This window comes from Streptomyces sp. KL2 (assembly GCF_046529545.1).
GTDB classification, from domain to species: domain Bacteria; phylum Actinomycetota; class Actinomycetes; order Streptomycetales; family Streptomycetaceae; genus Streptomyces; species Streptomyces radiopugnans.
On sequence record NZ_CP127170.1, the window covers coordinates 5,897,807 to 5,955,477 of the forward strand.

The window sequence follows — 57,671 nt, forward strand, 5'->3', positions numbered from 1 at the left end:
CCGCGCGCCGCTCGGTGCTGTCGTTGCCCGCCACCGCCCGGTGCAGGGCGTCGAGGAAGGCGTCCGTCCTGGCGATCACGCTCTCGAAGTCGAGCGCGGGGAGCGGGACGGCGGACACGCCGTCCCGGGTGAGCAGGAGGGCGTGGCTGCCGTACGTACTGACGTTGAGCACCGCCAACGGGCCGTGCTCCGCCACGGTCACCAGGTCTTCCGGGGCGGGCGGCAGGCCGAAGGAGGCGAATCCGTCCTTGGCGCGGATCTCGGCGAGGGTGGCGGCGAACTCGGCCGCGAGTGCGGGTCTGTTGGGCGCGGCGTGCGTCTGTGGCACTCCGGCGTGTCCGGAGTGGCCGGGGGCCGGGGAGCCACCAACGGCGGACACCGGCGGCACGAGGAGCGCGGGCGCCGGCTGGTCGAGACCGTCACGCAGGTCGACGAAGCGCTCGGCGAGGCCGGGGTGGTGCCTGCGGAGTTCCGACAGATCGTCCCGGGTGTCGAGTGCCTGGCCGATCAGGACGGTCCGTCCCGTCTCCAGCAGGCGCAGGGCGCGCAGGGCGGGGTCCTGGGCGCCGGCCTGGTGAGGGCCGGCGAGGACGAGCGCCGCCGCGTCGCCAGCCATTCGGCGGGCGACGCCGAGCGCATGCTGCCGGTCGCTGCGTGCGAGGCGGCGGGCACTGACCTCCGGGAGCAGCAGGACCGCCGCTTCCAGGACGTCCGCGGCCCGGACGGGATCAGTCGGGGCGATGAGTGCGGCCGCGTTCCGTCCCGCGTGGACGCGGTGGGTAGCGGGTGCGGACTCTGCTCCCGCCGCCTCCATGAAAGCGGCGATGGCAGTCTCCAGGTCCGCCTCGGCCGCGAAGCGCTCGTACCGGGTCCTCAGCGCGGTGCCGAGGTTGATGAGGAACTTCGCCCGTTCGGGATGGTGGGCGGGAAGCAGCGTGACACTGTCCTGGCCGACGGCGACGGCCTCGTCCAGGTCCTCTCTCCTGCCGGCCCGTTGAAACCGCAAGGTCAGGGCGAACGCGAGATTCGAGAGGTAGCGCGGGAGTTCAGTGTCACGCCGCGGTGTGAGGCGGACGGCGCGGGAGGCCGCCTCAACGGCGTCGTCGAGGTCGGTGACCAGATCGGTCCGCCGGAATCGCACCACCAGCGCACCCGCGAGGTTAGCCAGACGCACCGCCAGCTCGGCCTCGTGGACGGTCGCCTCCACGGCCTGACGGCAGAACCCGACCGCTTCTTCCAGGTCGGACTCGTCCTGCGTGCGCTCATGACGGGCCCACAGCAACATGCCCAGTAAGCCGAGTGGGCCCGGCTGGTCCGCAGGGTCGCCGTGCGCAACCGCCAGGCTTGCGCGGGAGAGGGTGATCGCCTCGTTCAGGTCGTCCATGGAGTCGGTCTGTCTGAACCGGACGTACAGAGCTTCCGTCAGGATGAAGGAGTGCCGTTCCGCTCCGAGGGTCCCGGTGGGGAAGAACGTCATGGCTTCGCGCCCAACGCTGATCGCCTCGTCCAGATCGGCGACGTCTCCCGCTTGTTCGAAACGGCGCTGGAGGGCGAGGACGAAGGTGGTGAGGTAGGCACCCCCGACCTCCGGCTGGGCCAGGGAACGTGCGGCCCCGGCCGCGGCGCGGGAGAGGGCGACCGCCTCGTCGACGAACGTCGTGCTACCGCTGTGCATCGACCGCAGGGTCAGTGTGCTCACCAAGTGGAAGAGGTAGCCGGGGCGCTCCGGATGGTGGAAGGGAGCCGCGGCGACCGCCTCGCGGCCCAGGCGCAGCGCTTCCTCGATGTCCGCGTCGGAGCCGCCTTGTTCGTACCGCAGGCTCAGCCTGTTCATGAGGTTGGTGAGGAACGGGGCCCGCACGGTGGGGAAGGCTGGTGTCAGTGCGACGGCCTCGCGCCCAAGAGCAAGGGATTCGTCCAGGTCCGCGCGTACGCCGCCTCGTTTGTACCGTAGTTCCAGGGCGTTGCCGAGGTTGGTCAGGCAGGCGAGCTGATGGGGGTCGGCGGCCGGTTCGGCCCTGACCGCTCGTCGGGCGAAAGCGACGGCCTCGTCCAGGGCCTCCGGTCGGCCGGTCCGGAGGTGGAGTGAGATCAGTTGGCCGCTGAGGTTGGTCAGGATCCCCTTGCGTCCGGAGGACCGGGGTTGACTCAGTGCGAGCGCCGTGCGTTCGAGATCGATCGCCTCTTCCAGGTCCGCCAGGGATCCCGTCCGCTGGAATCGCAGGTGCAGCGCCGTGGCCAGGTGCTCCAGTGAATTCTCGACGTCGGACGGGCCTGTGGGGGGCAATGTGACGGCTCTGCGGCACAGCATCACGGCCTCTTCGAGGTCGGCGTCCTGCCCGGTCTGCTCGAAGCGCTCCGACATTACGACTCCGAGGGCCGAGAGATAGCCCGCGTTCATGGGGGCGAGGGCGACGGCTTCCCGCCCGGCGGCGACGGCCTCGTTCAGGTCCGCCAGGGCGCCGGTTCGTGTGCCGCGTGCGTGAAGCGCGGCCAGGAGGCCGTACAGGAGATTCGCACGTTCTTCATGGTGCCGGGGTGTTCGCTCCACTGCCGTGCGGTAGACGGCGACAGCCTCGTCAAGGTCCGCTGTTGCACCGGTCCGATGCCATCTCTCCCACACCTCGGAGCCGAGCTGGGACCAGTCTTCCGTACCTTTTCGATTGCGACCGCCAGTGAACGATTTCCACCACATTCAGCACCTCGTCTTCGAATACCCCTGCCTCATTGCACAGTTGGAGCCGTGTGGCTAGCGTCATCACTATAGGGAGGACGCGTGAGGGACGGCCTCGACCAGTCGACCGTTCGCAGAGCGAACGCCGTGGCATACGTCTGTCAGAACCTGGAGCTACTCCGCGCCCAACTGCTCGACGGGCAGTTGGGCGACGACGAGCCCTTGGAGCGGGTTCTGGCAGCCGTGCGCTCGGGCGGGAACGTTGACGGGGCGCTGGAGCACCTGCACCTGCTGCTGCAGGCGGACGGCGACGCTCGCGGCGTGCACGGGCTCCTTGACGGGGAGGGCGGCTCCCGCGGCCTCGGTGGTGGTGAGCCACCCGGCGGCCACGGTCTGTACCAGGTGACTGGGTTGTCCCGGGGTGCGGGACCGGCCGACATCGTCTACCTGTGCCCGGCGCACCGGTGTACGCGCTCCTGGGCTCCGCACCCCGGCGTGCCCCTACCTCGCTGTGCCATCACCGGCCAACCGCTGCGACGGGACCGTCTCTAGCCATGGGTGGCCTGCTCTCGGAACTTGGAAAGAAACTCGCCGAACGCTGGCTGTCCCTCCTCGTCCTGCCGGGTGCCCTCTACCTCGCCGTCCTGGGCACGGCGGCCCTGCTCGGCCACGGCCATCCCTTCGACCTGCGCCATCTCACCCACCAGGTCTCCGCGACGGCCGAAGCCCGCACGGTCCGCACCCCCGGCGGCCAGATCGTGATCCTCGGCGCCGTCCTGGCCGGCTCCGCCGCGGCGGGGCTCACCGCGCAGGCGCTGGGCTCACTCGTCGAGCGCGCGTGCCTGGCCGCCGACTGGCGCACCTGGCCACGCCCACTGCGCGCCCTGGCCCAGTTGCGCGTCAACCGCCGTCGGCGCCGCTGGGCCACGGCCGCCGGCCGCTACGACCGACTGATGACGGAGGCCCGGCGCACCCGCGGCCGCGGCGAACGCACCGATCCGACCGCGCGGTGGACGGCCCACCTCGCCATGACCCGAATCGCCGCAGAATACCCCGACCGCCCGACCTGGAGCGGCGACCGCATCCACGGCGTCTCCGCCCGCCTGGACCGGGTGCACCAGCTCGATGTGGCCACGGTGTGGCCGTACTTGTGGCTCACCCTGCCCGAGACCACCCGCACAGAGATCGCCGCGGCACGCCGGTCCCTGTACCGCGGCAGCACACTCACCGCGTGGGCCCTGCTGTACCTTCCGGTCGCCGGATGGTGGTGGCCCGCCGTCCTCATCAGCCTCGCTCTGGCCTTCGCGGGCCGGGCCCGTACCCGTGCCGCCGCCGACAACTACGCCCTGCTGCTGGAGGCCGCGGCCCGGCTGCACAGCGGCGAGCTCGCGTTCCGCCTCGGCCTGACCTCCGCATTCCCGACAACCGCGAGCAGGCTCGGTCCCGCCACGCCGCCGGCTCCCGCACCGCCACCCGATGGCGCGGACGGCACCGCTCCCACGCCCCTCACCCCGGACCTCGGCGACGCTCTCACGCGCGCGTTGCACGTACCTCCTCCCGCTCCACCGCCCGATTCCGCATGAGCAGCCGCAGGAAGGACGCAGGCCCCATGGTGACGCGATGGACACAGCAGTTGCTCGACGAGGCGACTTCCCTCATGGCGGAGAAACGCTACCGATCCGCTCTGGGACGGCTGCTGGTCATTTTCGACGTCTACCCCGACCTGCCGGAGGCAAGGCGCCTGGCCAGCGGGTTGATCTACATCGGAGCCCGAACGACGAGCAAGGCCACTCCCGAGGAACAACTGGGCCCCAGGCAACTGTTCGACACCCGCCTGAACGCGATCTTCTGCGCCTGCGAAGCACCGGGATGCGGTGTGTCCTGGGTGAGCGCGCACCACCTGCTGGACGACCACGGCGGTGGCACATTGATCAACAACCCGATGGGCGGATACTGCGAAGCCTGCGGTGTCACTCTGTGCAGGAGACATGCGCGGTCCGTCTCACACACTCTCGGCTGCCCGCGCTGCGGCCTGCATCTGGACCCCGTCCCCGCACCGAACGGACGCCGGCAGTCCGCCCAGACCGAACGCCTCAACAAGCAGCTGGTCCACGTGATCGTGCTGGTCGAAGGAGAGAAGCCGCCATCGCCGGACTTCATGACAGGGCTCTGCGACAGCGTGATGCCCGACGTGTTCGACGACAGTCCTCGGATCACCGGCAACTACTCCCGGAAATTCAAAGGGGATGAAGGCCGAGCCGAGGTCATGTTCCATGCGGCAGCGCTGGAACCGGCCTATCTCACGGACGATTACGAGCTGCGGATCTACCCCGGCAAACAGGCCGGCCGGCGCGGGCAACGATGGGTGATCGCCAAGGTCTTCGAGAACCGGCCCAAACACGTAGACCCCGAAAACCCGCCGACACGCACCTGACCGGGTGAGGTGCTCGGCGCGTCTGGGGCTTCCCCGGCCGACACGGCCTCCCGCGGCGGAAGAGCGGACCACTGGTCGACATGGCCGAGGGTGAGGCTCATGGGCGGCTCCCGCCGAGGCGGACCGCCGCCTGCACGCCCGGCGCGCGGGTGTTCGGCGCGGGCGGGAGGGGCGCGGCCGGGTTGCGGCGGACGGAACGAGGTCTTCTCCTGGGAAGCACGGGGTTCTGTGATGACGTCGTGGTGGGAGGCGTATGACCGGCCGTGGCGGTCTCCCCGGAACCGGGGCGGCGGGCTGGGGGCAGCCCGCCGAGCTGGTGCTGGACGCCGCCGGTGCGGTGATGATGTGCACCCGGCCCGTGCTGGAGTTGCTGGGCGGCTCGGCCGGGGAGCTCCGCGGCAGGGAGCTGGGCTCCTTCCTCGAGGATCCGTCGGAGTGGGCGGGGCTGGCCGAGAGCGCCGGGCACGGCCGCCGCAGCGACGGGCGCGTGGTGCTGCGGCGCGTCGGCGGCGGCCGGGTGGACGTGGACGTGAGCGTGTTCGCGCTCGCGGGTGGAGGCGGGGCGCGTTTTCTCGTCTGGCTGGTGCCCGCGGCGGGAGCCGAACTCGAGGACCGGTTCGGGATGCGGGTGGCCCTGGCCGGAGGCGGTGTGCTGGCCTCCAGCCCGCGCGCACAGCAGCGGCTGGACCTGCTGCACGCGGCGGCGGTGCGCGTCGGCGGTTCGCTGGACGTGGCACGCAACGCCGAGGAACTGGTCGATCTGCTGGTGCCGGTGTTCGCCGATCTGGGCGCGGTCGATCTGACCGAGGAGGTGCTGGCGGGGGAGGAGCTCGGGGAATTCTCCGCGGACGCGCTCATGAGGCGTGTCGCCGTGGCCACCGGGGAGGGGATGTGGCCCGAGGAGATCTACGGCCTCGGGGAGACGTTCTCGATCGGGGATGTCGAGCGGGAGCACCTGCTGCGGGGGTCGGCCGGCATCATGCCGGACCTGAGCGGCCTGCGGAGGGCGGCGGCACGGGATCCGCGGCGGTCCCGGCTGAGCCTGCCCGAGGCCGCGACCTCCTTCCTGGTCCTCCCGCTGCGGGCGCGCGGGACCGTGCTGGGGGCCGTGCCGCTGTGGCGGACCGGGGACCGGACTCCGTTCGACCGGGGTGACGCGACCCTGGCCGAGGAGATCGGCTCCCGGCTGGCCCTGGGCCTGGACAACGCCCGCCGGTACACCCGGGAGCGGCGCACGGCCGAGGCTCTGCAGCGCAGCCTGCTGCCTCCTCCAGTAGTGCGCCTGGCCGGGGCGGAGACCTCGGGGATGTACGCGCCGGCCAGCACCGCGGCCGGCACCGGCGGGAGCTGGTACGACGTGATCCGGCTGTCCGGGGTCCGGGTGGCCTTCGTGGTGGGCAAGGTCGCCGGGCACGGAGTGAACGCCGCCGGCGCCATGGGAAGGCTGCGGTCGGCGGTGCAGACCCTGGCCGACCTGGACCCGCCGCCCGACGAGCTGCTGAGCCATCTGGACGACCTGGTGACCCGCATCGGCGAGGACGAGAGGCACCGGGCGGGGCCGGCCGTCAGCTCCCTGCACGGAGCGACCTGCCTGTACGCCGCCTACGACCCGGTCACCGGACGGTGTCTCGTCGCCAGCGCCGGCCACCCCGGCCCCGTCCTGGCCAGGGGACAGGACTGCGCGGCCGACAGCGTCGAACTCCGTCCCGGGCCGCCGCTGGGAGGCGGCACCGAGCCCTTCGAACCGGTGGAACTGCTCCTGCGGCCGGGTGACATCCTGGCCTTCCACAGCGGACCGCTCACCGCGGCGGCGCGGAACACCGAGCGGGACCTGGAGCGGATGTGCGAGAGCGCCCGGACCGCCGCGAGCACCGAACAGCCGCTGAGCGAGGTCGGGCCCCGCCTCCTGGCCCGCCTGCGGGAACAGAACCGCGACGAGGACCTCGCCCTGCTCCTGGCCCGCGTGGACCGGGTGCCGCCCGAGGACACGGCCTTCTGGCGACTGCCCGCCGACCCCAGCCTCGTCGCGCACGCCCGGGCCCTGACCTCCGCCCAGCTGGCGGAGTGGGACCTGGGCGAGCTGGACTTCACCACCGAACTGATCGTCAGCGAACTGGTCACCAACGCCGTCCGCTACGCCGGCGGCCCCATCGGCCTGCGGTTGACCAGGGACCACCGGCTCGTCTGCGAGGTCTCCGACCCCAGCCAGTCCCAGCCCTACCTGCGCCGCGCCCGCCTGTCCGAGGAGGGCGGCCGCGGCCTGTTCCTCATCTCCCAGCTCGCCCACCGCTGGGGCAGCCGCTACACCCCCGGCGGCAAGACCATCTGGACCGAGCAGCTCACCGAGGGCCCCTGACACCACCCGGCGACCACATCCCATCCGGGCGGCCGGCGATGCCCCGCCCGGCCGCGTCAGGTGCGGGAGGCCGCCGGGCCGCGCCCGCGCCGCGCCGGGATCTGCCTCCTGCCGGAATCCGAGGCTGGGGTTCCCGCGGACCTGGAGATTCTGCGGCGCCGCTACGGGGAGCTGACCCGGTCCTTCCGCGCTGCCGCCACAGCGGGCGATGTGGTCGTCCTCATGCTGGCCTGACCGGGCCCCGGCCCAGCCCCCCGCTGCGGTGCGGCGGTGTCGGTGCCGGCTGGGATGCTGCCGGGCATGGATGCGGAGGAATTCATGCGCGGCCGGGTCTACGGCGCCGACCACGATGACCCCCACCCCGGCCCCCGGGCGGGCCACGTCTACCGGGAGTTGGTGGGCGGACCACTGGACGGCCTGCTGCTGGACGTCACCGGCTGGGACGGGGAACGGCTGCGCCAGGGCGCAGCCCTGGCCACCGAGATCGGCGCGTTCGGGCCCGGCGGCCGCGCCGCCTACCAGCCCCGCCCGGGCGATGCGCACCGGTGGGACTGGTGCGGGGACATGCCCTGACCGAGCGCGCGGAGACCGACGCCTGCACCCACCACGCCGCCGATACCAGTGCCGACAGGCGGGAGTCGTACAGGTGATGTACGGGGGAAGAGGCCACGCAGCCGGTGCGCGGTGGGCCATGATCCCTCCCTGTGGCCCTGTGGCCCTGTGGCCCTGTGGCCCGTGGGGTCGGCGAGCCACTACCTCGCCCGACGGGTGGTGCGCCGGTACCGCTGCGGCCCCCGGTGAGAGGTTGGGTTCATGCGGCACTGTCGCGGCCGGTGGGCTCCAGGGTGCCGTGCTCGCCGAACCAGTGGGCCAGGCGGCCGCGGCGGCTGATCGCCCGCAGGCGCCGTTCGGTCGCCTCGCGGGTGGCTGGGGTGGTGATCAGCGCAGTTCGTCGCCCGCGCGGAGCACGGTCTCGCGCCGGGGGCGAGGGTGGTGCCGTCGCGGACGATCAGGGTGAGCACGGTGGGGGGCAGCCGCAGCTCGAACACCGCCACCCCGGCCAGCCGGGCCCCCGCAGCAGGTGGGCCCCGGTCGCGGTGACCACCGTCGAGACGGCCACCCCGGCGGTGGCCAGCACTCCGGCGGGCGCCGGCAGACGCCGCACATTCGCCCAGGTGGTGGTCAGACCGCCCTCGGCGAGGATGACGGCCAGGGCCGCGATGCCCAGAGACTGGGCGAGCTGGGCGTCATCGAACTCCACGCCGAGGACGTCCTCGCCGGCCAGCACACCGATGGCCAGGAACAGCAGCAGACTGGGCAGGCCCGCCCGGTGGGCGATACGGGCGGCGGCGATGCTGGCCAGCAGCACCGGGCCGCCGCCCAGGAGCGCCGTGTACAGCTCCGGCGACGTCATCTGCCCGTCCCTCGTATGGTCGCCGCTTCGATCACCGTCCAGGCATACCGTGCCACCACCGCGGGCAACGCCCTCCATGCCGCTGTCCGCTCCGGCGGGGGGCACGGGGCACCGCCCTGGTGCGAGCCGAGCGCAGTCAGCTGCGCCGAGGTCATGAGGAGAGCGGCCGGGGGCGGAGTCCGGACATCACGGTTCGGGGCCCGCGCCGCCCGGGCCACGGGCATCCGCACCGGCTGTGACTCCGGGCCGACGACCAGGCGGGGCAGTACGGGCGAGAACAGCCGGCGCGAGCCGGCCGTCTCCGGTCCGTGGACGGCGCAACCGCTCACCACAGTGAGCACGTGGTGGGACGGACGGCTGCAGGACATGCCGGCGACGGTGAGGGCGGCCGGAGGGGCCCCACCCACGGCAAGCGGAGTGCCGACACACCCGGCAGCCCCTGCTCCCAAAGCGGCGTGAAGGCCGGGACGGCCGGCCGGGGCAAGGGGGCCACGGCTTCTGCGGTCTTCCAGGACGCCTGGGGAAGCGGCGGACTTGTCTCCCTCACCGTTTCGATGGTCCTCGCCTCGTCGTCCAGCCTCCGCCGTGTCACCGGAGCCGACAGCTCTGCCCGCCGCCTGTGGAGCGCTCGCACCGGCCCAGGACACATCCGGTGCCGGTGCGGGGCCCGCCGGGCAGAACCACGGGCGTCACGGTGTGTGCAGACGACGGAACCAGGTGTGTCCCCGCGCCGGGTCGAACAGGTACTCCTGGGCCACCCCGGTCAGCACCAGGCCGGTCGCCAGGAGCAGCCCCTGCGGCAGCGCGAAGCCTGCGACCACCAGCACCAGCGAGAGGGCCAGCAGCAGCCAGCCCGGTCCGCGCCGGTACTCCCGGGGGCTGCACGGCTGTCCGGAGTCCAGGCCGCGGGAGAACTGCGGATCGCTGCGCTCCATCTGCGCTTCGATATCCGCCAGCACCTTGTTCTCGGAATGGGTCACGGCTCCTCCCCGGGTGCCAAGGCTGCGGCATCACTTCCACCATCACGCCCCCCGACAGCAGCCGCCATCGGGGCTGGCCCCCATTTCCCCGGGGCAGCGACCCGCAGGAGGCGGCCGGCACATGGGTGCCGGACCCGATGGGCATCCCGCGCCCCACATCCTCAGGCTGACGGGGCGGCCGCACCGCAGGGGGAAGCCGGCACCGTCTCACACGGCCGACCGGCATGGGACGGCCATAGTGGAGGAAGACGGCGAGTGAGGTGGAGGCGGTGCCCGATGTCCTTGTTCTGGCGGATCTTCGGGCTCAACGCCTTGGTGCTGATCGCAGCCACCGCACTGCTGCTGGGGCCGGTCACCGTCTCCACCCCCGTCCTGATCACCGAGGCCGCCGTCCTCAGCGCGGGGCTGGCCGCCATGCTCATCGCCAACGCCGCCCTGCTCCGCGTCGGTCTGGCCCCGCTGCAGCGCCTCACCCGCGCCATGACCACCACCGACCTGCTGCGGCCCACAGCCCGTCTGACGCCCGGCGGTCACGGTGAGATCGCCGAGCTGATCACCACCTTCAACACCATGCTCGACCGCCTGGAAGCCGAACGCGCCACCAGCGCCGCCCGCGCCCTGTCCGCCCAGGAAGCCGAGCGCCGCCGCATCGCCCAGGAACTCCATGACGAGATCGGCCAGACCCTCACCGCCGTCCTGCTCGAACTCAAACGTGTCGCCGACCACGCTCCGCCGCCCGTCGGTGAGGAGATCCGCCAGGTCCAGGAGACCACCCGCGCCAGTCTGGAGGAGATCCGCCGCATCGCCCGCCGACTGCGTCCCGGTGTCCTGGAGGAACTCGGCCTGACCAGCGCCCTCAAGGCCCTCGCCGGCGAGTTCTCCACCCCCGGCCTCACCGTGCGCGCCCATATCGACGCGCACCTGCCGCCGCTGGACCACAACACCGAACTCGTCCTCTACCGCGTCGCCCAGGAAAGCCTCACCAACGCCGCCCGCCACGCAGGCGCCACCCGCGTCGACCTCGACCTGCACCGCACATCCGCCGGTGTGCGGCTGCGCGTCCGCGACGACGGCCACGGCACCGGTGGAGCAGCCGAGGGCGCCGGTATCCGCGGCATGCGCGAACGCGCCCTGCTCATCGGCGCCGACCTCACCCTCGCCCCCGGCCCTGACGGCGGCACCGAGGTGCGTCTGGCCATCCCCACCCACTCCGGGAGGCCGTGACTCATGTCCGAGGCGGCCACCACCCGCATCCTCCTGGCCGACGACCGCACTCTGGTCCGCCGCGGCGTCCGCCTCATCCTCGACGGCGAGGCGGACCTGACCGTCGTCGCCGAAGCAGGCGACGGAGCCGAAGCCGTCGAACAGGCCCGCGCCCAGCAGCCCGACCTGGCCGTCCTGGACATCGCCATGCGCGACGAGCCCTTTCTCCACCCCGGAGCGGTCACCGCCCTCATCCGCCACTACCTCGACCACACCCGCGACGGCATCACCGCCCCCGAGCGGCTCGTCACCGCCCCCGAGCGGCTCGTCACCGACCGCGAGGAGGAGATCCTCGAGCTCGTCGCCGAAGGCCGCACCTCACAGCAGACAGCGCATGACAGCGCATCCTGGGATCAAACAGGAGGAGTGCGGGCGAGACAGCGGCCTCGCGCTCTCCCCGGCACCATCAGCCTCCTCGAGGTCACCAGCGCCACCGAAGCCGGTCCGCATACCGGAAAAGACCATCATGGACATGGAGAGATCTCCCTCACCGGTGAGCGCGCCGTCCACATCCTGGCCCTGCGCGCGGCCGACGCCCGCTGAGTGCGATCCCACCGCGGTGGCGCGAACCCGTGTCCCGTTCAAGGGGAGGAAGCGTGGTGGCACGCGCTAAGCTGCAAGCGCCCCGCGGGGGAAGTCCGGTCGAAGTCCGGCGCTGACCCGCAACGGTAGGCGGAGTCCTGTACAGGGTTCCGTAAGCCCGATTACCCGCGGTGGTGAAGCTCCTGTCGATCGCCGTGGACTGCGAGAGGGCGCTGCGCAGGGCGCCCGGCGCCCGGAGCCGCTCCTTTGATCACGTAGGTGCACGGCCCGAGGCGAAAGCGATCCGCCTGTGGCCACGCTCCGCGACCACGTACCCGCCGTACCGCACCGCACCACGAGCGGCGGGCCTCCACCACCCCGGCGCGTCTCGTTGCCCCTGCTCGTGACCGGCCTGTGCCTCGCACTCCCCGTCTCCTTGGTCTGCGGGGCGGGCATCGGAGCGTCGGGGCTCTCGTGGAGCGAGGCGCTGCACTGCCTCCGGGCGGGGCTGACCGGTGGGTCCATCGCTCCGGACGAGCTCTCCTCCTACACCATCGTGTGGGAACTGCGCTTCCCGCGCGCCGTGCTGGCCGCGGTCGTCGGCGCCGGCCTGGCATCCGTGGGCGTAGCCGTCCAGGCCATGGTCCGCAACGCGCTCGCCGACCCGTTCGTCCTCGGCATCTCCTCCGGCGCGGGCGTGGGAGCCAACGCCGTGCTCATCTTCGGCGCCTTCGGCGCCCTGGGTATCTGGGCGCTGTCCACGGCGGCCTTCCTCTCCGCGCTCGCCGCCATGGCCCTGGTGTACGCGATCGCCCGGACCCCGCGCGGACTGACACCGCTCCGGCTCGTGCTCACCGGTACCGCGATGTACTACGGCTTCTCGGCCGTGACCACGTTCATGGTGTTCGCCGCCGAACACGGCGAGGCGGCCCGGTCCGCGATGATGTGGCTGCTCGGCAGCCTGGGCGGCGCGAGCTGGTCCTCCGTACCGATCGCCGCGGGCGCGGTCCTCGGCGGCCTCGTCCACCTCGGCTTCTCGGCCCGGCGCCTGAACGCCCTGGCGATGGGCGACGAGACCGCCGCCGCGCTGGGGGTGGATCCTGGGCGGCTGCGCAGGGAACTCTTCCTGACGACCGCCGCCGTCACCGGCGCGGTGGTCGCGGTCAGCGGGGCGATCGGCTTCGTGGGCCTGATGGTTCCGCACGCCGCCCGGATGCTGGTCGGCGCGGACCACCGCCGACTGCTGGCCGTCGCGCCCCTGGCCGGCGCCGTGCTGCTGGTCTGGGTGGACATCCTGTCGCGCGTGGTGCTCGCCCCGGCCGAACTGCCGCTGGGCGTACTGACGGCTGTGATCGGCGTGCCCTGCTTCGTGATGCTCATGCGCCGCCGTACCTACACCTTCGGAGGTGTGTGATGCGGGTCGACATCGACGCGGTCACCGTGGAGATCTCCGGCGCGCGTGTGGTGGAGGACATCTCACTGCGGGCGGGCAGTGGCCAGGTGGTGGGGCTCGTCGGGCCCAACGGCAGCGGCAAGTCGACCCTGCTGCGATGCGTCTACCGGGCCCTGCGTCCCACGGCCGGTGCGGTACGCCTCGGCGGCGACGACCTGCTGGCCATGAGCCCGCGCGACAGCGCACGCCGGCTCGCCGCCCTTCCCCAGGAGGCGGTCGCGGAGTTCGACTTCACCGTGGCCGAGGTCGTGGCCATGGGCAGGCTGCCGCACCAGGGGGCGGTGGCCCGGGAGACCGAGGAGGATCGGCGCACGTGTGCCGCCGCGCTGGAAGGGGTCGGCGCCGGCCATCTGGCCGGCCGCGGCTTCCTCACGCTCTCCGGCGGTGAGAAGCAACGGGTCCTGATCGCCCGCGCACTCGCCCAGCAGCCACAGGTCCTGGTGCTGGACGAGCCCACCAACCATCTGGACATCGCCCAGCAGCTGGAGGTCCTGTCCCTGGTGCGGGCCAGCGGGCTGACCGTGCTCACCGCGCTGCACGACCTCAACCTCGCCGCGCTCCACTGCGACGTCCTGCACGTCATCGACGGCGGGCGGATCGTCGCTTCCGGCGCCCCCCACGACGTTCTCACGCCCGCCCTGCTGGCCGATGTCTTCGGTGTCCGGGCGCACCGCGTCCCCCACCCGGAGACAGGCGCGGTTCAGTTGATCTTCGACCGCCTCTCCACCCAGTAGTCCACCTCCCGGTCCGCTCTCCAAGGAGTCACCGCCGTCATGCCGAACCTCGCACGTCCCGCCGCCCTCGCCCTCGTCCTGACCCTCGCCGTCACCGGCTGCGGGGCCGACGTCTCCTCGGAGCAGGGGAGAGGAGACGACGCCCGGGCACTCGGCGACCACTATCCGGTCACGGTCGAGAACTGCGGCGAGAAGAGGACCTTCGAGCGGGCTCCGCAGCGCGTGGTCACCAACGATGTGGGCATCACCGAGATCATGTTCGCCCTCGGCCTCGAGGACCACATGGCCGGATACGTCATGCCCGACGACAAGGGCGACCTCACCGCGGTGCCGTGGAAGGACGGCTACCGGAAGACCGAGTGGCTCTCGAAGGAACGGATCAACAAGGAACTGGTCCTGGACGCCCGCGCCGATCTGGTCTTCGCGGGCTGGAACTACGGCTTCAACGAGGGCGAGGGCTTCACACCCGCCGTGCTGCAACGCCTGGGCATCGACTCGTACCTGCTCAGCGAGTCGTGCCGCAACGGACGGGGCAAGGCCCGCGGCGTGATGCCCCCGCTCGACGCGCTGTACACGGACCTGCGGAACCTGGGCGAGGTGTTCGACGTCGAGGACAGGGCCGAAGCACTCATCACCGAGTTCCGCGAGCAGGTGGCCGAAGCGCAGGCGAAGGCTTTGAAGGGTGCCGACCGGCCACGGGTGTTCCTCTACGACAGCGGTCAGGACAAGCCGTTCACGTCCGGCGCCTACGCCGGCCCCCACGACATCATCACCAAGGCCGGCGGCGACCACATCATGAAGGACCTGAAGGACAGCTGGACCACCGTGGGCTGGGAGACGGTCGTCGCCCGCGATCCCGAGGTCATCGTGATCAACGACTACGGGGACACCACCGCGGAACAGAAGCGCAAGTTCCTCACGTCCTACAAGCCGCTCGCGAACGTCTCCGCCATCAAGAACGACCGGATCGTCGTCCTCGACTACGTCGACCTCGTCGAGAGCCCGCGCAACCCCGCGGCCATCAGCTCACTCGCGGCGGACCTGAGGCGCCTCCGCCCCTGAACCTGGGATCACCTCGACCGGCTGTCCGGAGGTTCGGAAGAACCGCCTCCTCCACCGCCGCACAGGAGGGAGGCGAAGTCCGGAACTCCTGCCGCTTCTTCGGCGCCTGCGAGAACCGACCGCCTCTCCCGCCCGACTGCTGTGAGGAGGTGACATGGAAGACATGGCTGCCCGGATGTCCGGCGTCGTGTGTCGGCACGGCAGGGACGATGCCGTGTGCGACGCCGATCCCGGCGTCGCACACCTTGCCGGCCGGCCGGTGCACACTGTCCGGTGGGCAGCTCCAGCGCACGTACCTGGCGTGGGCGGCCGGCTGTGCGGCGGCCGGGGCAGGCATCCTGCTCGCCGACGAACCCGCCCTGCTCAACCGGGCGCTCGGCCGGTCGGGGTCGCTGTGGGCGTGGGGCACGGTCACGCCCGGGCTGCTGTTGCCGGGACCGCGACCCACCCGGCTGCCCCTCTCCCGGCAGGCCCTGGAACGCTGGCACCGCACCACCAGCCTGGCCACGATGGCGCTGACGCCCGCGCAAGCGCTGATGTTCGCGGCCGAACTCGTGCGCTATAACTGAGCCCTTTCAGTTTGGGCCCCGTGTGGGTGACGGGCGGGCCGACCGCAACGCACAAGGCTCCCGTGCCGTTGAGGGAGGTGTTCGACGTCTCAACCCATCGGTACGGGGGCCTCGTTGGTTCCCTATCCTGCCGCACTCGACCTGCCGCACACGCTGGTCGAGTGGGTCACGATGCTCATCGCCACCCGGGAGGGTGACCACCGGCCGCAAACGGCCGCCCGGCGGCGAGCTGTCGCCAACCCAGCGCACGGTCAACCGCGCGCTGGCTCAGGCTCGGACCCCTGTCGGACGCGGCATGGCACGGCTGAAGTCCTGGCGGATCTTCCGCAGATCCCGATGCAGCCCGAATCGAATGTCGTCAATCACCGCAGCCGTCCTCACCCTGGAGCTGCAACGCTGAAAGACCTCAGTGCGAAGTCCTGCCTGCGGAGCCGTTGCCGATTCCGCCGGAGGGCGTATCGTCGTTCGCGGACTTGATGACGCGGGAGCCCGGTGCACCTGGAGGGTGATCGGATTTCATCGCTTTGACTTCGCTTTTGAGGATGCGGGCCGACTTTCCTGCGGAGCGGGCGAGCTCGGGTAGTTTTTTGGCACCGAATATGACGATGACGACGATGATGAGGATGGCTACCTCGCTGATTCCGAGCATCGTGGTCCTTTCCGGAGGATGTGTGCGAGGCGGGGGCTGTTCACGGTCCCGCCTGCTACAGCAGGGGGGTGATCGAGGGCATCAGATCCTGGAAGGTGCGGCCGTTGGCCGCGGTGCCCAGGGCGGTCATCTGCCAGCCGTCGCCCTGGCGGTGGACCTTGGCCATGATCTGCGCGGTGTACTGGCCGCCCCCGGTGAGGGTGTAGCGCGCCAGTTCCTGGCCGCCTGTCTCGTCCACCAGCCGGCAGAAGGCGTTCTGCACCTCGGCGAAGGTCTGGCCGGTGAAGGAGTTCACGGTGAAGACGATCTGGTCGATGTGGACCGGGACCCGCTGGAGGTCCACCAGGACCGCCTCGTCGTCGCCCCCCTGCCCGGCGCCGCCGACGAGGTTGTCGCCGGTGTGGCGCACGGAGCCGTCGTCGCTCACCAGGTGGCGGAAGAAGACGACGTCCACGGGCTGCTGCCCGGCGAAGAGCACGGCCGAGGCGTCCAGGTCGATCTCCTGGGTGCGCCGGCCGAACAGGCCGCGGCGGGGAGCCGCCTGCCAGCCGAGCCCCATCCGCACCGCGGTCAGGGTGCCCCCGTCGGACTTCTGCAGGCTGATCGCCTGTCCCTTGGACAAGTTGACCGTCACGTGTGTGTCTCCTCTTCTCGATGGGTGTGAGGGGCAAGGATGGGTCATGCGCTCGGTGCGGGGTGGCGCGGGCCGCTGAACCCCGGACTGGTGTGGCCGGGACCGGCAGGACTCGGGTCGGGGTGTGCCGCCGGTGAAGGCTCCGCTGGTTCCGGAACGGGGGCGGGGTGCGGCTGCCGGAGCCGGTCGTGGAGGAAGGGGTGGATGCCGCGTGTCAGGAGGGCTTGCCGCCAGGATTCGCGAAGCCGCCATACTTCGATTTCTCGGTCCCCGGTGGTTTCCGGTGGTGAGGAGCGGTGGCGGGCGGCGGTGAGCAGAAGGCAGGCGACGCCGACCGCCGTCGAGACCAGGGCGACGACCACAGCTGTGCGTCCTGCCCTTATCAGCGCGTCCGCGAGGGCATTCCCGGGGCTGCCGAGGCTTGTGCCGTAGCCGAGAGCGAGGAAGAGGGCGGCCGCGATCGAGGAGAGGACCGGTGTGAGGACGACCACTGCCGCCAGGAAACCGTGTCTGCCGCTCGGGGTTGGGCTCCCGGTGGGCACCTTCCGGGATCCCGTCCCGGCGGCTTCGCACCGTTCGAGGTACGCCTGGTACTCGACGGCGGCTGCCGCCGCGATGGTGTGCCTCTCGGTCATGGCCTGGTCACGCAGATGGCGTGTGGTGACATCCCCCGCGGCCCGGTACACCGCGCGGTGGATGTCCGCGCTGCGCAGGGCCTGGTGCACGAGTTGTTCGAACTCGGCTTCGTCCTCCGGCCGCAGGTGCGTTGGCGGGATCATGGGCGGTTCCTCGGCGGAGTGGCCCGGCGCTGCGGTACGGCTTCCGGGTCGAGGCTGACGGTGCCTCGCGCGGAGCGTGTTCGGCTTGCCGACCGGGCAGGGCCTGCTCCTGGAATCGGGTGCGGCCTCAGACGTTCACTCCGTAGTCCTGTGCGATGCCGCGCAGGCCGGAGGCGTAGCCCTGGCCGACCGCGCGGAACTTCCACTCCGCGCCGTGGCGGTAGAGCTCGCCGAAGACCATGGCGGTTTCGGTGGCGGCGTCCTCGCTCAGGTCGTAGCGGGCGATCTCGGTGCCGCCGGCCTGGTTGACCACGCGGATGTAGGCGTTGCGGACCTGGCCGAAGCTCTGCCCGCGCGCCTCGGCGTCGTGGATGGACACGGGGAAGACGATCCTGTGGACATCGGCGGGCACTCCCGCGAGGTTCACCTTGATGACCTCGTCGTCGCCCTCGCCCTCACCGGTGAGGTTGTCGCCGGTGTGCTCCACCGAGCCGTCGGGGCTGGTGAGGTTGTTGTAGAAGACGAAGTGCCGGTCGGAGGCGACCTTCCCCGAGGAGTCGCACAGCAGGGCGCTGGCGTCCAGGTCGTAGTCGGTGCCGGTGGTGGTGCGCACGTCCCAGCCCAGGCCGACGAGGACCGCACTCAGGCCCGGTGCCTCCTTGCTGAGCGAGACGTTGCCGCCCTTGGAGAGGGACACTCCCACGCTTTCCTCCTGTTTGCCGTGTTGGTTCGCCGGGCTGTCCGCCGACGGCTGCCATCGTGAATCTACAATAGTGTAGAAGAAATGTGAGTGTCGATCGGGTTGCTGTCCACTTACGATGTACGGTCGGCCCGGCCGGGTGACGGGGGCATGGCTGGAAGGAGACGGCAGGGTGGACCAGGAGAAGGCCGGGCGGTCCCGGCGGCCCCGTGCGCGGCGGCGCGGCCAGGGTGAGCTGGAGGTACAGGTGCTGTCGGCGCTGGGCCAGGCGCCGGGGCCGGTGGACACCGCCTGGGTGCGCGAGCGGCTCGGCGGCGATCTGGCGTACACCACTGTGATCACCATCCTGACCCGGTTGCTGGCCAAGGGCGCGGTGGTGCGGGAGAAGTCGGGACGTTCGTTCGTGTGGTCGCCGACGGCGGACGGGGCGGGGCTGGCGGCGCTGCGCATGCGGCGGGTGCTGGACGGGGAGAGTGACCGTCAGGCGGTGCTGGCGAGTTTTGTGACCTCGTTGCCGCCGGGGGACGAGCGGCTGCTGCGGGAGCTGCTGGAGCGGGCCGAAGAGCCGGGGGGATGAGACGGTCGTGGGGGCCTGTGCGCGGGCAGTACGGGTACTCACGGGTGCACGCGGCCGTTCGGTGACGGTGCTGCCCGACGGCGAGCCGTACGCGTACGCGCTGGCTGCGGTCGAGAGCCGGCGGGTGGTGGGCGGAGCGGCACTGATCTCCCGCGCTGCCGGCCGTCCGGCTGCCGCACCGGTCCACTTCGCCGCGGTCGCCCCCGCCGCGGCACCGGCCCGGCCGCGGCGGGGGTGGCCGTCTCGGCGCTGTCGTCGGCGAACTCCGCCGTCACCCTGTTCCTGGTGCTGGAGGCGGCCACCCCGCTGCAGAAGCGTCGCGGGCACCCGGAGCGGCCACTGCATGCCTCGGGTAGTCGCCCGCCCCCAGGAGTAGGTGGGTCAGCGGCCCTTGAGACGCTCGACGGCCGCGACGCCGCCGGCGGCCAGGGCGACCTGGATGGCCAGTTCGATCCAGTCGACGCCGCCGGTCTCCGCCACCCCGAGCCCTGCGGCGATGGCGGTGCCGACCAGGGCCGCGAGGATACCGACCCCGATGGTCAGCAGGACGCCGGTGTGCTGACGGCCCGGCAGGGCCAGTCGCCCCAGGGTGCCGATGACGATACCGATCACGATTGCGCTGATGAGGCCGGAGATCTCCATGCCGTTCCTTCCGTGGTGCGGTTCGCTGTGCGTGTGCCCGCCCCCGGCGGCCGATGTGCGCAGGGCGGCAGCGGGTTGTTTACAGGTCGAACTCGTGGGGCGGCAGATCGAGGGCGTAACAGGCCTCGCGGACCAGGGCCCGCTCGGTGGCGTCGAAGTCGCCGTCGGCGCCCCCGATGACGATGCCGATCTGGATCACCGCACGGGCCTCGGCAGGCTTCTTCCTGGCCTTGGCGACCTCCTGCATCACGCTCACCTTGCCCAGGTCGAAATCGGCGGTCAGCGTGTCCAGATGCGCCTCGAAGCGGCGGTGCAGATCGTCGGCGGGGAAGTTCTTCAGCACCTCGTTGCCGGTGATCAGGTGGGCGACGCGCCGGCGCTCGGCCGGGTCGATCGTGCCGTCGGCCGCCGCGACCAGGGCGCACATCGCCATGGACGCGTCGCGGAACGCGCCGCTTTTGAGGTCGTTCTTCTTCGCCTCCAGCTGGGCCTGCATCGTCTGGGCAGATTCCTTGATGCGATCCCACAAAGCCACGGCAACTCCATACATCGCTCGGGTCCGGGCCGCGCGGATGCGACCCGGACCCAGACTACCTTCTACAATCCTGTAGAAGCGGTGGGCGGGGATCAGCCCTCGTCCTCGTCGGTCTCGTCTTCGAAGGCGTCGCCGATCTCGTCGACGATCTCGGCCGCGACCATTCCGCCGACGACGCCGACCGCGAGTCCGGCCGCGCCCGCGGCGACGGCGGTGCCCATGCCGGGGCCGGAGCGGTGGCTGCCGTGGTGCTCGCCGTGGCCGTGGCCGTAGGGGTCGGCGTGACCGTACCCGCCGTGCGCGGAGTGCGCGGAGTGTGCTGCGTGGTGCTCGAGGAGGTGCCGGACCCAGCCGTCGACCTCGGTGTTCCAGTCGCGGACGTCGTGGTGGCCGACGGTGAAGCGGGTGAGGGCGTCATGCCCCCCGCCGAACAGGCCGCCGCGTTTGTCGGCCTCCAGCACCACCTCCATGCCGCCGGGATGGGCGAGGAAGGTCACCTCGACCTCGGTCGCCGCGTGCGCGTACTGCGGGGCGGGGGTGAGTTCGATCTCCTGGTAGAAGGGCAGGGTCTGGCCGGTGCCGTGGATGCGGCCGTACTCCAGGTCGGCGGATTTGAAGCCGAACCCCAGTTGCCCGAGGGCCTCCAGGATCGCTTCCTGCGCGGGCAGCGGGCCGACGGTCAGCGGATCGAGGTCGCCCTTGTCCTTCGCGCCGGCCACGGCCAGTTCGGTGCGCACTCCCAGGACGACGCCCAGGGGCTGGCCGTACAGCTCGGTGACCGGGGTCTCCCACGGCAGCGTCACGGTGAACGGGACGGTGCGCTCCTCGCCCTGGGCCAGGCGGAAGCCGCCGGCGACGGTGAAGCGGTCGAAGACGATTCCGCCCTCGGACTCGCCCTCGCCGTGTTCGGTCTCGACGCGGGCGATCAGTTCCAGGGTGATGTGCTCGATGTCGAAATCGGTGCTGCCGCCGTTGAGATGGACCTGTCCGGACAGAGGGCCGCCCGGCAGGGCCGGGCCCTGTGCCAGGACCGTGTCCACCGTGGGTCCGCCCACGCCGAGCGAGCCGAGCAGCCGTTTGAACACCATCGCGGCGTTCTCCTTTGCATGTGCCTGTGCGGGTGCCTGTGCGGGTGAAGGCGCGTGGCGCCGCGGCGGGGGCGCGGGGGCTGCGCCGTGCGCGGCGCCACGCGGTCTTCGGTGGTTACTTGGCGGTGGTGTCCAGCGCGGCCAGGGCCTGGGCCCAGCGGGCGTACTTCAACCCGGCCAGGTCGGCCACGGTCTTCACGCCGAACGCCTGGTCCAGCAGCTCGCCGTCGCGGTCGGAGACGCCCTTCAGGGCGGAGACGGGAGCCTGGAGTATCTCCGGCAGGGACTTGTCCGCCCACGCCTTGTCCAGCACCTTGTCCAGGTCGATCGAAGCCACGTACGCCCTCCCAGGCTGACGGTGTGTGAGTGAGGTGCGGCAGGCCCGACCGCTCCGCGGCTTGCAGTGGCCGAGTCTGTGTCCGGTTGCTCGACCGCTCTCCGCGGACGGAGTGCCTCCCGTCCCGCCGTATCTCTCGGGCGAGACGTGTATGCCTGCCGGTGGCCGGGAATATCCGTGGCCACCCCCTCGTCTTATCTACAAGACTGTAGAAGCATAGAAGGTGTGGAACCCCGCTCGGCGCGCATCCGCGCAGCCGGTCGGGGAAAGTCTGAAAACAGTCCTTCGAGGGGGCCCTCACCCCTGCGGGCAGGGGGTTCTGCGCTGTCTTTGTGACGCCGCGGGGAGGCTTTCGGCAGGCGCACCGGCCCCCCAGAGCCCCTTGAGAGACGTAAGAGGTACTCGCCCCGCCTTGGGCGAACCCCCCAGTACCAGCCATGCCACGCTCCTGCCTGGATCGAGTGAGGGGGAGGGGTGACATGGTGGCCGAGATCCCGCCGCCTCCACTCGCCCCGGCGCGTGCGGTCTTCGCTGCAGCCGAGTTCTCCCTGGCCACCGTCGAGCATAGGAGCGGCGCGGCCCCGCCGACACGCTCCCGCAGTGCCTGTGCAGGGAGCGCGCCACGGCCGCGGTCCACCGGCGGGTACGGCGATGCCGCCGAGGCGGACACCGTCGAGGGGCGCCGGTGAGGTCCGCCATGGGCATGACCCTGTGAAAAATCCGACCTGACCTCTCCCCGCCACCGATGACGGCGCGCCCGCTGGGGGCCCGCGATGGCGTCCGCCCCGACAGGCCGGAACGCACCGTCACCCGTTCAGGGCGGCCGCTTCCGTATGCCGGCCGTTGGCCCGTGGGCTATCTGCACCTCACGGAGGAGGCTCTCGGCACCATCGCCGCCACATGCTTCTTCTCCCACTCCACCCGCACGCCGTGACCGGTGTCGGGGCCGGCGTCTCCCCTTCGGCAGTGCCTTGGTCGCGGTGCGCGCCGACAGCACGCACCTGGCCGCTGTTGTCAGCGCAGGGATACCGTCCTCGGTTTCGTCACCGTGGAGATGCCCTGCCCGAACTCGTCGGCCCCACGCCCTGGCGACACACGGGTCAGACGCGCCTGCACAGACCAGGGTCTGCCGCACCCGGCGCGACGCGATGGCGCAGATCGGCCGTAAAGCACAAGCCCCCGAATGTGAGGGGGCTGCAGTGCCGGGTCCAGGGACACGCGCGGCGCTGCGCGGCCGTCTCCGCCGCACAGCTCAACGACCGACCGGCTGACACGGCACACCCGACCATGCGGAAGCCCGTTTGAGGAAGGGCTTCCTGGGCCACTGGAGAGGGCAAGGCGCTCCGTGCCGCCCCGCGCCGCCGACGTCGGCGTATCACGAATGTCTTCACCGAGGAGGCCCGATGAAGTGGCTTGTGTGGTTGCTGTTGTTCGCCGTTGTGCTGGCGGTTCTGGGGCTGGTGGTCAAGGCGCTGAAGTGGATGCTGATCATCGCTGCTGTGGTGTTCGTTGTAGGCCTGGTCACCGGGTGGGTGAAGCAGCGTAGATGACAGACGTGCAGGCACGGGCTTGCAGGAGCGCTATTTACGTAATTGGAGCATCAGGTCTGAAGCCCAGGGTGCTGAGTTAGCGCGACTTTCCCCGCCTCGGTGTTTTTCTGCAGTCACTACGGATTTTCGGCTATCCACTGGTCGCTCCTTTGCGGTGCGTTGGTTCGGTTCTGCCTTCCGGGGCGCGCTCGCCAACGGAGCTGGAGTCGCTTCTCGTGCACCGGCGGCCAGGTTCCGAGTGGCGGACCGGCGGTGCTGCGGTGAAGCCAAAGGGACCGCTCTGGTGTCGCCAAACCACCCCGCCTTTCTACAGCCATGTAGAATATATGTGGTCGGAGTGACCGGTGCCTGCCGGAGAGAAGGCGCCGACGCCTCCTACCGGCGGGTCAACCTCGAACACGCCGCGGCGTCCCTGCGCAACGTGCTGTTCGGCTGCCTGCTCATAGTCCTGCTCGGACTGTCGCTGATGGCCTTCTTCGGCCCTGAGGCCACCCTGCTGGGGCTGCACCCGGCCTCGCTGGTGCTGGCCGCCTTCTACTGGGGCGGGATCCGGCTGATCCGCGACCAGGAGGAGCCGATGTGGCGGGCGGTCCGCACCCGCGAGACCGTCCCGGACACACCCGAGGAGGAGCGCTTCGCCGGGCGGGGTGGCCGCGGTCTGTGGGGGAGTTCCTCGCGGTCGCGGCCCTGGTCGCGCTGAGCGGCTGGGCGGTGGCGCGGGCGGCCGGGAGCCTGCTGGAGGCGACCGGGCTGAACGCGGGCTTCGTCGGAGCGGTCCTGATGGGCGGGGTCAACGCGCTGCCGGAGGCGGTGGCGGCGGTCGCCGCGGTGCGGCGCGGTGACCCTGGCGATAGCGGCCATCGTGGGCGGCAACTGCCTGGACGTGCTCAACCTCGCCATCGGCGACCTCTTCCGCGGCGGCCCCCTCTACTACGCGGCCGACTCCGGCCAGCTCTTCCTCACACGCCGCTCTCGCCAGGATCTGTGCCCTACCCGCACATACACCCCTGAGCGGGCGGCATTGCACGTACGCTGGTTCGCGGGCCGGAGTCAGTCGTCGTTGCGGAGACGGGTGCATGAACCACAGGCGGAAGATCGCTCTCCTGGGAGGCGTGGTCCTGCTGGCCGGCAATGTTCTCCTGATCGAGCGGAGGGACGCTCAGTCCTCCCCCCACACCTTTGGGCATGGCGCGTCGGCCTCCGAGATCCGCCTCGCACCGACTCCTGAGGCTGAGGAGGTGCTGCGGACACTCCGGCAGGCCGGTCTGCCGATCGAGAACGCCCGGCCGTACATCAGGCACGAAGCCGACCCCGACGGACTCCTGGGCCGTGCGAGCGGTTACCGCAGCAAGGTCGTCTTCGAGGATGCACGAGTGGACGGCGGACAGGTGGCCGACAACGATCCCGGCAGCGTGGCCCTGGGCGGTGCCATTGAGGTCTACTCCGACGCCGAGGCGGCACGGAAGCGCGCCGAGCAGTTGAGGAGGGACGCCTACGGCATTCCCTCCCGCACCGAGCGCCACTACCTGGGCGGGAAGGTGCTACTGCGCATCTCCCCCTACTTGGCGGAGGAGCGCGCGGACCGGTACGGCGCGGCGCTCGGCGCGGCCGAGTTGCCTCCGCCCTCCCCGCCATCCGTTCTGCGGCAGGTCTGACCCGGGCGGGAGCCGGCGGTCACCGCAGTCCGTCGTAGCCTGCCCCGATGGTGAGGGTGACCACCCCTGGTGCGGCGTCGCTGTCCTGCTCTGCCCCGGCGCCGGGCAGGCGGGAGGCCAGAACCCGGGCCTGCCGCTCCAATCCGGCCGGATGGGTGACCGAGGTGGCTTCCGCCTCCTGGTCTGCATTGCCGACCGAGACGACAGTGAAACCCGCCGCCCGCAGTTCCTCGGCGACCTCGCCGGCCTGCCCCGGGGTACCGGTGCCGTTGAGGACCCGTACGCGGACCCGGCTGGCGTAGAGGGGATTGGCCGTTTCCGCCTCCAGGTCGGCCTTGTCCACCTCCTCGTCGTCGGCCAGCGCGGTGAACAGCCGGCGGGCCTGCGGGTACTGCCACACCACGTTCGCCTTGTCCGAGGGGACATCGGCTTCGCGCGGATAGTTGGGCACGGTGAGGAACGTCAACCGGTCCCGGGGGATGTCCTGGAAGGTGGAAGCGAGGTCGTACAGAGGTTTGATGCCGGCCAGGTCGCGGTCGGTGGTCAGGGAAGCGGTCGCCGAGTCCAGGAAGTCGTACAGGGCGGCGGGGTTGGTGAGCTTGGCCTTGGCCTTGGCGACCAGAGCCCGCATGAACTCCTGCTGGCGGCCAATGCGGCCGGTGTCGCTGTCGTCGCTGATACCGTAGCGGGCGCGGACGTACCCCAGGGCGTCCTCGTCCTTGACGGTCTGGCAGCCCGCCTCCAGGTCCAGGTGGGCCTTGTCGTCGCGTATCGGTTCCTCCGGGCAGATCTCGATGCCGCCCAGGGCGTTGACCATGCCCTTGAAGCCCTGGAAGTCCACTGACATGAAGTGGTCGATGCGCAGGCCGGTGTTGTGCTCCAAGGTCTTGATGGTGCAGGCGGCGGCCCCTGCGACGTCTCCGGTGCTGCCGCCGATGGCGAACGATTCGTTGATCTTGAACTTGTGGGGGGCGGACTCGGTACCGTCCCCGCGGTCGCATGCGGGTATCTGCACCCAGGAGTCGCGGGGGAAGGACACCACGGTGGCCCATTCGCGGTTCCTGGGCAGGTGGACGACCATCAGGGTGTCCGACTGCATGGTCTCCAGACCCTTGCCGTACTCGCCGTCGGTACCATCTCGGCTGTCGGACCCCACTACGAGGATGTTCATCGAACCGGGGCTGGTGTTGGCCGGCCGGGTGTGGCCCAGGCGGTCGTCGAGGTTGGCGGAGTGGATGTTGTTCTCCAGGCTCCGGTAGGCCCACCACCCGCCTGCGGCGCCCGCCACGGCGAGGACCGCCAGGATGCCGGCGCACCAGGCGACGATTCGGCCCCGCCGGGTCAGCCTCGTCTCTTTCCGGTGCCGCCCGTCTGCGGGCGTCCTGCCTGCTGTCCGCCGAGCAGCGAACCGGCCTTGTTTCTCATCATCCACGTATCGACCCCAACAACTGCCCGGGCCGGCGCCGCGGACTCATCGAACACCCCTGCGCGACGGACGGTATCAACACGCCGTCCCGCACTGACAGACACGGACTGCGGCCGTGGCGGAGCGTACCCGGGGAGACACGCGCCGGACCGCGGGAACTCGACGAGCCGGACGGCAGTTGTCACCGGCACGGGAGACACGAGCCGCGCGCGGCGGGCGATCGGGCCCGGCGGCGGGGCGTGCCCGCCGCCACCTGCACGCCGACCGCGGAACGCGGCCGTATCGTCTTGCGCACAAGCCCACCGAACCAGTCCACCGAATCGAGGAGTCCTTCTTGCCAGCCCCCCAGCAGGGTCAGGTCAGCCATACCCGATCCACTGTCCGCCCAGGGGGTGGTGAGCGGTGACCGCCTGGCTCGGTCTGCTCGCCGTCTTCGTGCTCACCTTCGGCACCGGGTACTTCGTCGCCCAGGAATTCGCTTATGTGGCCGCCGACCGGCTCGCGCTGGAACGGCAGGCCTCCGCCGGCGACAAACGCGCCGCCCGCGCCGTGAAGGTGCTGGGCCGGCTGTCGTTCATGCTCTCCGGGGCCCAACTGGGCATCACCGTCACCGGCCTGGTCGTCGGCTTCCTCGCCGAACCGGCGCTCGCCGAGCTGCTGCGCCCGGTCCTGACGGGCGCCGGGGTGCCGAAGGCCGCCGTGGGCGGCGTGGCGCTGACGGTCGCGTTCGTCCTGGCCACCGCCCTGCAGATGGTCATCGGCGAACTCGCGCCCAAGAACCTGGCCCTGGCCGTCCCCGACCGGCTGGCCAAGACCCTGGCCTCCTCCACCCTGGCCTATCTGAAGGTGACCGGCCCGCTGATCCACGTCTTCGACAGCACCGCGAACAGGCTGCTGCGCCGGGCCGGGATCGAGCCGGTGGAGGAACTCCACCACGGCGCGACGCTGGAGGAGGTTGGCCACCTCATCGAGGCCGCGCACGAGCAGGGCCATCTCCCGCGGCACACGGCCGACCTCGTCGACCACGCCCTGGAGTTCGGCGACCGCAACACCGGCACGGTCATGGTGCCCCGGGTGGAGACCGTCTTTGTTTCGGCGAACGCCCCGGCGACCGAGGTGATCGAGCTGATCGCGGCCCACGGCCACTCCACTTACCCCGTGCTCGGCGACCGTCCCGACGACGTCGTGGGCGTCGTCGGAGTGCGTGAACTCATGAGGCGTGAAGCGGCCTCCATCGCTACGGCGACCGCCGGGGAACTGGCCCGCCCAGCCCTGCTGCTGCCCGAGACCCAGCCCCTGCCGGACGCGGTCGACCGGATGCGCGAGCGGGACGAGGAGTTCGCCGTCGTCCTGGACGAGCACGGCGGCCTCGCCGGGATCATCACCTTCGAGGACATCGCCGAGGAACTGGTCGGCGAGATCGCCGACGAGACCGACCGCCTGACCGAGACGGCGGTGCCCGACGGCGACGGCTGGCGGGTCGACGCCGGCCGCCGACTGGACGAGGTCGCCGAGGCCACCGGCATCCACCTGCCCGAGGCCGAGGACTACGAGACGGTCGCCGGCCTGGTCATCGACCACCTCGGACGTTTCCCCACCGTCGGTGACCACATCACCCTCGCCCTGCCCACGCAGGACGGGCACGCGGCCATCGAGGTGCTCTCCCTGGACCGGCACGTGCCCGAGCGCGTACGGCTGGCCCGCACCACCACCGACACCGACCGCACCGGCCAGGAGGAGAACGCATGAGCCCGTGGACCGCCGCGCTGGCCACCGTCCTGCTGCTCGCCGCCAGCGGATTCTTCGTCGCCGCCGAGTTCGCCCTCGTCGCCGCCAAGCACCACCGCATGGAACGCTACGCGGAGCAGGGCCGCAGAGGAGCGAAGTCGGCGCTCGCCGGGATGCGGGAGCTGTCCCTGATGCTCGCCGGCGCCCAACTGGGCATCACCGTGGCCACCCTCGGCCTGGGCAGCATCTCCAAACCGGCCATCTCCCACCAGGTCGAGCCCCTGCTGGAAGCTGCCGGCCTGCCCGGCGAGCTGTCCTACGCCATCGCCTTCCTCTTCGCCATGGCGATCGTCGTCTTCCTCCACATGGTCATCGGCGAGATGGCCCCCAAGTCCTGGGCGATCGCACACCCGGAGCAGTCCGCGATGCTGCTCGCCCCGGCGTTCCGCGGCATCACGCTGCTGGTACGGCCGCTGCTCTGGATCCTCAACAAGATCAGCAACGGACTGGTCAGGATGTTCCGGGTCACTCCGCGCGAGGGGCTGGCCTCGGTCCACAACCGCGAGCAGCTCACCCACCTCATCACCGAGTCCCAGCGCCTGGGCCTGATCTCCAAGAGCGAGTCCGGCCTGCTGACCCGCTCGCTCACCGCGCCGCAGGAGCCGGTCGGCGCGCTGATGGTCCCCGCCGACCGCGTCATCGCCGTCCCCGCCGACGCGGACGCCGACACCGTCCTGGCCATCGCCTCCCGGCACGACCGCACCCGGCTGCTGGTGCTGGACGGCACCCGGGTCGTCGGCTCGGTCCACGCCCGCGACGTGCTGGTGGCCCGCACCCGCAGCCGCGCGGTCACCGCTCGCGCCCTGGCCCGCCCGGTCCCCGAGCTGGAACCGCACGACACCGTCGCGGACGGCATCGAGTTGCTCCGGCAGCGCCGCGCGACCCTCGCCGTCCTCCGGGACGAGAGGGGAAACCTGTCCGGAATCGTGAGCCTGGACGACCTGATCGCCCGCCTGACCCACGCGGCATGACCGTGCCGGTCGCCTCACGGCCGAAGCCCCGGCCGTGAGGCGACCCCGGCGGCGGCACATCGCCGGGACGGTGCCGGACGGCCGGCTACCCCACGGTGCCGGGCATCCGCCCGCCGCCGTGCTCCGCCTCCCCGGTACTACTCCGCCTGCCGCCGGTCTGCCTGAGCCGGACCGCGGTGATGGCGTGATGGTCGGTGCTGGCCACCTTGACAGTCCAGCCGGCGACCTCGATGCGCTCCCTGGGCCGCTGCGGAACATGCCCCGGCTCCGTGAGGGCGAACCGGGCGACGGTTATATATCGGCCACGTTCAAAACCCGCCCACATGCCTCCTGCCCTCACAACCGAGTTGACCGCTCCGCTCCGCAGGCTTGACCAGTCCTCCGATCAGGCGAGTCGGGTCGTCCTCGCGCCACGTGGCCCGGTCTGAGCGAGCAGATCCAGCGCGGGCACCAGAACCAGCACACGACCCGCTTGGAGTTCCTCCGCACCGCAGGCGGCCACAGGGAGCCTTGCCAACTCCAGCCGCCACGAGCATCTGAGCCCAGCCCCGCTCGGGAAGGAAGGACTTTCTCCATGCCGGTCGTCCGCCCTCGCCACAGGGCAGACTGCACACCCTTCATCCGGTGCCGACTGGCGGAGGGGTCTGGGGCGGCCGCTGTTCCGGCCGTGCCGCGGAGCGGGCGGCCGGTCACGGGTGTGCGGGGTTCCGGCGGGGGACCGTCCGTCCCCGCCGGAACCCACCGGGTTTCTGTGCTATGCGGCGATGCGCCACTCCGCCGCGCGGGGCGGTGCGGCATTCTGTCCGTACCTGGTGCGGCCGGTGACGACGGTCTGCAGGGCGCGGTGGCGTTCCTGCTCCAGCCACAGGTCACGGCCGCCGGCGGAGGGGAAGAGCGCGTTCCATATTCCGACTCCCACCGCGAAGGCAGCGGGGATGGCGAGCGGCCACAGCATGGTGCTGATCACAACCGTATTCCTCCCGACAGGGTCCTTTCTCCTTCCACTCACCCCGTGGACTTTCCGGTCGGCCTGGGCCGCCCGCTGCGGGCGGCCCAGGCCAGACGCGGTGCGCATGCAAAAGGAAATAAAATTGAGTCCAGAGGGGTCAAGTACCCTGAACGAGGCAGTATAAGAAGTGTCTGGTCATGAGGATCGCGGACCTTCTGTGGAGGTGATCGTGATGCTGATGCGTACCGACCCCTTCCGCGAGCTGGACCGCCTGACGCAGCGGCTGCTCAGCACCGAGACAGGCCCCGCCGGGGTGCCCATGGACGCCTGGCGTGAAGGAGACACCTTCTGAGTGCGCTTCGACCTGCCGGGCGTGAACCCCGACAGCATCGACCTCAGCGTCGAGCGCGACGTGCTGACGCTGCGGGCCGAACGCAGCCAGAGCGTGGGCGAACAGGCCGAAGTCCTGGTCAACGAGCGGCCCACCGGGACTTTCACCCGCCGGCTGTTCCTGGGTGAGGCACTGGACACCGAACACATTGATGCCGCATACGACGCCGGAGTGCTGACCTTGCGGATCCCGGTCGCCGAGCAGGCCAAGCCCCGCAAGATCCCCCTGGCGGCAGGGGAGGGGCACCGGCAGATCGAGCAGTGACCCCGGCGCCAGGCCGAATCTCTCCCAGTGTCCTGCGGCGGATGTCGCGCCGCAGGACATTCGTGTCTGCGTCACCGCTTCCGATACTCAAGAAGTTGACGGCACGGCTGGGAGACGGCCGAACAGGTGCCGGAGTCCGGAGCGGACCCCAGGACAGTGCTGAGGGCCGCAGAGCACCACAGGGACTTGGGCCCGGGGCGGGCGACTGCCAGGTGCCTGTGGTACGCGCATCCGCACAGGAATGGTGGAGCAGTTCCAGGCGTGCCGGAAACTCCGGGCACACCTCGACGCCTTCCGCCGACTGCGCCGCTGCACCCTCCGACGCCGTTGCTCCTGGCTCGGGCAGCGCGGCCTCTCCACCGCGAGACGGCTCTTACGACAACACCAACTACCCTGGCACCGGCCGCATGAGCCGTGCCCAAGGCTCGAGGGCGGGCCCTGGCCTGTGCGCCGGGCAGGGGAGTCCGAGTGGATCGGCGTCGGCGTGGCATATGCCTGATGAGGCCGATCAAGGGAGCATGCGGTGGGGTAGGACGCGGCAGGCGGCGGTGGTGACGGCGGAACCCACGAGGACGAGGACTGGGGACTGGACCCGTCGGTGCTGAGGGCGGCCCTCGCCGGCCTGGGGGCCGGGTCTATCTGACCGATCGGGCGGGGCGGATCAAGGCGGTCAACCGGCGGGCGGAGAAAACCCTGGGCCGTCCGGCCGCAGTCCTGCGCGGCGCGGACGCGCACGATCTGCTGCACCGGGATGTGGGAGGGAAGCAGGTCCCCCGTACGGCGTGCGCGCTGCTGGCGGTGCCGGAACACGGCAGCAGCGCCGGCGGGCAGTACGCCATGCTCCTAGGTTCTGTCTGGCAAGCGATCTTGGGCTGGTTCGCGGAGCCAGAGGATCGGTGAGGCGAGGTGGAGCCCGGCCCGGTAGCGGGTGGCCGGTTTGTCGAAGCGGGTGGCGATCGCGCGGAACCGCTTGAGGCGGTTGAAGCAGCGCTCGACCACGCTGCGGGCCTTGCAGAGCTCGCGGTCGAAGGCCGGCGGCCTGCCGCCGGCCTGTCCGCGCCGCACACGGGTGGCCTTCTGATCGGTCCGCTCCGGGATCACCGCCCGGATGCCCCTGCGCCGCAGGCACTGGCGGATCGCCCGAGACGAGTACGCCTTGTCCGCGATGACCGCGTCGGACCCGCGGCGCGGCCGTCCGGCGCCGGTCCGGGGCACCCTCACCGCGTCCAGAACCGCGTCGAAGGCGGTGGAGTCGTTGGTGTTGCCGGGTGTGACGAGGATGGCCAGGGGCAGGCCACGACCGTCGCAGGCCAGGTGGACTGTGGTGGTCAGCCCGCCGCGGGACCGGCCGAGCGCCTGGCCAGCCGTCGCGCGTGCCGGATCTTCCAGTTCGTCCCCCGTCGCCGCCCCTTTTTACGGGCTCCGGCGGCGTGCTGGTGGGCTCGGTTGATCGTGGAGTCGACCGACACCGTCCACTCCACCGCTCCGATCGAGTCGTCGCGGACCTGGACGTCCTGGAGCAGGCGGGCCCAGGTGCCGTCCGCCTCCCAGCGGGCGAACCGCTCATAGACCGTCTGCCACGGGCCATAGCGTTCCGGCAGGTCACGCCAGGGCGCCCCGGTCCGCAACCGCCACAACACCCCGTTGATCACCTGCCGGTGATCCCGCCACGGGCGCCCCCGCCACGGGCGCCCCCGCCCATCAACACCGGGCAGCAGAGCCGCTATCCGCTCCCACGCCGCATCCGTCGGCTCACCACGACCCACCACAAGATCAATGATCAGACAGGCCCTAGCGCTGCCGGCACACCGGGCCCCGGTGTGGGGCCCCGGTGTGCAGACCGAGCCTCCGTCGGAGTCTGATGCAGGCTCGGTCTTGACACGAGGACGTTTCTGGAGCTTCGATGTTGCGCATCGCGCTACTGTTTTATTCTATGCAACCATCGGTCATGGTAAGGCTCTGATTTTCCTACACCGCGGAGTGCTACAGATGACTCGCAAGCCACCTGCGGAGGATCCCGGCGACGCCCGTCTGCGGGTCGGCCCTCCGAAGGAGTACGCCGCCGGCATCCCCGCGGTCACCTCCTCGCTGCGACACGCCGGCGAACAGATGGGGATCCGCCGTAGCCTGCTCACCCTGCTGCGGGTCAACCAGAAAGAGGGCTTCGACTGTCCCGGCTGCGCCTGGCCCGAACCGGAAGACCGGCACAAGGCGGAGTTCTGCGAGAACGGGGCCAAGGCCGTGGCCGAGGAGGCCACCGTACGCCGGGTCACCCCGGACTTCTTCGCCGAGCACACCCTGGAGGATCTGCTTCCGCGCAGCGACTACTGGCTCGGGCAGCAAGGACGCCTCACCCACCCGATGTACCGCCCGGCCGGCGCCGACCGCTACCGGCCAATCTCCTGGGACGACGCGTTCGCCGTGATCGCCCGGGAACTCGCCGCCCTCGACCACCCGGACCAGGCCGCCTTCTACACCTCCGGACGGGCGAGCAATGAGGCCGCGTTCCTCTATCAGCTCTTCGTCCGCGGCTTCGGCACCAACAACCTGCCGGACTGCTCCAACATGTGCCATGAGTCCAGCGGTTCGGCCCTGGTGGAGACCATCGGCATCGGCAAGGGAAGCGTCAGCCTGGAGGACCTCCACGAGGCCGACCTCATCCTCGTGGTCGGCCAGAACCCCGGCACCAACCACCCCCGCATGCTCTCCGCGCTGGAGGAGGCCAAGCGGCGAGGCGCTCGCGTGATCGCGGTCAACCCCCTGCCCGAGGCCGGGTTGCTCCGGTTCAAGAACCCCCAGAAGCCCTCCGGCGTCATCGGCGGCGGCACCAAGCTGGCGGATCAGTTCCTGCAGATCAGGTTGGGCGGCGACCAGGCACTCTTCCAGGCATTCAACCGCATGCTGCTGGAGGCGGAGGACGAGGCGCCCGGCACCCTGGACACCTCCTTCATCGAACGGTACACGCACGGCTTCGAGGAGTTCGCCGAGCAGGCCCGCAAGGCGTCGTGGGACGAGATCCTTCAGGCCACCGGGCTGCCTGAGGAGGAGATCGGGGCCGCGTTCCGCCAGGTGTTGGCCGCCGAGAAGATCGTCGTCTGCTGGGCGATGGGACTCACCCAGCACAAGCACTCCGTGCCCACCATCCGGGACGTCGTCAACTTTCTTCTGCTGCGCGGCAACATCGGCCGCCGGGGCGCCGGCCTGTGCCCGGTGCGCGGTCACTCCAACGTGCAGGGCGACCGCACGATGGGCATCTACGAGAAGCCGGACGACGCCTTCCTGGACCGGCTCGGTGCCGAGTTCGCCTTCACGCCTCCGCGCCGCCACGGCCACGACGCGGTCGACAGCATCCGTGCCATGCGCGACGGGGACGTGAAGGTCTTCGTCGCGCTGGGCGGCAACTTCGTTGCCGCGGCCCCCGACACCGACCTGACCGAGCAGGCGTTGCGCAGATGCCGTCTCACCGTCCAGATCTCGACCAAGCTCAACCGCTCCCATGTCATCGCCGGGGAGCAGGCCCTCATCCTCCCGTGTCTCGGCCGGACCGAGGCCGACCTGCGGCCGAGCGGGCCCCAGCTGGTCACGGTGGAGGACTCCATGGGCATGGTGCACCTCTCGCGGGGGCGGCTCGCGCCCGCGTCCGAGCACCTGCTGAGCGAGGTCGCGATCATCTGCCGGATGGCACGGGCCGCTCTCGGTGAGTCGGGTCCGAAGGTGCCATGGGAGGAGTTCGAAGCGGACTACGACCGCATCCGCGACCGCATCGAGCGCGTGATCCCCGGCTTCGAGGACTTCAACGTCCAGGTACGGCGGCCGGGCGGCTTCGCCCTGCCCCACCCGCCCCGTGACGAGCGCCGGTTCACGACCGCCACCGGCCTGGCGAACTTCACCGTCAACGCGCTGGAGAGCCCCAAGGCCCCGCCGGGCCGGCTGCTTCTGCAGACGCTGCGCTCCCACGACCAGTACAACACCACCATCTACGGCCTGGACGACCGTTACCGCGGCATTCACCAGGGCCGCCGGGTCCTCTTCGTACACCACGACGACCTCACCAAGCGAGGCCTCGCCGACGGGGACCTCGTCGACATCGTCAGTGAGTACGGGGACGGTGTGGAGCGCCGGGCGCATGCCTTCCGGGTGGTGCCGTACCCGACCCCGCGGGGCTGTTGCGCCGCCTATTTCCCTGAGACCAACGTCCTCGTACCCCTGGACTCCACAGCGGACATCAGCAACACCCCCACGTCGAAGTCCATCGTCGTCCGGCTGGAACCGGTGTCCGCAGACGCCTAGGGCGCAACACGCCCGGACCCAGCCGCCCAATGGCGGGCCCGCATTGTCCCGCCGTTCGGGCGTTCCCCTACGGGAAGGTGGTGACGGATGGGTGGACGCCTGTACGACCTCGCCCCGCTGGCCCGCTTCGGCGGGCTCCTCGCCACCGACCTGCGGGACGTGACCAGCGACCCCGCGGCCCTTGACTCCAGCGGGTTCTGGGCCGTGGTCGCCGACTTCGAGGGGCGCCTGGTGTGCGCGCGCTTCGGGGACGTGCGCCGGGCGCCCGTGCCCCCCCTCGAGCCCGGCGCGTGGCGCGGGCCGGACCCGGACGCCTGGACGTCCTCCCTCGACCGGGCCGCTTACACCGCCGGGGTCCGGCGCATCCACGAGCACATCGCGGCCGGCGAGGTGTACCAGGCCAACCTGTGCCGTGTCCTGTCCGCGCCGCTGCCCGACCCGGGGCGCGCCGACATCGACGCGCTCACCGCCATACTGGCGCGGGGCAATCCCGCGCCCTACGCTGGCACGGTGCGTCTCCCCGCGCACGGCGTGGAGATCGCCACGGCCTCGCCCGAGCTCTACCTCAGCCGGGACGGCCGCACGGTCCGGTCCGGCCCCATCAAGGGCACCGGGCGCACCGCCGCCGACCTCCTCGACAAGGATCACGCCGAGAACATCATGATCGTGGACCTGGTCCGCAACGACCTGGGACGCGTCTGCGCGACCGGCTCCGTGACCGTCCCCGACCTGTGCGTCGTCGAGGCGCACCCCGGTCTGGTGCACCTGGTGTCCACCGTGCGGGGCGAGCTCGCCGAACACGCCGGATGGCCGGAGCTGCTCGCCGGCACCTTCCCACCCGGGTCCGTCACGGGCGCCCCCAAATCCAGCGCGCTGCGCATCATCGCGGCCCTGGAGACCGCGCCCCGCGGACCGTACTGCGGCGGCGTGGGCTGGATCGACGCCGACCGCGGCACGGCGCAACTCGCCGTGGGCATCCGCACGTTCTGGATCGACCGCGCCGCTCCCGGCGGTCCATCGCTGCGCTTCGGCACCGGGGCCGGGATCACCTGGGACTCCGATCCCGAGCGCGAGTGGGCCGAGACCCGGCTGAAAGCGCGGCGGCTGCTCACGGTGGCGTCGGGTGCGCACAGGCGTGGCATGCGCGTGCCCTCCCGGGCCGACGACTGACGGTGCGTCCGGTCGGCGCCGCCGCACGCGGCCGTCTGTGGTGACGGGTTGGCTGCGGTTGGGCAACTCAGCGCCTCCGACCCCTTGACAGCCCTTCCCGGGGCCCAGATGGTTGTTGCCCATAGTGAATGGCGATGCATTATTCGCAACGACGCACTCTGGTGGCCGCTCCGCCTCCCCTTCTCTCGTCGTTCTCCCATCGCTCCGGCGTACTGGTCGGTCAGGCGGAATCACCGACGAGTTCCCCCGTCGTCGTCCGCGATAAAGACTCCACTGCCGTTTGTGGAAAGGACGAGCTGATGAACAAAACCCGCGCAAGGGATGGGAGCTGTAGCCATCCTGTCGAAGCGGATCTGCCCGGAAGCCCGACGGCGTCCGCTGGCCCCCGGACCGACATGATCGTCTTCGGTGTCACCGCCGCCGTCGCTCTCGCCTTCATTGTGTGGGGAGCCACCGCGACCGACTCGCTGGAGAGTGTGTCCGGGGACCTGCTGGACGGGACCATCCGCAACGGCGGCTGGGCCTTCGTCCTCGCCGCCTCGGGCTTCGTGGTCTTCGCCCTCTGGCTGGCAGTGAGCCGTTACGGGCGGATCACCCTGGGGGAGGAGGGTGAGCAGCCCGAGTTCCGCACGGTCTCCTGGATCGCCATGATGTTCAGCGCGGGCATGGGCATCGGCCTGATGTTCTGGGGCGTGAGCGAACCGCTGTCCCACTTCGTCACACCGCCGCCGGGCACCGATCCGGCCGATGCCAACGAGGCCATGGAGACCGCCATGGCCACCACCCTCTTCCACTGGACGCTCCACCCATGGGCGATGTACGCGGTCGTGGGTCTGGCGATCGCCTACAGCACATTCCGGCGCGGCCGCCGGCAGCTGATCAGCGCCGTGTTCATCCCGCTGATCGGCGAGAAGCGGGCGAACGGCTGGGGTGGCCGGGTCATCGACATCCTCGCCATCTTCGCCACTCTCTTCGGCTCCGCAGCCTCCCTGGGACTCGGCGCCCTGCAGATCGGCAGCGGCTTCACCGAACTGGGCTGGCTGGAATCCGTCGGCACCGGCCTGCTGGTCGCCGTGATCGCGGTGCTGACCGTGGCGTTCGTCGCCTCCGCCGTGTCCGGGATCGCCAAGGGCATCCAGTGGCTTTCCAACATCAACATGGTGCTGGCGGTGTCGCTGGCGGTCTTCGTGTTCCTCGTCGGCCCGAGCATCTTCATCCTCGACCTGCTGCCCACCTCGGTAGGCGCCTTCTTCGGCGACCTCGCCCAGATGGCCGGGCGTACCGAGGCGTCGAGTGGTGAAGGCGTCGCAGACTGGCTGGCCGGCTGGACGGTCTTCTACTGGGCGTGGTGGATCTCCTGGACGCCCTTCGTCGGCATGTTCATCGCGCGCATCAGCCGTGGCCGGACCATCCGGCAGCTCGTCGGCGGGGTCATCCTGGTCCCCAGCACCGTCAGCCTCCTGTGGTTCGCCGTCTTCGGCGGCTCGGCGATGCACCTGCAGGACGAGAAACGCCTCAACGACACCTCGGCCGCGCAGGGTCAGATCTTCGACGTGCTCCAGCAGTACCCGTTCGCCTCGGTGACGAGCGTGGTCGTGGTGATCCTAGTCGGCATCTTCTTCGTCTCCGGCGCCGACGCCGCCTCGATCGTGATGGGCACCCTCTCGCAGCGCGGATCCCTGGAACCGGCCCGGGGCGTGGTCGTCTTCTGGGGCGTGCTGACCGGCGCGGTCGCCGCGATCATGCTGATCATCGGCGGCGGCAAGGGCGACGCGCTCACCGGACTGCAGAACCTCACCATCCTGGCGGCGGCCCCCTTCGCCGTGGTGATGGTCGGCCTGTGTATCGCACTCACCCGCGATCTGCGTCAGGACCCGCTCATCATCCGCGGGCGCATAGGCAAGGAGGCCATCGAAACGGCCGTCATCGCCGGCCATGAGAAGTACGACGGCGACTTCGAACTGCGCATCGGCCCCGTCGCGTGTAACGACGGAGCGGAGGACGCGCAGTCCCAGGAGGACGCGCAACCGACGCGGTCTCCGTCCCCCTCCGCCCGCTGAGGCCGGAGGACCCTCGCCCGGCGGGGCCGTGGCACCGACATGGTCGGTCACGGCCCCGCCGGGCGTTCTGCTCCGACCGCGATCCCGCCCGGCTGAGGAACCTCGTCGCGCTCCTTGACCCCCGGTCGGCGCTCAATCATCCTGTGTTGCGACGTATGAGATCTGTATCGTAATGTGAAACAATTGCTTCAGTCTCGAACCATCAGAGGAGTGGCCATGACGCACCAGGTCCGTGCTGTCGTCGCGCGGGGCAAGGGCGCCCCCGTCAGCCTGGAGACGATCACCGTGCCTGACCCGGGCCCGGGTGAGGCGTTGGTGAAGATCGAGGCCTGCGGGGTCTGCCACACCGATCTGCACTATCGCGAGGGCGGCATCAACGACGACTTCCCCTTCCTGCTGGGCCATGAGGCCGCGGGCATCGTGGAATCGGTGGGAGAGGGGGTCACCGATGTCGCTCCCGGCGACTTCGTGATCCTCAACTGGCGTGCGGTGTGCGGCCACTGCCGTGCCTGCCAGCGCGGGGAGCCGTGGTACTGCTTCAACACCCACAACGCCAAGCAGAAGATGACCTTGCTGGACGGCACCGAGCTGTCGCCGGCCCTGGGCATCGGCGCCTTCGCGGAGAAGACGCTGGTCGCCGCTGGGCAGTGCACCAAGGTCGACCCGACCGCTTCGGCGGCCGCCGCCGGTCTGCTCGGGTGCGGTGTGATGGCGGGCATCGGCGCGGCCATCAACACCGGCAACGTCGGCCGGGGCGACTCGGTCGCCGTCATCGGCTGCGGCGGCGTCGGGGCCGCGGCGATCGCCGGGGCGAACCTGGCGGGCGCGTCGAAGGTCATCGCGGTCGACATCGACGACCGCAAACTGGAGACGGCCTCGAAGCTGGGCGCGACCCACACCGTCAACTCCAAGGAGTCCGACGCGGTCGAGGCGATCCGCAAGCTGACCGGCGGCCACGGCGCCGACGTCGTCATCGAGGCGGTCGGCCGCCCGGAGACGTACAAGCAAGCCTTCTACGCCCGCGACCTCGCCGGTACCGTCGTCCTCGTCGGCGTACCCACCCCGGAGATGAAGCTGGAACTGCCACTGCTGGACGTCTTCGGCCGCGGCGGGGCGCTGAAGTCCTCCTGGTACGGCGACTGCCTGCCGAGCCGCGACTTCCCGATGCTCATCGACCTCTACCTCCAGGGCCGGCTGGACCTGGACGCCTTCGTCACGGAGACCATCGCGCTGGACGAGGTCGAGAAGGCCTTCGAGCGGATGCACCACGGCGACGTGTTGCGCTCGGTGGTGGTCCTCTGATGGCTGCCCGCATCGAACACCTCGTCACCTCGGGGACGTTCTCACTGGACGGCGGGGTCTGGGATGTCGACAACAACGTGTGGATCGTCGGCGACGACACCGAGGCGATCGTCATCGACGCCGCCCATGACGCCGACGCCATCGCCCAGGCGGTCGGCGACCGGCGTCTCACCGCGATCGTGTGCACGCACGCCCACAACGACCACATCGACGCCGCGCCCGAACTCGCGGCGCGCACGGGTGCCCCGATCCTCCTCCACCCGGACGACCTGCCGCTGTGGAAGCAGACCCACCCCGACCGGGCGCCGGACGCCGAGCTGACCGACGGCCAGGGCCTGACGGTGGCCGGCATCGAGCTGACCGTGCTGCACACGCCCGGCCACGCCCCCGGGGCGGTCTGCCTGTACGCACCTGCCCTCGCGGCGCTCTTCAGCGGCGACACGCTGTTCGCCGGCGGGCCGGGGGCCACAGGACGGTCGTACAGCCACTTCCCGACCATCGTCGAGTCGATCCGGGACCGGCTGCTGACGCTGCCTGCGGAGACCGTCGTGCACACCGGACACGGGGACACGACCACCGTCGGCTCTGAGGCCCCGCACCTCCAGGAGTGGATCGACCGAGGTTTCTGACGCCCGTCGGCGGCCCTCGCACGCCCGCCGTATCGGCTCGCGGTCATCGCGAGCCGATACGGCGGGCTGCTGTTGTTTTGCAAGAGCTGAGTTTTGTGTGGAGCAACGAAATGAACGGTCCGGAGCGGCCTCTGAATACCTTGACAAGGGTTCTGGGCGACTCCAGACTGATGTTGCGCTCACTGCAATCCGTTTCGCTATACGCACCGAGGTGTCATGATGATTCCCGCGTGCCGACTCGCGGATCTCCCGCGAGGTGAGGCCCACCGGCTCGACATCGATCCGCCGGTCTCGGTGTTCCACACCGACGATGGCGAGCTCTTCGCCATTGACGACACCTGCACCCACCAGGACGCGTCGCTCGCCGACGGCTGGCTGGAGGGCTGTGAGGTGGAATGCCCGCTGCATGCTTCGAAGTTCGACCTGAGGACCGGCGCGGTCGACGCCCCGCCGGCCAAGCTCCCGGTCCGGACGCACGAGGTCGTCGTCGAGGACGGCATGATCTACGTCCGCCTGTCCACCGAGGCGCCCAACATGCCGCCCTGCGTCTCGGCCCGGCTGGCCGGAGGTTCCGCGTGAGGACGGTCGCCGTGGTCGGCGCCTCGCTGGCCGGCGTGGTCGCGGTCGGCGACTGTGTCAACTGGTGCGACCCGCGTGCGGGTCTGCATCGCCGCGTCGAGCACTGGACGGGTGCGCGCGAGCACCCCGGCGCCGCGATCGCCGCGCTGCTGGCGGGCGCCGCAGACGACCGCGACGTCCTCGCCGTCCACCGGCGCGCCGGAGACCCGGTCGCCGTACTGGGAATGAACCAGCCGCGACGGTTTATGTGCTGGTGCAAGCAGCTCGCCGCCACCGCGTCCTGGCATCGCCCGCATCACGGCATCGCCTGGACCTTGACGCCGCCCCAGCGGCACCCCATGCTGCGTTGCGCATAGAGTAAAGAGTTGCTTCGTTCACAACGCTGGAGCGTTCTTTCCGGCACGTGAATGATCCCCCCGCGACGTTCTCCCGAGGAGTGCACCGTGACCTCGACCAGCCTGCCGCCCAGCTTGATGCCCACGCTGTCCGGCTCCTCCTACACCGACCCGGGGATCTTCGCCCAGGAGCAGGAGCGGGTCTTCGAGGCCATGTGGTTCTGCGTGGCCCGGGCCGCCGAGCTGGACAAGCCCGGCGCCTTCCGCACCTACCAGGTGGGCCGTGAGAGCGTGCTGATCTCCCGCTCACGGGACGGCTCGGTCAAGGCGTTCTTGAACATCTGCCGGCACCGCGGCGCCAAGCTCTGCACCGAGGAGTCCGGCGAGGTCAAGCGGGCCTTCCAGTGCCCGTACCACGCCTGGACGTACGGTCTGGACGGCAAGCTCGTCGCCGCGCCCAACCTCGCCAAGATGCCCGACGTCGGCCGCGCCGAGTACGGCCTGGTCAACGTCCATGTGCGGGAGTGGCTCGGCTATGTGTGGGTCTGCCTTGCCGACGAGCCGCCCTCCTTCGAGGCGGACGTGCAGGGCGCGGTCGTCGAGCGGCTCGGCGACCTGGAGTCGATCGGGCGTTACGGGATCGAGGACCTCCAGGTGGGCCGCCGTATCACCTACGACGTGAAGGCGAACTGGAAGCTCATCATCGAGAACTTCATGGAGTGCTATCACTGCGCCACGATCCACCCCGAACTCACGGAGGTTCTCCCGGAGTTCGCGGACGGTTACGCCGCCCAGTACTACGTCGGTCACGGAGCGGAGTTCGGCGAGGACGTTCAGGGCTTCACGGTGGACGGCTCCGAGGGGCTGGACCGCATTCCCGGGGTCGCCGACGGTCAGGACCGCCGCTACTACGCGATCACCGTCCGGCCCCAGGTCTTCATCAACCTCGTGCCGGACCATGTGATCTTCCACCGGATGTACCCGATGGCGCACGACCGCACGATCGTCGAGTGCGACTGGCTGTACCTGCCGCACGTCGTCGAGAGCGGCAAGGACGTGGACCGTTCGGTGGAGCTGTTCCACCGGGTCAACCAGCAGGACTTCGATGCCTGTGAGCGCACCCAGCCGGCGATGAGCTCGAAGGCGTACGCGAAGGGCGGCGTGCTGGTGCCCAGCGAGCACCACATCGGCGAGTTCCACACCTGGGTGAACGAGCGCCTCGGCATCCCTCAGGGGTGACTCAGCCCAGATAGCCCATCCGGTGGCTGATCTCCTCGGCGCCCTTGATCAGCACCGGGGACAGCTCGTGCATACGCTCCTTGGTCAACCGGTATCCGGGCCCCGAGGCGCTGAGCGCCGCGATGACCTCGCCGTCCCGGTTGCGCACCGGGGCGGCCATCGCGTGCAGGCCGATTTCCAGCTCCTCCAGGGTGATGGAGTAGCCCCGCTCCCGTACCTCGGCGAGGTTCTTCTCGAGCACTGTCTTCGCGGTGAGCGTGCGTGACGTGACCTTCTTCATGCCGGCCTCCGCCAGCAGCGTCGCGCGCTCCTTGGTGGGCAGGTAGGCCAGCAGGATCTTGCCACTGGAGGTGGCGTGCAGCGGCGTCAGCTGGCCGACCCAGTTGTGCGCGGTGATCGCACCCGGGCCGCGTACCTGGTAGAGATTGACCGCGTAGCGCTCCTGTCTGACGGCGATGTTCACGGTCTCGCCGAGCTCCTCGGCGAGACGTTCGCAGATCGGGCGGCCCTGCTGGGTGATGTCGATACGGCCCGTGACCGCGCCGGCCAGGCGGACGATGCCGAAGCCGAGCCGGTACTTGCCGCGCTCACCGGCCTGTTCCACCAGACCGCGCGCCTCCAGGGCGCCGAGCAGTCGGAAGGCGGTGGACTTGTGCACCTCGATCTCGCCCGCCACCTCGCTGACGCCCGCCTCGCCACGCTGAGCGAGGATCTCCAGCACGCTGATGGCGCGGTCGACCGACTGTACGCCGCCGGTGTGCGAACTTGACGTTACCGTGTCAGGACTGAAGTTGCTCATAGTGAAACTATACGCGCGGTAAACAACGGGCTGGTCGACCCGTTCCAGTCGCTGCTCACCGATCCCCGTGGTGGCTGGTCGGCGCCGGATGGGGCGCAGCGCGCTCGTGGACCGGCTGCTGCGGCCCGGCCTGGATGCGGCGCAGGCCGTGCCGCCGTTCGCCTGTCTCGTGCCGTTCCTCGCGCTGTTCGGTGCCACGCGCTTCACGGCGATCATAGCCACCGTCGTCTACGCGGCACCCCTCGCCATGAAAATCGTCGCGGACGGGTTGGGTGAATGGCGAGCAGAACGCCGCGGCGAAGCGCATTAGAGCGCCGGTCATTGCCGTGTTCCGGCCCGTGTCCCGCCTGTGCTCCGGTCCGGTTCCCCAAGGTCTCCGAACCCTTGACACCCATCTGCGCGGGAGGCACATTGAGTTGCGCAAGCTGAATCGAGTTGCGTAAAGCACAACCCAATCGACTCGACTGGTTAACAACCGGAGGTGCGGCGATGGCGGGACCGCGTGTGGTCATCATCGGAGCAGGAGTCGTTGGCGCGGCTCTCGCGGACGAGATCTCGGAGCGGGGCTGGACCGACGTGACCGTGGTCGACCAGGGTCCGCTCCCGGCCACCGGGGGCTCGACCTCGCACGCCCCTGGCCTGGTCTTCCAGACGAACTCCTCGAAGACCATGACGGAGATGGCCCGCTACACCGTCGAGAAGTTCTGCTCTCTCGAAGTCGACGGCAAGCCCTGTTTCCTCCAGGTCGGCGGCCTCGAAGTGGCGACCACCCCGGAGCGCCTCGCGGAACTGCACCGCCGGCACGGCTGGATCACTGCCTGGGGCATCGAGTCGCGGATCCTGACCGCCGACGAGTGCGTCGAGAAGCACCCGCTGGTCGACCGTGACAAGGTCCTCGGCGGCCTCCTCGTCCCGACTGACGGCCTCGCCAAGGCGGTCCTCGCCGTCGAGGCGCAGATCCGCCGGGCCACCGAGCGCGGCGTGCGCTTCCTGGCCCGCCACGAGGTCCTCGACGTGCTGAAGGCCGACGGCGAGGTGATCGGCGTCCTGACCGACCAGGGTGAGATCCCCGCCGACATCGTCGTGTGCTGCGCCGGCATCTGGGGCCCGAAGATCGCCCGCATGGTCGGCCTGAACCTGCCGCTCACCCCGCTGGCCCACCAGCTCGCCTGGACCGGCCCGATACCGGCGCTCGCCGGTCAGACGGAGGAGGCGGTGCGCCCGATCCTGCGCCATCAGGACGCCGACCTCTACTACCGCGACCGCTTCGACGGCCTCGGCATCGGCTACTACGGCCACCGCCCGATGCCGATCTCCGCCGACGACATTCTCTCCGTGGACGAGGCTGCCGAGATGCCCTCGGTCCTGAAGTTCACCGAGGAGGACTTCGAGCCTGCCTGGAGCGAGACGCAGGCCCTGCTCCCCTCGACGCGCGAGGCGAAGGTCGAGGAGGGCATCAACGGCCTGTTCTCCTTCACCACCGACAACTTCCCACTGCTCGGCGAGTCACCGGACGTCAAGGGCTTCTGGGTCGCCGAGGCCGTATGGGTCACCCACTCCGCAGGCGTCGGCCGGGCCATGGCCGAATGGCTGGTCGACGGCCACTGTTCGTCCTTCGACCTGCACGAGTGCGACGTCAACCGCTTCGAGCCGCACCAGCTGTCCCCGGAGTACGTCCTGGCCCGCGACTGCCAGAACTTCGTCGAGGTCTACGACATCCTTCATCCCCTCCAGCCGACGGGTGACCCGCGCCCGATCCGCAAGAGCCCCTTCTACGCCCGCCAGGAGGAGCAGGGCGCCTTCTTCCTGGAGGCGAACGGCTGGGAGCGCCCGCACTGGTACGAGGCCAACGCGGGCCTCGTCGAGGGCCGCTCCATCCCGACCCCCAACGACTGGGCGGCCCGGTTCTGGTCGCCGATCGTCGGCGCCGAGGCGCAGGCCACCCGTGAGACCGTCGCGATGTACGACATGACGGCCCTCAAGCGCCTGGAGGTGAGCGGCCAGGGTGCCGCCGACTTCCTGGAGAGCCTGACCACCAGCAAGGTGTCCAAGTCGGTCGGCGCGGTGACGTACACCCTCCTCCTGAACCATGACGGCGGCATCCGCAGTGACATCACCGTCGCCCGCCTTGCCCGCGACCGCTTCCAGATCGGCGCCAACGGCAACGCAGACCTCGACTGGTTCACCCGCCACCTCCCCGCCGACGGCACCGTCCAGGTCCGTGACATCACCCCCGGCACCTGCTGCATCGGCTTGTGGGGACCACTGGCCCGCAAGGTCCTCCAGCCCTTGACGGACGAGGACTTCTCCAACGACGGCCTGAAGTATTTCCGCGCCAAGCAGGCCTACATCGGCTCGGTGCCGGTCACCGCGTGGCGGCTGTCGTACGTCGGTGAACTCGGCTGGGAGCTCTACACCACCTCCGACCAGGGCCAGAAGCTGTGGGACATTCTGTGGGAGGCGGCCAGGCCGTCCGGCGGCGTCATCGCCGGCCGCGGTGCCTTCAACAGCCTCCGCTTGGAGAAGGGCTACCGCTCCTTCGGCACCGACATGACCTACGAGCACGACCCCTACGAGGCCGGCGTGGGCTTTGCCGTCAAGCTCGACAAGGGCGACTTCATCGGCAAGGCCGCCCTCGAGCGCCGTAAGGAGAACGTGCGGCGCAAGCTGACCTGTCTCACGATCGACGACCCGCATTCGGTCGTCCTGGGCAGGGAGCCGGTGTACGACGGCGACCAGGCGGTCGGCTACGTCACAAGCGCCGCCTACGGCTACACCATCGGCAAGGGTATCGCCTACGCCTGGCTCCCCGCCGAACTCACCACCCGCGGCACCCCTGTGCAGATTGGCTACTTCGACCAGCGCATCGAGGCCGTGGTCGCCGAAGAGCCCCTGTTCGACCCGACCATGTCCCGCCTCCGTGGCTGACACCCCGCGCCGCATCCGAGGGAAGGAACACCGCCGGTGAACGCACACCTACTCGACGGCAAGGCGACCGCCGCTGACATTCGCCGCGAACTCATGGAGCGCGTGGCCAAGTTGACGGCCGCGAACGGCCTTCCGCCGGGTCTCGGCACGGTCCTGGTCGGCGATGACCCGGGCAGCCGTGCCTACGTCGCCGGAAAGCACCGCGACTGTGCCCAGGTCGGCATCGCCTCCATCCGCCGGGAACTACCGGCCGACGCCTCCCTGCAGCAGGTCGAGGAGACGATCGACGAGCTCAACGCCGACCCGGCCTGCACCGGCTACATCGTCCAGCTCCCGCTGCCGCGCCACCTGGACGCCAACGCCGTACTGGAACGCATGGACCCGGCCAAGGACGCCGACGGACTGCACCCCGTCAACCTCGGCCGGCTCACCCTGGGCGTCGACGCCCCCCTGCCGTGCACCCCGCGCGGCATCGTCGAACTGCTCCGGCGCCACGACGTGCCGCTCGCCGGAGCGCGTGTCTGCGTGATCGGCCGGGGCATCACGGTCGGACGCCCCATCGGTCTCCTGCTCACCCGCCGCTCCGAGAACGCCACCGTCACCCTTTGCCACACCGGCACCAAGGGCCTCGCCTGGCACGTACGCGATGCGGACATCGTCATCGCCGCCGCCGGGTCGCCCGGACTGGTCACCAAGGACATGCTGCGCCCCGGCGTCGCGGTCCTGGACGTCGGCATCACCCGCACCGGCGAGGGCCTGGTCGGCGATATCCATCCGGAGGCCGCCCAGGTCGCCGGCTGGATCGCGCCCATGCCCGGCGGTGTGGGCCCCATGACACGCGCGATGTTGCTGGCCAACGTCGTCGAGGCCGCCGAGAGGAACGCCACCGCCGTATGAACGCGCACGTCCCCAAGTACCCGCAGTCTCTGCACCCCTCAGAAAACCCTTCAGAAGACGGAGACGTCCGATGAGCCCCCGTACTCCTGGCGCCGACCTCCCCGACCACCCCGGATTCCTGTGGCGTACGCCCGACCCCAAGCGGTCGTACGACGTGGTGATCGTCGGCGGCGGCGGCCACGGCCTGGCCACTGCCCACTACCTGGCGAAGAACCACGGCATCACCAACGTCGCGGTGCTGGAGAAGGGCTGGCTCGCGGGCGGCAACATGGCCCGCAACACCACCATCATCCGCTCCAACTATCTGTGGGACGAGAGCGCCGGCATCTACGAGCACGCGCTCAAGTTGTGGGAAGGGCTGGAGGAGGAGCTCGACTACCCCGTCCTCTTCTCCCAGCGGGGTGTGCTGAACCTGGCCCACAGCCTCCAGGACGTCCGCGACAGCGTCCGCCGCGTGGAGGCGAACCGCCTCAATGGCGTGGACGCGGAGTGGCTCGACGCGGACGGCGTCAAGGAAGTCTGCCCGATCGTCAACATCTCGCAGGACGTGCGTTACCCCGTCCTGGGCGCCACCTACCAGCCGCGTGCCGGCATCGCCAAGCACGACTACGTCGCCTGGGGCCTGGCCCGCTCGGCGGACGCCGCGGGCATCGACATCATCCAGAACTGCGAGGTCACGGGCCTGGACGTGGTCGGCAACCGCGTGGTGGGTGTCCAGACGAACCTCGGCCCCATCGCCGCGGGCAAGGTGGCACTCTGCTCTGCGGGCCACACTTCGGTCCTCGCCGCTATGGCCGGCATCGAACTGCCCATCCAGAGCCACCCGTTGCAGGCCCTGGTCTCCGAACTGCTGGAGCCGGTGCACCCGACGGTCGTCATGTCCAACGCCGTCCACGTGTACGTCAGCCAGGCCCACAAGGGCGAACTGGTGATGGGCGCGGGCATCGACGCGTACAACTCCTACACCCAGCGCGGCGCGTTCCACATCATCGAAGAGCAGATGTCGGCGGCCCTGGAACTGTTCCCGGTCTTCGCCCGCGCCCATGTTCTGCGCACCTGGGGCGGCATCGTCGACGTCAGCCCCGATGCCTCACCGATCGTCGGCCTCAGCCCCGTCGACAACCTGTACCTCAACTGCGGCTGGGGCACCGGCGGCTTCAAGGCCACCCCGGGCGTGGGCTGGGTCTACGCCCACACCATCGCCCACGACACCCCTCACGCCCTTAACGCACCCTTCTCGCTCGACCGTTTCACCACCGGCGCGCTCGTCGACGAGCACGGCGCGGCCGCGGTGGCCCACTAGGGAGCCGATCCATGCTGCTCATCCCCTGCCCGTGGTGCGGGCTCCGTGACGAGGCCGAGTTCCATTACGGCGGCCAGGCCCACGTGTCGTATCCGCAGGACCCGGCGTCCCTGTCCGACGAGGAGTGGGCCCGCTACCTGTTCTTCCGCGACAACCCGAAGGGCCCCTTCGCCGAGCGCTGGAGCCACACGGCGGGCTGCCGCCGCTGGTTCAACGCGGTACGGGACACGGCGACGAACGAGGTTCTGGCGGTGTACAGGACGGGAGAGGAGCGCCCGGCAGCTCTGGAGCCGAGGCCAGTGCTTTCCGCCCGTCCGGCGTTTGAGGACGAGGCCCCTTCAGGTCCGGCGGGCGTCCGGGGGGCGGAGCCCCCTGGCAAGGTCGAAGGGGCCGAACGCCTTCAGGACGGGAAGGGTGGGGGCGGCGGGGGCGAGACTCAGCCGTTCCGTCATCCCACCCGCGGCCGAATCGACCGCACCGCCCCCCTCACCTTCACCTTCGACGGAACCCAATACCACGGCTACCGAGGCGACACCCTCGCCTCCGCCCTCCTCGCCAATGGCGTTATCCATACCGGCACCAGCATCAGGCTCGGCCGCCCCCGCGGCATCTTCTCCGCAGGTGTCGAGGAGCCCAACGCCGTCATCCAGATCGAGGAGCCCTTTCCCGAGCCGATGCTCCCCGCGACGGCCGTCGAGCTGTACGACGGCCTGGTGGCGAGCAGCCTCCCCGGCCAGGGCCGCCTCGCCACCGAACCGGACCCGGCCCGCTACGACGCCGTCCACGCCCACTGCGACCTGCTGGTCGTCGGCGCGGGCCCGGCCGGCCTCGCGGCAGCGGCGGCAGCAGCCCGCAGCGGCGCCCGCGTCATCCTCGCCGACGACCAGCCGGAACTCGGCGGCAGCCTCCTGGGCACAGCCGAGCACCTCGACTGGGTGCGGGAGGTGGCGGAGCAACTCGACGCCGCCCCCGAGGTCCGCGTCCTGCCCCGCACCACCGTCTTCGGCTACTACGACGACAACTACCTCCTGGCCGTCGAACGCCGCACCAACCATCTCGGCGCCGAGGCCCCGGAGAACGTCTCCCGCGAACGCGTCTGGCGCATCCGCGCCCGCCGCGTCGTCCTCGCCACCGGCGCCCACGAGCGTTCGCTGGCCTTCCCCGACAACGACCGCCCCGGCACAATGCTGGCCTCCTCGGCCCGCACGCACCTCAACCGCCAAGGCGTACTGCCGGGCCGCCACGCTGTGGTCTTCACGACCAACGACAGCGCGTACGCAGCGGCGCTGGACCTGGCCTCGGCGGGGCTCTCCATCGCGGCGATCGTGGACACCCGCCCCGAACCTGGGGAGTGGGCCGAGCGCGCCAGGGCGGCCGGCGTCGAGGTGCTGGCCGGGCACGCCGTCACCGGCACGGAAGGCGCGGAGCGTCTCACCGCCGTGACCGTCGCCCCGTACGGGGAGACGACAGGCCGGCGTCAGTTCGCCGTCGACCTCCTGCTGGTCTCCGGCGGCTGGAACCCGGTGGCGCACCTGTTCAGCCAGGCCGGCGGCAAGCTCCGTCACGACGAGGCGCTGGGCTCCTTCGTCCCCGACACCTGCCACCAGGCGGTCGAGGTCGCGGGCAGCGCGAACGGCGTCCTCGACCCGGCCACGGTCCTGGCCCAGGGCGCAGCGGCCGGTGCCCGAGCCATCGAGGCCGAGGGCTACCTGCCCGAAGCGCCTCGCCTCCCGCAGGTGGCCGCGCAGCCGCGGCGCACGCCCCCCATGCACGTGTACGTCGTCCCGGGTGGCGCGGACGCCGCCCCCCGTTTCGTCGACCTCCAGCGCGACGTCACCGTCGACGACCTGGCCCGTGCGACCGGCGCCGGTCTGCGCTCGGTGGAGCACACCAAGCGCTACACCACGGCCGGCACCGCGAACGACCAGGGCAAGACCTCCGGGGTCCTGTCCAGCGGCGTCGTCGCCGAACTGCTCGGCGTGAACATCTCCGCCCTCGGCACCACCACGTTCCGTCCGCCGTACACGCCGGTCTCCTTTGCCGCCCTCGCGGGCCGCGACCGGGGCAGGCTGAGCGACCCGGTCCGCACGACCGCCATCCACGAGTGGCATGTCGCGCACGGCGCCCTGTTCGAGAACGTCGGCCAGTGGAAGCGCCCCTGGTACTACCCGCAGGACGGCGAGGACATGGAGACGGCCGTGCTGCGGGAGTGCGCCGCCACCCGCGAGAGCGTGGGCTTCATGGACGCCTCCACCCTCGGCAAGATCGACGTGCAGGGCCCGGACGCCGGGATCTTCCTGGACCGGCTCTACACCAACATGATGAGCACCCTGAAGGTCGGCATGATCCGCTATGGCGTGATGTGCCGCCCGGACGGGATGGTCTTCGACGACGGCACGGTCATCCGCGTCGCCCCGGACCGCTTCCTGGTCACCACGACGACGGGCAACGCCGCGGCCGTACTCGACTGGATGGAGGAGTGGCTCCAGACCGAGTGGCCCGAGCTGAAGGTCCATTGCACCTCCGTGACCGAGCAGTGGGCCACGGTTGCCCTGGTCGGTCCGAAGTCCCGCGAGGTCCTCGCTTCGCTCGCTCCCCAACTCGCCGTGGCGAACGAAGACTTCCCGTTCATGGCGTGGCGTGAGACGACTGTCGCGGGCATCGAAGCCCGGGTCTGCCGGATCAGTTTCTCCGGCGAGCTGGCCTTCGAGATCAACGTCTCGCCGTGGCAGGGCCTCGCCCTGTGGGAGGCCGTGTACGAGGCCGGCGCCCCGTACGGCATCACCCCGTACGGCACGGAGACCATGCACGTCCTGCGGGCCGAGAAGGGCTACCCGATCGTCGGCCAGGACACCGACGGCACGGTGACGCCGCAAGACCTCGGCATGAGCTGGGTGGTGTCCAAGAAGAAGCCGGACTTCATCGGCAAGCGCTCCTTCGCCCGCGCGGACACCGTCCGGCCCGACCGCAAGCACCTGGTCGGTCTGCTCCCTGAGGACCCGGGCACCCTCCTCCCGGAGGGCACCCACCTGGTCGCCGACGGCGTGCTGCCGGCCCCACCCGTCCCGATGCTCGGCCATGTCACCTCCAGCTACCGCAGCGCGGCGCTCGGCCGGACCTTCGCGCTCGCCCTGATCAAGGGCGGCCGGGACCGCATCGGCGAGCGGCTCTACGCCCCCGTCGGTGACCAACTGGTCCCGTTGACCGTCGCCAGCCCCGTCCTCTACGACCCCGAGGGAGCCCGCCGCGATGGCTGAGACCGCCCTTACCGCCCCGCTCCGCAGCCCGCTGTCGCAGTACGCGGCCCGCCTGGCCGCCGCGACACGTACGTCCGGGGGCGCGATCCGGCTGGCCGAACTCCCCTTTCTGTCCCAGCTCAACGTGCGCCTCGACGCCAAGGGAGCTGCCGCGGAAGCCGTCGGCCTCGCACTGGACCTCCCGCTGCCGCTCCAGCCGAACACCGTCGTCCGCACGGGGGAGCTGACCGCGCTGTGGCTCGGTCCGGACGAGTGGCTGCTGGTGGGACCGCCGGGGATCGAGCGGGACCTGGAGAGCCGGATCCGTCAGGCCGCGGGCGACGAGTTCGTCTCCGTGATCGATGTCTCCGCGCAGCGCACCACGCTCCTGGTCACGGGCCCCCGTGCCCGTGACCTGCTGGCCCACGGCTGTTCGCTGGACCTGCACCCGCGGGCTTTCGGCGCCGGCCGCTGCGCCCAGACGACGCTGGGCCGCACGCAGGTCGTCCTGGTCGCCCGGAATAATCCGAACGCCGGGTTCTGGGTCCTGGTTCGCTCGACGTTCGCCGGCTATCTGGCGGACTGGTTGCTCGACGCGGCGACGGAATACGTCTGACGGAATACGTCTGTCGGAATGCGTCGAGCGACTCGGACGGGATCGCCCGTCCTCCCTGTGGGAGCTCCGTCGAGGGGCTCCCACAGGGCTTGCGGCGCCTCATCGTTGTACGTTCGAAAGCTGGACTCCTGTGACCGTCACGGCTCACGCCACCACCTCTACCCACCCGGGCACGTCCGGACTCCACCCGAACGGGCTGCCACGGCCCGGCCGGACGCTGGTCATGGGCGTCGTGAACGTCACCCCGGACTCGTTCTCCGACGGCGGGCTGTCGTTCGCCGCGGACGCGGCCGTCGCTCATGGGCTCGCGTTGCTCGAACAGGGCGCGGACATCGTGGACGTGGGCGGTGAGTCGACCCGCCCCGGCGCGGCACGCCCGCCGGTGGAGGAGGAACTGCGACGCGTCCTGCCCGTCGTCCGGGAACTCGCCGCGGCGGGCGCGACCGTGAGCGTTGACACCATGCGGGCCGAGGTCGCCGCCCGCGCCATGGACGCGGGTGCGCGGCTCGTCAACGATGTCTCAGGGGGTCTCGCCGACCCGGCGATGCTGCCGCTGATGGCCCGGGCGGGCATGCCGTACGTGCTGATGCACTGGCGCGGGCACTCCGCCGGCATGCAGGCGAACGCCGTCTACGACGATGTCGTCACCGATGTGCTCGACGAACTGAGGCTGAGGATCGACACGGCGCTGGAGACGGGGATACGGCCGGACTGCCTGGTAGTCGACCCCGGGTTGGGCTTCGCCAAGACACCCGACCACAACTGGGAGCTTCTGGGCCGTCTCGGGGACGTCATGGCCCTGGGGCACCCCGTCCTCGTGGGCGCGTCACGCAAGTCGTTCCTGGGCAGCCTGCTGGCGGACCCAGCGACGGGAGAACCCCGCCCCGCGCGGCTGCGGGACGCCGCGACAACCGCTGTGTCCGTGCTCGCCGCGGCACAGGGCGTCTGGTGCCTGCGCGTGCACGACGTCGCCTCGACGGCCGACGCGGTACGTGTGACAGCGCGCTGGGGCGCCGAGGCGGCGGCGCGGGCACGGTTGCCGCTGAGCTGAGCGCGCTGAACGCCGCTGGGCTGAGTTCCCCTGAGGGGGTCTCAGCCCAGATAGCCCATCCGGTGGCTGATCTCCTGCGCGCCGCCGATCAGCGCGGGTGCCAGCTCGTGCATGCGTTCCTCGGTGAAGCGGTACGCGGGCCCCGAGGCGCTGAGCGCAGCGATGACCTCGCCGTCACGGGAGCGGATCGGGGCCGCCATGGCGTGCAGACCGATCTCCAGCTCCTCCAGCGTCACCGCGTACCCGCGCTCCCGGGCCTCGGCGAGGTTCTTCTCCAACTTCGCTCTGGCCGTCAGGGTGCGCGGTGTCAGCTTCCGCACCCCGGACTCCGCGAGCACTTCGGCGCGCTCCTTCGCCGACAGGTGGGCCAGCAGGATCTTACCGCTCGACGTGGCGTGGACCGGGGTGAGCTGGCCGACCCAGTTGTGGGTGCCGACGGCGCCCGGGCCGCGTACCTGATACAGGTTGACGGCGTAGTGCTCCTGCAGGACGGCGATGTTGACGGTCTCGCCGATCTCCTCGCTGAGCCGCTCGCACACCGGGCGGCCCTGCTGGGTGATGTCGAGGCGGCCAGTGACCGCGCCGGCCAGGCGGACGATGCCGAAGCCCAGCCGGTACTTGCCTCGCTCCGTCGTCTGCTCGACCAGGCCACGCGCCTCCAGAGCCCCGAGCAGACGGAACGCGGTCGACTTGTGGACGTCGATCTCGACGGCCACCTCGCTGACGCCCGCCTCGCCGCGTTGGGCGAGGATCTCCAGGACGCTGACGGCGCGGTCGACGGACTGCACACCGTTCGCTGCGGGACCCGTTGTTTCGCTGTCTGCGATGTAGTTGCTCATAGCGCAACTATATGCATGGTTCTTCGTGGATCTCCGCCCGTATGGTCGCAGGCCCGCTCTGTCAGCGGAAGACCACGGTGCAGTGCCCGTTCACCAGCACCCGGCTCTGACTGTGCCACTCGACGGCGCGGGCGAGTACCTGGGCCTCGACGTCGCGGCCGATGGTGACCAGCTCGCCGGGGTCGCGGGAGTGGTCCACGCGGACCACGTCCTGCTCGATGATCGGGCCCTCGTCGAGGTCGGGCGTGACATAGTGCGCCGTGGCGCCGACCAGCTTCACGCCGCGCTCGTGCGCCTGGACGTACGGCCGGGCACCCTTGAAGCTCGGCAGGAACGAGTGGTGGATGTTGATGGCCTTGCCGTCGAGCTGCTTGCACAGGTCGTCGGAGAGGATCTGCATGTAGCGGGCCAGCACCACCAGGTCGACGTCCAGCTCGTGCACCAGGTCCAGCAGCCGCGCCTCGGCCTGGACCTTAGTGTCCTTGGTTACCGGGATGTGGTGGAAGGGGATGCCGTAGCTCTGCGCCAGCGGCTCGAAGTCGCGGTGGTTGGAGACGATCGCCGGGATCTCGATGTTGAGCGCGCCCGTGGACTTGCGGAACAGCAGGTCGTTCAGGCAGTGGCCGAACTTCGACACCATGATCAGTGTGCGCGTCGGGGTCGACGCGTCGTGCAGCTGCCAGGTGATGTTGTACGCCTGGCTGACCGGGCCGAAGCCTGTGCGCAGGTTCTTCAGGGAGATGCCGGGATCCGAGACGTCGAAGTGCACCCGCATGAAGAAGCGGTCCTGCAGCCGGTCGTCGAACTGCTGACTCTCCAGGATGTTGCCGGAGTGGCTCACGAGAAAGGTGGTCACTGCGTGGACGAGGCCGGCCTGGTCGGGGCAGGAAAGGGTGAGGATGAACTCGCGGCCGGGCTGCGGTCGAGGAGACATGCCTTCCTCCGTCGGTCGGTTGTGCGCACTACGCAACACGGTGAGCTATGCGCAACATGATTGAGTGAGGGTGACCGGGTGGTCAAGGGGTGGGCCGGCGGAAGTGGCCCAGCCGCTCCAAGATCTTCTCGGCGGCGGCCCGCACCACGGCGGAGACTCTCGAACTCCTCGACGCTGTAGGCGCGGACATCCGCGCGGGCGCGCTTCAGCTGTGCCCGGAGGGTCCCGGGGGGTGCTGGAGTGCGGTGTGCAGCTCTCCAGTGACCCCGAGAGTCTGCTCGCGAGCTCGGGCAGATGGACCAGCAGGATCTTGCCGCTGGGCGTCGCATGCAGCGGCGTACACCGGCCTGGCCAGTTGCGGGTGGTGATGGCCGACGGGCCGAGTGTCTGGTCGATGAGTCCACGCGCTTCCAGGGTCGCCGCCGGCCGGGACGCGGTGGACTTGTGCGCGTCCAAGTGCGGCGGCCATGTCCGTGACGCCCGCTTCCTCGTGGCTGCCGAGGGACTCGAGGGCGCTTGCGGCCCGGTCGACCGGCTGAACGGGGACTCCTTGGGCTCCTTCGGACTCGGGGAGGGCAATGAGGGCAACCTGGGCTCGGCGCTGATCGGTGTCGTCTTCGTGCTGGGCTGTATAACCGCGCTGCGGCTGGTGGGCCGGGTGGGGCGCCGCCCCGTCATCGTGCGGTCGTTCGCCCTGATGGTGGTGCCGCTCGCGGTGCTCGGCGGCGGCAACGCACTCCCCATGGAGGTGGTCATCGTGTGCTTCTGCGCCTATGCCCTCCTGTCGGGCGGTCCCACGGCGCTGGAGTGGACGTATCCCAACGAGCTGTTCCCCCACCGGCATCCGGGCCGCCGCGGGAGGCGTGGCGACTTCGATCAGCCGTGTCGGCGCCGCCGGTACGTATCTGCTGCCGATCTCCCTGGATCGGCAGGGCATCAGTGCGACCCTGCTGATCGGCGCCGGTATCACCGGGTCTTGTGCGCCACGTCCGCGGCTGTCCCGCGTCCGCTTTCCGCCGGGATGGCAACTTCGCTCGACCAGCCCCTTGACAGTGGGTGTCGGCAGGGAGACAGTTTGGTCGGTCGTTGCTTATGACGAATGCAATTCCTCAATGCGCAACGCGGTTGCCCTGGCCTCTCGGGTCTCTTCCTTCCCCGTCGATCGCTCCACCGAGCGATCGACATCCTCCCGCCATCCAGAACACCAGGCCGAAGATCCCCAAGATCGCGTTTCGGCCGCCCCCTCGACGAGGAGATCGACCGTGACACACGAGGTACGCGGCGTCGTCGCCCGCCGGAAGGGCGCACAGGTCTCGGTGGAGACCATCCTGGTGCCGAACCCCGGCCCCGGTGAGGCGCTGGTGCGGGTGCAGGCCTGCGGTGTCTGCCACACCGACCTGCATTACCGGGAGGGCGGGGACAACGACGAGTTTCCCTTCCTGCTCGGACACGAGGCGGCCGGTGTCGTCGAGTCGGTCGGCGAGGGCGTCACCGACGTCGCGCCCGGCGACTTCGTTGTCCTCAACTGGCGTGCTGTCTGCGGAACTTGCCGGGCCTGCAGCAAGGGCAGGCCGTGGTACTGCTTCGCCACCCACAACGCCACCCAGCTGATGACCCTGGCCGACGGCACCGAGCTGTCGCCGGCCCTCGGTATCGGCGCCTTCGCCGAGAAGACCCTGGTCGCCGCCGGCCAGTGCACCAAGGTCGACCCGGCCGCCCCGCCCGCCGCGGCCGGCCTGCTCGGATGTGGGGTGACGGCCGGCTTCGGCGCCGCGGTCAACACCGGCGGCGTGGGCCGCGGCGACTCGATCGCGGTGATCGGCTGTGGCGGCGTGGGCATGGCCGCGATTGCGGGCGCCAAGGTGGCCGGTGCGAGCCGGATCATCGCCGTGGACGTCGACGAGCGGAAGCTGAAGTGGGCCGAGCGGTTCGGCGCCACCGACACCGTCGACTCCTCCAGGACCGACGCCGTCGAGGCGATCCGCGGACTCACCGGCGGCTTCGGCGCCGACGTCGTCGTGGACGCGGTCGGGTGCCCCGACACCTTCAAACAGGCATTCTACGCCCGCGACCTGGCCGGCACCGCCGTCCTGGTCGGCGTCCCCACCCCGGAGCTGGCCCTCGATCTGCCCCTGCTGGACGTCTTCAGCCGTGGCGGGGCCCTGAAGTCCTCCTGGTACGGCGACTGTTTGCCCGCCCGGGACTTCCCCGCCCTGATCGACCTCTACCTCCAGGGTCGCTTCGACCTGGGCGACTTCGTCACCGAGACGATCGCCCTGGACGAAGTGGGGGCCGCGTTCGCCAAGATGCACCACGGCGACGTCCTGCGCTCGGTGGTGGTCCTGTGACCGCTCGCACCGAACGCCTCGTCACGTCCGGCACCTTCGAACCGGGCGGCGGCAGATGGGAGGTCGACAACAAAGTCTGGCTGATCGGCAACGACAACGAGGTGATCGCCGTCGGCGACCGGAGGCTGGTCGCCGACGTGTGCACTCACTCCCGCAACGACCACGTCAACGCCGCTCCGGCCCTGGCCGCTCGCTACGGTGCGCCGATCCTGCTTCACCCGGCAGACGCGGTGCTGTGGTGATGGGGCACGAACCGGGTGCATGGACGGCCGCCCGGTCGGCTATGTGACCAGCGCCGCCTACGGCTACACGATCGGCGCGCCCATCGCGTACGCCTGGCTGCCCGCCGAACACACCGCCCCCGGAACCCCGGTGGAGATCGAATACTTCGGCGTCAGGGTCCCGGCCGCCACCGACGCCGAGCCCCTCTTCGACCCCGAGATGTCCCGCATCCGGCGCCGAGCAAGCCCGTGCACCGGCAGCACCAACCCCCATCGGCAAGATTCCCAGGAGATGGACACATGGCCACTTCGTACGACGTGATCGTCGTCGGCCTGGGCGGGATGGGCAGCGCAGCCGCCTATCACCTCGCCGCCCGCGGTCAGCGAGTGCTCGGCATCGAGCGCTTCGGACCAGCCCACAGCCTCGGCTCCAGCCACGGCGGTTCCCGCATCTACCGGCAGGCCTACTTCGAGGACCCGGCCTACGTACCCCTGCTGC

48 protein-coding genes, 8 pseudogenes and 1 riboswitch (2 of these 57 running past the window's edge) are annotated in these 57,671 nt (G+C 70.5%); of the genes and pseudogenes, 38 read left to right on the plus strand and 18 right to left on the minus strand.

All coding sequences use genetic code 11. The features are described from left to right. Both QPK52_RS26380 and QPK52_RS26385 read right to left on the minus strand, forming a co-directional pair. Positions 1-2,401 carry the 5' portion of a CHAT domain-containing protein gene (locus QPK52_RS26380; RefSeq protein WP_410540019.1) on the minus strand. Its footprint begins 956 nt before the window's first position, so 2,401 of the gene's 3,357 nt are visible here — the first part of the coding sequence; its start codon is at positions 2,399-2,401; its stop codon lies beyond the left edge, outside the window. A 447-nt stretch (positions 2,402-2,848) separates the two neighbouring features. Continuing rightward, complete coding sequence (locus QPK52_RS26385; RefSeq protein ID WP_410540020.1) at positions 2,849-3,064, minus strand: hypothetical protein; 216 nt, start codon at positions 3,062-3,064, stop codon at positions 2,849-2,851. A 164-nt stretch (positions 3,065-3,228) separates the two neighbouring features. On the opposite strand from QPK52_RS26385, the gene QPK52_RS26390 reads away from it, so the two are divergent. From QPK52_RS26390 to QPK52_RS26405, 4 genes are all read left to right on the plus strand, one after another. Beyond that, positions 3,229-4,257: a hypothetical protein gene (locus QPK52_RS26390; RefSeq protein WP_410540022.1), complete on the plus strand. Its 1,029-nt coding sequence runs from the start codon at positions 3,229-3,231 to the stop codon at positions 4,255-4,257. A gap of 26 nt (positions 4,258-4,283) precedes the next feature. Next, a complete protein-coding gene (locus QPK52_RS26395; RefSeq protein ID WP_410540023.1) occupies positions 4,284-5,108 on the plus strand; it encodes a hypothetical protein in 825 nt (274 codons plus the stop codon). A gap of 253 nt (positions 5,109-5,361) precedes the next feature. Next, positions 5,362-7,464: a SpoIIE family protein phosphatase gene (locus QPK52_RS26400; protein WP_410540024.1), complete on the plus strand. Its 2,103-nt coding sequence runs from the start codon at positions 5,362-5,364 to the stop codon at positions 7,462-7,464. Between the two features lie 300 nt (positions 7,465-7,764). Beyond that, entirely contained in the window at positions 7,765-8,037 is a 273-nt protein-coding gene (locus tag QPK52_RS26405; protein WP_410540025.1) for a hypothetical protein, read from the plus strand. 487 nt (positions 8,038-8,524) lie between these two features. Here QPK52_RS26405 and QPK52_RS26410 read toward each other — a convergent pair. Together QPK52_RS26410 and QPK52_RS26415 are read right to left on the minus strand one after the other, a co-directional pair. Beyond that, positions 8,525-8,878 (minus strand): annotated as a pseudogene (locus tag QPK52_RS26410) (cation:proton antiporter); the annotation flags it as partial. 689 nt (positions 8,879-9,567) lie between these two features. Then, positions 9,568-9,858 carry a DUF3040 domain-containing protein gene (locus QPK52_RS26415; protein ID WP_410540027.1) on the minus strand — a complete coding sequence of 97 codons (291 nt, stop codon included), beginning with the start codon at positions 9,856-9,858 and terminating at the stop codon, positions 9,568-9,570. 276 nt (positions 9,859-10,134) lie between these two features. Here QPK52_RS26415 and QPK52_RS26420 point away from each other — a divergent pair, with 276 nt between their 5' ends. From QPK52_RS26420 to QPK52_RS26450, 7 genes and pseudogenes are all read left to right on the plus strand, one after another. Then, a complete protein-coding gene (locus tag QPK52_RS26420; RefSeq protein ID WP_410540028.1) occupies positions 10,135-11,082 on the plus strand; it encodes a histidine kinase in 948 nt (315 codons plus the stop codon). Between the two features lie 3 nt (positions 11,083-11,085). Next, on the plus strand, positions 11,086-11,664 hold the full coding sequence (locus QPK52_RS26425) for a response regulator transcription factor (protein ID WP_410540029.1): 579 nt from the start codon (positions 11,086-11,088) through the stop codon (positions 11,662-11,664). Positions 11,665-11,701: 37 nt separating this feature from the next. Further along, positions 11,702-11,852, plus strand: a riboswitch (cobalamin riboswitch). A gap of 101 nt (positions 11,853-11,953) precedes the next feature. Continuing rightward, the gene (locus QPK52_RS26430) at positions 11,954-13,057 is read left to right on the plus strand and encodes a FecCD family ABC transporter permease (RefSeq protein ID WP_410540030.1); all 1,104 of its coding nucleotides are present in this window, start codon (positions 11,954-11,956) and stop codon (positions 13,055-13,057) included. Beyond that, positions 13,057-13,830 carry an ABC transporter ATP-binding protein gene (locus tag QPK52_RS26435; protein ID WP_410540031.1) on the plus strand — a complete coding sequence of 258 codons (774 nt, stop codon included), beginning with the start codon at positions 13,057-13,059 and terminating at the stop codon, positions 13,828-13,830. Before QPK52_RS26430 ends, QPK52_RS26435 begins: the two co-directional genes overlap by 1 nt. A gap of 39 nt (positions 13,831-13,869) precedes the next feature. Continuing rightward, complete coding sequence (locus QPK52_RS26440) at positions 13,870-14,892, plus strand: ABC transporter substrate-binding protein (protein WP_410540032.1); 1,023 nt, start codon at positions 13,870-13,872, stop codon at positions 14,890-14,892. Positions 14,893-15,251: 359 nt separating this feature from the next. Continuing rightward, a pseudogene (locus tag QPK52_RS26445) lies at positions 15,252-15,458 on the plus strand (hypothetical protein); the annotation flags it as partial. A 196-nt stretch (positions 15,459-15,654) separates the two neighbouring features. Next, a pseudogene (locus QPK52_RS26450) lies at positions 15,655-15,861 on the plus strand (transposase family protein); the annotation flags it as partial. 6 nt (positions 15,862-15,867) lie between these two features. On the opposite strand, the gene tatA reads toward QPK52_RS26450, so the two are convergent. From tatA to QPK52_RS26470, 4 genes are all read right to left on the minus strand, one after another. Continuing rightward, positions 15,868-16,110 carry a Sec-independent protein translocase subunit TatA gene (gene tatA / locus QPK52_RS26455; RefSeq protein WP_410540033.1) on the minus strand — a complete coding sequence of 81 codons (243 nt, stop codon included), beginning with the start codon at positions 16,108-16,110 and terminating at the stop codon, positions 15,868-15,870. A gap of 55 nt (positions 16,111-16,165) precedes the next feature. After that, on the minus strand, positions 16,166-16,744 hold the full coding sequence (locus QPK52_RS26460) for a TerD family protein (protein ID WP_410540034.1): 579 nt from the start codon (positions 16,742-16,744) through the stop codon (positions 16,166-16,168). Positions 16,745-16,788: 44 nt separating this feature from the next. Further along, positions 16,789-17,523: a hypothetical protein gene (locus QPK52_RS26465; protein WP_410540036.1), complete on the minus strand. Its 735-nt coding sequence runs from the start codon at positions 17,521-17,523 to the stop codon at positions 16,789-16,791. A 127-nt stretch (positions 17,524-17,650) separates the two neighbouring features. Beyond that, positions 17,651-18,226, minus strand: coding sequence for a TerD family protein (locus tag QPK52_RS26470; RefSeq protein WP_410540037.1), 576 nt, complete (start codon positions 18,224-18,226; stop codon positions 17,651-17,653). A 169-nt stretch (positions 18,227-18,395) separates the two neighbouring features. Between QPK52_RS26470 and QPK52_RS26475 the strand changes: the two genes are divergently transcribed. After that, positions 18,396-18,800: a BlaI/MecI/CopY family transcriptional regulator gene (locus QPK52_RS26475; protein ID WP_410534828.1), complete on the plus strand. Its 405-nt coding sequence runs from the start codon at positions 18,396-18,398 to the stop codon at positions 18,798-18,800. 381 nt (positions 18,801-19,181) lie between these two features. On the opposite strand, the gene QPK52_RS26480 is transcribed toward QPK52_RS26475, so the two are convergent. The 4 genes from QPK52_RS26480 to QPK52_RS26495 all read right to left on the minus strand — a co-directional run bounded on the left by QPK52_RS26480 (position 19,182) and on the right by QPK52_RS26495 (position 21,402). Continuing rightward, positions 19,182-19,442 carry a GlsB/YeaQ/YmgE family stress response membrane protein gene (locus QPK52_RS26480; RefSeq protein WP_410540039.1) on the minus strand — a complete coding sequence of 87 codons (261 nt, stop codon included), beginning with the start codon at positions 19,440-19,442 and terminating at the stop codon, positions 19,182-19,184. Between the two features lie 79 nt (positions 19,443-19,521). Then, positions 19,522-19,977, minus strand: coding sequence for a tellurite resistance TerB family protein (locus QPK52_RS26485; protein ID WP_410540040.1), 456 nt, complete (start codon positions 19,975-19,977; stop codon positions 19,522-19,524). 92 nt (positions 19,978-20,069) lie between these two features. Continuing rightward, a complete protein-coding gene (locus QPK52_RS26490) occupies positions 20,070-21,065 on the minus strand; it encodes a sporulation protein (protein ID WP_410540041.1) in 996 nt (331 codons plus the stop codon). 115 nt (positions 21,066-21,180) lie between these two features. Continuing rightward, positions 21,181-21,402 carry a hypothetical protein gene (locus tag QPK52_RS26495; RefSeq protein WP_410534825.1) on the minus strand — a complete coding sequence of 74 codons (222 nt, stop codon included), beginning with the start codon at positions 21,400-21,402 and terminating at the stop codon, positions 21,181-21,183. Between the two features lie 1,403 nt (positions 21,403-22,805). Here QPK52_RS26495 and QPK52_RS26500 point away from each other — a divergent pair. The 3 genes and pseudogenes from QPK52_RS26500 (at position 22,806) to QPK52_RS26510 (ending at position 24,607) form a co-directional block, all read left to right on the plus strand. Beyond that, positions 22,806-22,952: a hypothetical protein gene (locus QPK52_RS26500; RefSeq protein ID WP_410540042.1), complete on the plus strand. Its 147-nt coding sequence runs from the start codon at positions 22,806-22,808 to the stop codon at positions 22,950-22,952. 364 nt (positions 22,953-23,316) lie between these two features. Then, a pseudogene (locus QPK52_RS26505) lies at positions 23,317-23,916 on the plus strand (cation transporter); the annotation flags it as partial. Positions 23,917-24,028: 112 nt separating this feature from the next. Then, complete coding sequence (locus tag QPK52_RS26510) at positions 24,029-24,607, plus strand: hypothetical protein (RefSeq protein WP_410540496.1); 579 nt, start codon at positions 24,029-24,031, stop codon at positions 24,605-24,607. A 19-nt stretch (positions 24,608-24,626) separates the two neighbouring features. Here QPK52_RS26510 and QPK52_RS26515 read toward each other — a convergent pair whose 3' ends face one another. Beyond that, on the minus strand, positions 24,627-25,895 hold the full coding sequence (locus QPK52_RS26515; protein WP_410540043.1) for an LCP family protein: 1,269 nt from the start codon (positions 25,893-25,895) through the stop codon (positions 24,627-24,629). 540 nt (positions 25,896-26,435) lie between these two features. Between QPK52_RS26515 and QPK52_RS26520 the strand changes: the two genes are divergently transcribed. Together QPK52_RS26520 and QPK52_RS26525 are read left to right on the plus strand one after the other, a co-directional pair. Next, on the plus strand, positions 26,436-27,782 hold the full coding sequence (locus QPK52_RS26520; protein WP_410540044.1) for a hemolysin family protein: 1,347 nt from the start codon (positions 26,436-26,438) through the stop codon (positions 27,780-27,782). After that, entirely contained in the window at positions 27,779-28,792 is a 1,014-nt protein-coding gene (locus QPK52_RS26525; RefSeq protein WP_410540045.1) for a hemolysin family protein, read from the plus strand. Before QPK52_RS26520 ends, QPK52_RS26525 begins: the two co-directional genes overlap by 4 nt. Positions 28,793-29,546: 754 nt before the next feature. Here the strand turns inward: QPK52_RS26525 and QPK52_RS26530 are convergent. Further along, positions 29,547-29,759 (minus strand): hypothetical protein, encoded by a 213-nt coding sequence (locus QPK52_RS26530; protein ID WP_410540046.1) that lies wholly within the window; start codon positions 29,757-29,759, stop codon positions 29,547-29,549. Positions 29,760-29,973: 214 nt separating this feature from the next. On the opposite strand from QPK52_RS26530, the pseudogene QPK52_RS26535 reads away from it, so the two are divergent. Then, a pseudogene (locus QPK52_RS26535) lies at positions 29,974-30,396 on the plus strand (Hsp20/alpha crystallin family protein). Between the two features lie 843 nt (positions 30,397-31,239). On the opposite strand, the gene QPK52_RS26540 reads toward QPK52_RS26535, so the two are convergent. Further along, positions 31,240-32,165, minus strand: a protein-coding gene (locus QPK52_RS26540; RefSeq protein ID WP_410540047.1) for an IS5 family transposase whose coding sequence is annotated in 2 segments (ribosomal slippage) — positions 31,240-31,802 and positions 31,802-32,165 — 927 coding nt in all. Because the reading frame shifts where the segments join, the coding sequence is not laid out codon by codon here. Positions 32,166-32,385: 220 nt separating this feature from the next. Here QPK52_RS26540 and QPK52_RS26545 point away from each other — a divergent pair. From QPK52_RS26545 to QPK52_RS26580, 8 genes are all read left to right on the plus strand, one after another. Beyond that, positions 32,386-34,686: an FdhF/YdeP family oxidoreductase gene (locus tag QPK52_RS26545; RefSeq protein WP_410540048.1), complete on the plus strand. Its 2,301-nt coding sequence runs from the start codon at positions 32,386-32,388 to the stop codon at positions 34,684-34,686. Between the two features lie 99 nt (positions 34,687-34,785). Then, on the plus strand, positions 34,786-35,856 hold the full coding sequence (locus QPK52_RS26550) for a chorismate-binding protein (RefSeq protein WP_410540485.1): 1,071 nt from the start codon (positions 34,786-34,788) through the stop codon (positions 35,854-35,856). A gap of 299 nt (positions 35,857-36,155) precedes the next feature. Next, on the plus strand, positions 36,156-37,916 hold the full coding sequence (locus QPK52_RS26555) for a BCCT family transporter (protein WP_410540050.1): 1,761 nt from the start codon (positions 36,156-36,158) through the stop codon (positions 37,914-37,916). A gap of 216 nt (positions 37,917-38,132) precedes the next feature. After that, entirely contained in the window at positions 38,133-39,218 is a 1,086-nt protein-coding gene (locus QPK52_RS26560; protein WP_410540052.1) for an S-(hydroxymethyl)mycothiol dehydrogenase, read from the plus strand. Next, on the plus strand, positions 39,218-39,847 hold the full coding sequence (locus QPK52_RS26565) for an MBL fold metallo-hydrolase (RefSeq protein ID WP_410540053.1): 630 nt from the start codon (positions 39,218-39,220) through the stop codon (positions 39,845-39,847). Before QPK52_RS26560 ends, QPK52_RS26565 begins: the two co-directional genes overlap by 1 nt. A gap of 216 nt (positions 39,848-40,063) precedes the next feature. Further along, entirely contained in the window at positions 40,064-40,426 is a 363-nt protein-coding gene (locus QPK52_RS26570; protein WP_410540054.1) for a bifunctional 3-phenylpropionate/cinnamic acid dioxygenase ferredoxin subunit, read from the plus strand. Further along, a complete protein-coding gene (locus QPK52_RS26575) occupies positions 40,423-40,782 on the plus strand; it encodes a hypothetical protein (protein ID WP_410540055.1) in 360 nt (119 codons plus the stop codon). The genes QPK52_RS26570 and QPK52_RS26575 overlap by 4 nt, the downstream gene beginning before the upstream one ends. 87 nt (positions 40,783-40,869) lie before the next feature. Then, the gene (locus tag QPK52_RS26580; protein ID WP_410540056.1) at positions 40,870-42,000 is read left to right on the plus strand and encodes an aromatic ring-hydroxylating oxygenase subunit alpha; all 1,131 of its coding nucleotides are present in this window, start codon (positions 40,870-40,872) and stop codon (positions 41,998-42,000) included. Between the two features lies 1 nt (position 42,001). Here QPK52_RS26580 and QPK52_RS26585 read toward each other — a convergent pair whose 3' ends face one another. After that, entirely contained in the window at positions 42,002-42,799 is a 798-nt protein-coding gene (locus QPK52_RS26585; protein ID WP_410540057.1) for an IclR family transcriptional regulator, read from the minus strand. Positions 42,800-42,860: 61 nt separating this feature from the next. Here QPK52_RS26585 and QPK52_RS26590 point away from each other — a divergent pair. The 7 genes and pseudogenes from QPK52_RS26590 to folP form a co-directional block, all read left to right on the plus strand. Next, positions 42,861-43,070: pseudogene (locus QPK52_RS26590) on the plus strand (ABC transporter permease subunit); the annotation flags it as partial. A 218-nt stretch (positions 43,071-43,288) separates the two neighbouring features. After that, positions 43,289-45,727 carry a GcvT family protein gene (locus QPK52_RS26595; protein ID WP_410540058.1) on the plus strand — a complete coding sequence of 813 codons (2,439 nt, stop codon included), beginning with the start codon at positions 43,289-43,291 and terminating at the stop codon, positions 45,725-45,727. Between the two features lie 36 nt (positions 45,728-45,763). Beyond that, on the plus strand, positions 45,764-46,624 hold the full coding sequence (locus QPK52_RS26600) for a bifunctional methylenetetrahydrofolate dehydrogenase/methenyltetrahydrofolate cyclohydrolase (protein WP_410540059.1): 861 nt from the start codon (positions 45,764-45,766) through the stop codon (positions 46,622-46,624). Between the two features lie 70 nt (positions 46,625-46,694). Then, complete coding sequence (locus QPK52_RS26605; protein WP_410540060.1) at positions 46,695-47,927, plus strand: sarcosine oxidase subunit beta family protein; 1,233 nt, start codon at positions 46,695-46,697, stop codon at positions 47,925-47,927. Between the two features lie 11 nt (positions 47,928-47,938). Next, entirely contained in the window at positions 47,939-51,184 is a 3,246-nt protein-coding gene (locus QPK52_RS26610) for a sarcosine oxidase subunit alpha family protein (protein ID WP_410540061.1), read from the plus strand. Beyond that, entirely contained in the window at positions 51,177-51,779 is a 603-nt protein-coding gene (locus QPK52_RS26615) for a sarcosine oxidase subunit gamma (protein ID WP_410540062.1), read from the plus strand. Before QPK52_RS26610 ends, QPK52_RS26615 begins: the two co-directional genes overlap by 8 nt. 223 nt (positions 51,780-52,002) lie before the next feature. Continuing rightward, complete coding sequence (folP, locus tag QPK52_RS26620; RefSeq protein WP_410540063.1) at positions 52,003-52,830, plus strand: dihydropteroate synthase; 828 nt, start codon at positions 52,003-52,005, stop codon at positions 52,828-52,830. Positions 52,831-52,871: 41 nt separating this feature from the next. Here folP and QPK52_RS26625 read toward each other — a convergent pair whose 3' ends face one another. Next, a complete protein-coding gene (locus QPK52_RS26625; RefSeq protein ID WP_410540064.1) occupies positions 52,872-53,669 on the minus strand; it encodes an IclR family transcriptional regulator in 798 nt (265 codons plus the stop codon). Positions 53,670-53,730: 61 nt separating this feature from the next. Then, entirely contained in the window at positions 53,731-54,603 is an 873-nt protein-coding gene (gene purU / locus QPK52_RS26630; protein WP_410540065.1) for a formyltetrahydrofolate deformylase, read from the minus strand. Positions 54,604-54,850: 247 nt separating this feature from the next. On the opposite strand from purU, the gene QPK52_RS26635 reads away from it, so the two are divergent. The 5 genes and pseudogenes from QPK52_RS26635 to solA all read left to right on the plus strand — a co-directional run. Further along, positions 54,851-55,699: an MFS transporter gene (locus tag QPK52_RS26635; RefSeq protein WP_410540066.1), complete on the plus strand. Its 849-nt coding sequence runs from the start codon at positions 54,851-54,853 to the stop codon at positions 55,697-55,699. A 166-nt stretch (positions 55,700-55,865) separates the two neighbouring features. Beyond that, a complete protein-coding gene (locus tag QPK52_RS26640; protein ID WP_410540067.1) occupies positions 55,866-56,951 on the plus strand; it encodes an S-(hydroxymethyl)mycothiol dehydrogenase in 1,086 nt (361 codons plus the stop codon). After that, positions 56,948-57,190 (plus strand): annotated as a pseudogene (locus tag QPK52_RS26645) (MBL fold metallo-hydrolase); the annotation flags it as partial. The gene QPK52_RS26640 and the pseudogene QPK52_RS26645, both read left to right, overlap by 4 nt. Continuing rightward, positions 57,184-57,407: pseudogene (locus tag QPK52_RS26650) on the plus strand (glycine cleavage T C-terminal barrel domain-containing protein); the annotation flags it as partial. The pseudogenes QPK52_RS26645 and QPK52_RS26650, both read left to right, overlap by 7 nt. Positions 57,408-57,472: 65 nt before the next feature. Further along, a protein-coding gene (solA, locus tag QPK52_RS26655) for an N-methyl-L-tryptophan oxidase (protein ID WP_410540068.1) crosses the window boundary here: on the plus strand, positions 57,473-57,671 show its 5' portion. 950 nt of this gene lie beyond the right edge of the window; only the first 199 of its 1,149 coding nucleotides appear in the window; its start codon is at positions 57,473-57,475; its stop codon lies beyond the right edge, outside the window.

Bases quoted from the DNA above. Each gene is read 5' to 3' on its own strand.
- QPK52_RS26390 (WP_410540022.1), top strand. From the start codon at position 3,229: ATGGGTGGCCTGCTCTCGGAACTTGGAAAGAAACTCGCCGAACGCTGG.
- QPK52_RS26395 (WP_410540023.1), top strand. From the start codon at position 4,284: ATGGTGACGCGATGGACACAGCAGTTGCTCGACGAGGCGACTTCCCTC.
- QPK52_RS26400 (WP_410540024.1), top strand. From the start codon at position 5,362: ATGACCGGCCGTGGCGGTCTCCCCGGAACCGGGGCGGCGGGCTGGGGG.
- QPK52_RS26405 (WP_410540025.1), top strand. From the start codon at position 7,765: ATGGATGCGGAGGAATTCATGCGCGGCCGGGTCTACGGCGCCGACCAC.
- QPK52_RS26420 (WP_410540028.1), top strand. From the start codon at position 10,135: ATGTCCTTGTTCTGGCGGATCTTCGGGCTCAACGCCTTGGTGCTGATC.
- QPK52_RS26425 (WP_410540029.1), top strand. From the start codon at position 11,086: ATGTCCGAGGCGGCCACCACCCGCATCCTCCTGGCCGACGACCGCACT.
- QPK52_RS26435 (WP_410540031.1), top strand. From the start codon at position 13,057: ATGCGGGTCGACATCGACGCGGTCACCGTGGAGATCTCCGGCGCGCGT.
- QPK52_RS26440 (WP_410540032.1), top strand. From the start codon at position 13,870: ATGCCGAACCTCGCACGTCCCGCCGCCCTCGCCCTCGTCCTGACCCTC.
- tatA (WP_410540033.1), bottom strand. From the start codon at position 16,110: ATGCTCGGAATCAGCGAGGTAGCCATCCTCATCATCGTCGTCATCGTC.
- QPK52_RS26465 (WP_410540036.1), bottom strand. From the start codon at position 17,523: ATGATCCCGCCAACGCACCTGCGGCCGGAGGACGAAGCCGAGTTCGAA.
- QPK52_RS26480 (WP_410540039.1), bottom strand. From the start codon at position 19,442: ATGGAGATCTCCGGCCTCATCAGCGCAATCGTGATCGGTATCGTCATC.
- QPK52_RS26490 (WP_410540041.1), bottom strand. From the start codon at position 21,065: ATGGTGTTCAAACGGCTGCTCGGCTCGCTCGGCGTGGGCGGACCCACG.
- QPK52_RS26500 (WP_410540042.1), top strand. From the start codon at position 22,806: ATGAAGTGGCTTGTGTGGTTGCTGTTGTTCGCCGTTGTGCTGGCGGTT.
- QPK52_RS26510 (WP_410540496.1), top strand. From the start codon at position 24,029: ATGAACCACAGGCGGAAGATCGCTCTCCTGGGAGGCGTGGTCCTGCTG.
- QPK52_RS26525 (WP_410540045.1), top strand. From the start codon at position 27,779: ATGAGCCCGTGGACCGCCGCGCTGGCCACCGTCCTGCTGCTCGCCGCC.
- QPK52_RS26545 (WP_410540048.1), top strand. From the start codon at position 32,386: ATGACTCGCAAGCCACCTGCGGAGGATCCCGGCGACGCCCGTCTGCGG.
- QPK52_RS26555 (WP_410540050.1), top strand. From the start codon at position 36,156: ATGAACAAAACCCGCGCAAGGGATGGGAGCTGTAGCCATCCTGTCGAA.
- QPK52_RS26560 (WP_410540052.1), top strand. From the start codon at position 38,133: ATGACGCACCAGGTCCGTGCTGTCGTCGCGCGGGGCAAGGGCGCCCCC.
- QPK52_RS26565 (WP_410540053.1), top strand. From the start codon at position 39,218: ATGGCTGCCCGCATCGAACACCTCGTCACCTCGGGGACGTTCTCACTG.
- QPK52_RS26570 (WP_410540054.1), top strand. From the start codon at position 40,064: ATGATGATTCCCGCGTGCCGACTCGCGGATCTCCCGCGAGGTGAGGCC.
- QPK52_RS26585 (WP_410540057.1), bottom strand. From the start codon at position 42,799: ATGAGCAACTTCAGTCCTGACACGGTAACGTCAAGTTCGCACACCGGC.
- QPK52_RS26595 (WP_410540058.1), top strand. From the start codon at position 43,289: ATGGCGGGACCGCGTGTGGTCATCATCGGAGCAGGAGTCGTTGGCGCG.
- QPK52_RS26605 (WP_410540060.1), top strand. From the start codon at position 46,695: ATGAGCCCCCGTACTCCTGGCGCCGACCTCCCCGACCACCCCGGATTC.
- QPK52_RS26610 (WP_410540061.1), top strand. From the start codon at position 47,939: ATGCTGCTCATCCCCTGCCCGTGGTGCGGGCTCCGTGACGAGGCCGAG.
- QPK52_RS26615 (WP_410540062.1), top strand. From the start codon at position 51,177: ATGGCTGAGACCGCCCTTACCGCCCCGCTCCGCAGCCCGCTGTCGCAG.
- folP (WP_410540063.1), top strand. From the start codon at position 52,003: ATGGGCGTCGTGAACGTCACCCCGGACTCGTTCTCCGACGGCGGGCTG.
- QPK52_RS26625 (WP_410540064.1), bottom strand. From the start codon at position 53,669: ATGAGCAACTACATCGCAGACAGCGAAACAACGGGTCCCGCAGCGAAC.
- purU (WP_410540065.1), bottom strand. From the start codon at position 54,603: ATGTCTCCTCGACCGCAGCCCGGCCGCGAGTTCATCCTCACCCTTTCC.